The organism is Halobacillus faecis, from assembly GCF_007991335.1.
GTDB lineage: Bacteria > Bacillota > Bacilli > Bacillales > Halobacillaceae > Halobacillus > Halobacillus faecis.
In genome coordinates this window covers 227200-282195 of record NZ_BJYD01000004.1, presented here as the reverse complement: position 1 = coordinate 282195, position 54996 = coordinate 227200, and the positions used below count along the sequence as shown (strand labels likewise).

The following is a 54996-nucleotide window of genomic DNA, read 5'->3' as shown; positions in this document are numbered from 1 at the left end:
AAATGTTTTGTTTGCTGCTTCAAAAAAGCGACTTAATAAATTTATCATTTCCTGCTGTTTTCGTCAACAACTTTTTTATGATTTATTTTGTTAAGCCGTTTGCGGCTAGCCGCTCTCTTAAAGCGACAAGTAATAATATATCATGCGATTCGAAACGATGCAATAGGTTATTATAAAAAATATAGTCATAGAGACAGGGATGCTGCCTTTGGTTCAATTGATTCCGACACAGGATTGATAACTCCATCGAAAATGGAGGTTTTTATTTATGGAGTAAAAAATCTGTGAGTTACTCTGCTTTTTCCCTTGTCATGTGCTTTTCAGTCATGACGATAAGGTCACATCTCTATTTTGAGGGACGCACCCAATACAAGGGAACCATGCAGAAATACGCCAACCAAATGATCTCCTATGATTTCACGGATTTGTTTGTTACATTCTTCGAGAAAGATTCGATCTTCTCTCCTCCCTCCTAAACCTTTTGAAAATGTGTATCTTTGAAGCCACTATGATACTTCAAACCGTAACCAAACATCCTATCCATCCAGATATGAGCCGTCCAAATAAGGCTGACCATCAATATCGAATCTAACGTCATAATGGTAGAAACAAGTATGAGTATGACCAGAAGGATGTAACTATGAAAGATATTGTAAACAATGGTCCCCACTCTTTCATTGATGACATAGCCGACCATGGACACATCGAAAACGAACAAAAGAAAAATGAGGGCGATCCGGCTGAAATTGTTTTGCTGATAGAAATACAAACTTGTGATAAAGATAACCGCGCCATCTAAATGGAGGAAAAGTTTTGGCATACTATCCTCTCGTCTATGGCTCCTATGTTTTATCATTACACAACCGAATTACTCGTTTAGTAAGAAATCAGTTTTAAATTCTTTTTCAGATACAAAGGATGTCTTAGGTGGTTTACTCTAGTTGTTTCTTTGAGAAAATAAGGTTCACATGGAGATAAAATGGATTGAACTTCCTTATTTCTATTTTTTAATAGAGCTATGTCATTCTCCCGATGCGTGTAAAAGTAAGTCCAAATCATTCACAAAATCCTATATATAACGGTCTTTTTCAACTACATTTGGATTAGGGTGCTATTTTAGACACTCTGGGTCTTTCGCTATACTCTTTCCTTGCATCCCAAAACTGCATTTATATTTTCATGAGCATGCCAGTATCTACACTTTGATGGTAAAGACACTTTTTCACCTCTTAAAAAAAATAATCTTAATTGTAGCTAATACGCCAAAGCCGAAATCAATTCCCTCCTTATAATGAAAAAACAGAAGAACCCTACAAACTATTTTGATTCGTGGGGTTCTTCTTGGTTTCATAGACTGAGTTTGATCCCAGACCTGTGGCTTTATATGCATTTAATAATGTTCGTCAGGAGCTCCCCATGAAATTTTAAGTCTTTTAATAACTTATATATTCGCACCCCACCATAGATCCATGGGGGCGTAATTTCCTCTATCTGAATTCACAGGATCACTCCAACAGTTTCGTATCTTCTATCCTTCCTTACGAAGAAATGATGTGCCTTTAGAAACAAAGCCTTCCATAATATCTTTTGGCACCAAACTTCCACCTGTTGCCCAGACTAAATGAGTCGTATGACTTAACCGGGAGCCATACATGCGGTTTAACTGTTGTTGGATGTCAATGGAAGAAGGACCGTACATGCCTGCAAGTGCCGATGGCTCGAGGGAAATACCTTCCGATTCATGCAAAAGGGCTAAAAGCTTGTACAAGTTTTCGTCGTTGATCGTATAAATGCCGTTCACCATATTTTCTACCAGCCGGCCGGCCAAAGCTGACGGTCGTCCAACAGCTAACCCATCAGCTTCCGTCTTATTATCAAGCCCGATATCCTGAACAGCAATGTCCTCATGTTTTCCTGTGGCAAGACCAAGCGTCATGCAAGGGGAGCTGGTCGGCTCTGCAAAATAACAGTGCACATGATCCCCGAAAACATACTTCAGTCCATAAGTGATCCCCGCAGGGCCTCCTCCTACACCACAAGGTAAATAAACCACCAGAGGATGGTCCGCATCAACCGTGATATTCTCCTGTTTTAATTGCTCATGAAGGCGCAAAGCAGCCACGGCATAGCCTAAAAATAAATCCTTGGAATTTTCGTCATCAACAAAGTAACAGTTCCTTTGCTCCTGACATTGTCTCCGTCCTTCGTTTACGGCAAAAGAAAAATCCTTATCATGCTCTACCACCACTACACCTTTATCCCTGAGTAGCTCTTTCTTCCATTCTTTCGCGTCCACGGACATATGAACCGTTACCTGGAACCCTAAAACAGCACTCATGATGCCTATACTCAAAGCCAGATTGCCTGTGGATCCTACAGCAATTGAGAAGTTGGAGAAGAACTGCTTGAATTCGGGATTGGCTAATTTAGAATAGTCGTCATCTTCCGTAAGCTTTCCATGTTTTATGGCCAGCCCTTCCGCGTATTTTAATACTTCATAAATACCTCCTCGCGCTTTTATGGATCCAGCTATCGGAAGATCATGATCACACTTCAAATACAATTTGCCTGGGATGGATTGCTGGGATCGCTTCTCCAATTCCTGCTTCATAGAAGGTATGCCGCGGATGGGAGATTCAATGATTCCGTTCATCTTGTTGGTTTCTGGAAATACTTTAGCTAAATATGGAGCAAACCTTTGAAGGAGCATTTCCGCTTCATGAAGGTCTTTGGTAGGGATAGGCAGATTTTTATTCAGCGTGTGATAAGGTTTAAGTGTTTCATTAGACCAAAACGTTTCCTTCTTGTTCCTTAACTGCTCAATCAATTCTTCTTTGCTCCTATAAGTATTTTCAGAACTCATAAAATCCTCCTTTAGTTCATTTATAATTAAGGTAACAAAATATAGAGAATATTTAACATGCTTACCTATTAAAGGATGTTCATGCAATTAAATTATAACGTGGGTCAAAAGAGCGGCTGCTATATCTGCCCCATTCTTAATATTATAAGAACCCCAACAATTTTCTGACTTCTCCGCCGACTATGTATTGCAAAAATCCTGTAATTTCCAGCAAGCAAACTAATATGGCCAGCAAATATATAGCTAGTACGAAACTTTTAGCGTGGTGCATCGTTTTCTTTAGTAATTGTGTATCTTCCCTTTCTCCTTCTCCATCTTCTTCCTCTGGTAGTGTTGTAGGGATCATAGCTATGATAAGCGCACAAGCAATAGATAAACCGAGAAACAAGAAAGGACCTCCCTCATTCGGAAACATTTGTCTCACCTCAAATCCTTAATTTACAATGACGAAAAAGCTCCAATCGAAATCTTTTATTAAGAGACGTTGAATCTATAAAAAAGAAGCGCCTCAAACGAGACACTTTTTTTGTATATTTATGGAGTTCGAAAAATGTAGTCTTCCCATCCTACGAAACTAAAGGTTTATATCCTATTAAAACTATCCAAAAATGAATCCAACTCATCCTCCGTTTTAAACTTAAATGAATAACCATACTGAATGAGATTAGCTCCCTTATTCTGTTCTTTAGGAAATAATGTCAATGCTGTGCTATGTAGTTTCCCATCACTTCTCAAGATGGCTTTTTTCTCCACGATGTTTGGATTTAAAATAATGTTGATTTGTTTATTCGGTACCAGGTAGATCACTTCGCTCGTGTCTTTATTTTCAAATTCATCTGCTTTACTTGTTTGCTTTGTAAGATTGAAATTGTTTTTAGTAAAAATACTACGAATGTTTTCCATCAGACTCTTCTCCCTTATTTTTCATTTCTACATTTCTAAACATTTTTTATAATTCGGTACTTATTCTAATATTATATCAAAGGTTCACATACTATCATTCATTTTTATCTATGTAAGTAAGAAGACCATCATCTATTGTCATTACCTGATTTCAACTATTGTCAACGCCTCGCCAAATTCTCATTCCGTTCAATTCTTCCATAATATTTTTCTTTACTTAATCATTCTTCACTAATATCTTGTTTCGGAATACTTTGATCCATGGCGAAAATACGTTGAACCGCTTCGTAATAATATGTGTAAGCTTCTTCCCAATCAGAACGACTAAGCGTGTCAGCATGTTCCATCAGGTCAACGGTTTTGGTCGTCCATGCCGCAAGATCGTCGTTCCCATTTTCGCTGAAATACGTTTCGAATTGGCGGAACTGATGATTCAAATACATGTTCTTTTGTTGCATCAAATTAAAGCCGTGACTGTTCACGAAATATTCACGTTCCATTTTCGAAAACTCTTCCAATGGCTTTTCTTTAAATCCACGACCTTCCCACGGAATTTGAATATCAGAAACCGACGTTTCAACAATTGTTATAAATAAACCCAACGATTGTGTTCCAAACGGATATGGCCTTTCGTCATTCAACCAAACTTGTGACTTCATTCTATTTAAATAACCGTCGTAAAAAATCATTCCGTTATCATACGCAATGATCGGGAAGTGTTCCATTTCTTTGACACCAAGCAACTCTTCTGCTTCTTCCGCCGACAACCTACGTTCTTCAGGAAGTTCGAAAGTCTCAAAAGTTTCGGTGAACTTTTCATATCCTGCAGGGATCATCAAACGGGGGTCTTTCTTACTTTTATAATCTCCTGAACCTGCGGGCTTTTTAGTTTCCATTCCCGCAATCACTTCGCCGTCTGCAAAATAAAGTTCATCAGCTGACACTTCTGCCATTACCTCGCCGTCCTTATCGTAAATCTTTTCGTCGGGTTTAGGATCGACTTTTTCTATTTCAGACGCTTCAACCGTTTCGGTTTCTATATTAGATTCTTCGTTCGTGGCACATGCCGTTATAAATAAGGTTGACACCAAAGCCGCCGTTGTGAGTACGTTTTTAGTTTTCATAAAAGTCGCCCCTAAAAAGTTAATATAGTATAAAAACACCAAACAATGGAAACCCGTAAAACGGTATATATTAATTATGATTGGGATTCCTAAATTTAGTGAAATTTCTTATCCTTTAAGTTAGACGATTTTTTACTTAAAAAGGACGGGTTTTAAATGGGAATTTCAGATCTATCATACTACTATATGTATGAGAATGACCCCAGCAAATTAATACCATCCATAAAGCTGACGATTTTGAAATTATGTTAACCAAGGGAAAATTCCCATTCCTTTTAATATAAATACTTGACCCCTAAAACGTAAACACTTTAGCACGGTTGGGGTTAGACACCTTCATCCGATCATTTCCTGATAAATCTGCTCCTTTGGCTGATGATCTTCCAAGTGGTCCCTGACTTAATAATAAAGCCAACAGCACGGAAGAATTATGGCGATCATTTCTCCCAAATTCCCATGATAGGCGCCACGGTACTTATGGGACGCGTATGCATAAGCCACCGGAGAAGGAGTGAACTGGTTGTGCTCCTCCTCTGTGATCCCGTGCCTGTTGAGCTCCATCTCTGCTTCATAAGTTCCTTGAGCATCAGAAGCCTTTTTAAATATAATTGTCAAAACATTCCTAAAAACTATAAGAAAATGGCTGGTAACTTTGAGCAATTGTAACTGAGGTCAATAATACACAAGTGATGAAACATATTATGCGGACATTCTTCCCCCTCATTTAATATAATTTCTTTTACGCAATGGGAGGGGACCCATAGCTGTATTGAATTTTTCAAAACCCAGACTTATCACTCCGAATAGTTACAAACTTGCAATGCATCTTGAGCCATTTGTTTTTGTCTCTTCTCGATAGACTGGAAATCCCATTCATCTAAATTGATAATTTCTGATGGATAGTACAAACCTGATTCCTCGTAAACCTCTTTTTTTGTACTAAAATCATAATTTTTCGCTCTTTGGTTCAATTCTCTCTCTATTATCAATAAATTTCCAACCCTATACTTAAATTCGTTATAATCCTCAGAATTACGAACACTACTCCATTCATTCATTCTATTTTGTGCTTTAGATGGCCTTTTTGGCATTATATGTTCAATATGCTGATTAGGTCCATGGTTTAATGGCCTTACCCCGCTCCTTTTTTGCTTTTCAAGTTCATTTAAGATATAAAATCCGAGAGTATTATTTCTGGTAGAAAATAATTCAAAATTATTAACAAAAGTTAAATCCGGAGTGAGTCGACACATATAGTCAATCACATCTTGCAAATTTTGAATCGTCTTTACTTCCTCATCATTTTCGCTTATATCCTCTAGAGGTAAAGGATTACGTAGATATTTAGACATTAATCCAATTTGTTTTTCGAGGTCAGCTACAGTTCTATTTCCAATAGTAAAATACCGGAAACAAAATGATATCAGAGAATCTAGCAACCTTTCAAATGAATCATGATCACCTTCTCCATATCTTATAGCCCCTGTAAGCAGTAAAGGAATATGGTGTGTAATGTCTAGCTTTTTAAACACTTGCAGTTTCTCTGATATTTCATTACTCCAAAATTGTGATCCAATAGAGTTGATTCTCGTATACCATTCAGCTTCGCTTTCTAATTGAGGTAATTCCTTTGGTGATCAGGGATAAATAATTTTTTATTTTCACCTCTACCAAAGAATTCACTTACACTTACTGCATGAGGATCAAAGAAGTCTGTAATTCTAAATGTTCCACTCATATTTGCATCATCCTTCCTTGGAATATATTTACTAATAATAAAAAGATGCATGACTTTCATACTTCAATGTAAAAAGCATCTATTCCTTCTAATTTAGTAAATTCAGTAAATTATGAGCAAAAAAAAAGATAATTTCACTTTTTCAAGACATATACCAAAAAAGACATCCACGGTCTAATTTGATAAGCTTGGAGTACCTAACTCAAATGAACTTGCTCTTATCGTTACGTTCGGACATATAACATTCGCAAGTTTTGCAGAAAACATTGAGGCAACCGAATATAAAAATGCACACCCAATCTAAGCAGAAATTATCATATTCATTAATTTAACGGCTGAATAAATCATAACAGAAGAAAATACCTCTTTGGACCAAGAGGTATTTATTTCCGTTAGATATCTCTCACTTCTTCCACTCTAGCCCCATACATACGAGGACTGAAACCCCTCATTAATTACCATAGAAAGACTCGCTGATATGCTGGATGTCGATACCCACTCATTATTGATAGATCGATATAGGAGCAGAGTTTCTTCCACTATGTTACATGGGGATACCGGTTAAAAATAGTACATTACCACTTACATTTAATTGTCAAGTATCGTTAGATTAAACAATTCTAACTGAATACTTAAATCTATGGTGTGGCCTGTGGATGTGGAGACCTCCCGAACAATGAAGGAACAAGGAACATCCCTCTTCCAGCTGAGCGAAGAGGTCGAAATTCCTTTAACCTTTCACAGCAATAAAAGCCACTAGCTTAAGCTAGTGGCTTTTGTACTAATCATTTAACAACTTCATAATTTTCTCTTTAGTAGAAGTAGTCTGTGGGTTTTCAACGCCTTCAGGTTGATAACAATATTTTAAGATAGTCTCAGGATTAAAGTCACTATTCTCATTTGTTAACCACGTTTCTAACTCTGAAACCTCATTTATTATACATGGCTTTAGATCATCCTCTTTAGGCATTTCAATGAGTAAAACATCATCAACAAGTTCATTAGAACGCATATACACACTCTTTTTATAAGAGAATATAGCTCCTTTTCCTATATACCGATTTAAATAATCTACAAATTCGTATTGCCCTTTTTTAAGTGCTTCCATTGTAGTATTAGATAAGTGATAATCCTTAGACTTAAAAAAGCCTGTTTGACAAATTCTCTTCGCATTGGATGTGAATAGTTGTACAAAGAAATTACGATAAAACTCTTTCATGAATGGTTGATCTTTTTCAATCGTTTGCGCTTCCAATAAATTACTGGTTTTCGCTACTTGTTCTTTAGCTTTATTAATAACGTTACTCTCATTATTACCTATCTTAACTTCTATTGGATAAAGATGGACTTTCAACCCTTCATTTTCTTCCAGCCCTATCAATAGAACATCATCGCTATGCTTTCCCGTAACACCTAAGTTTTTTGCGGTGAAAATCCCCGTTGATCTACTTAAATTAACAGCACCGGCAACCCTCAGGACTTCCTCCAACGAAATGGGTACCCAAGTAATTTTATTATGATTAAAATATGCCAATGAAGCTTTTATGGCGGCAATAATACTTAATTTTTCCTCAGTATAATAACCTCGTGTACCTAAAATCTTTAAAAGCCACTCTCCATTTATTGTGTTAAATGCAGAAATTGTTCTTTCCACAGTTTTAGGGTTTTGGTCAGTGGAAAGCAGTAAAGAATCAAAAAATTCTTTTATAACTTCATAGTATTGGTTAGAGCGGCTTGTTACTGTAACTGCATCATAACGACTAGATGAAGAATATTGGTCATTGTAATGGATCACCAATAAGTTGTCTATTGTGCTTTCAAAGAAATCTAATTCTACTCCAGGGTCTACAAACGTGACCCAATTAGAAGAATCGAGTACGTTATTGATCACATTAAGATCATCTAATGTTGTACGAGCCACAAGGCCTTCGCCCTTCATATAGGTATTGCTTGCATGATTAACCATGTTTGCAGCAAGCTCATTAGAATAAAAGGCAGTTTGTAGAAGCAGATCATCTTTCTCTATTGAATAATCTTTAATTCCAAACCCGCTTCGGTAATCTTCTTCAAATTTCTTAGATGGGATCGTATTATACAATCCATCCATTGACACTCCACTCTCAAGATTGGCCATAGGTTGGGAGGCAAACTGTTTTTGAGCTTCCATTTTGTAAAAAGAAATATGAGCATAATCAAAAGTCCCTGTAGGAGAAGTTACGAAAAATTCAATGTTTCGATGGAGTTCTGAAAGTAAGTCTTCGGAGGATTCATTTTGATCCTTTGTTTTTAGTTTTAAGTCGAATGTCTGCTCAAAATCCGCAACACTCGCCATTTCCGTAAATTGTTCGCAAAAACTATCGTCCTTGCTCTCTCTATAAACATTCACAACGATCTTTGGCATTTTAATAACAGAGAGCTTGTTTTTCTTTTCTAAATACCATTTGATAAGTCCTCTAATCACTTGATAATCGTTGAGAATATTAATTACATTGACTTTAACTGGTGCACTAGAGTGATTCAAAAACAAATAAGAAAAATGCTCTTCAAATTGATTCAATTTATCCTTGACTACTTTATCTAAATAAAGATCAGCGTCTACGACATTTGCTGTGTCAACTTTTTTATAGACCATCCATCCTGGGATGGATTGCTGAGAGTCGGGATTATATACTTGGTCATCATCGTCTCTCACAAATGGGAGTAACCCATCTGGCTTTAATCGATCTAGTATTCCAATTTCAATATCTTCATCAGATAATTTATTTAGTTTCCTTAATTCAAAAGCAACATTAAGTGGGTGGAAAGGAGTGACCCAAATCTCATCCCCAGTTGAATTGTAAATGAGACCTAACTTGAAAATATTTCTACACTTATTCCCCCCGGGGTGATCCGTTCCAAACTCGGTTACCGCGTTAATATAGGCTTTTACGTACTCTTTAGCCCTAGTTTGTATTTTTTCATCCCAATGTGTAAGAGAGGGTGCTTTTTTTAGGAAACTATTTACAAAACGATTATAGGCATCTTTTAATTCGAGTGGCAATTTTATGTCATCATTTCTAAAAAATTGGCCTGCGTTATAGGAGCCTGAATATGAAAGTTCTGAGAGCCATTCATATTCTATATCGATGTACTTCTTGTATTCAGAATAAATATAATACTCGTGGGCCTGTGTACTTGTAATTTTACTCCCCTTCAAAGTGAAGCTTGCTTGAGTTTCTCTTTTTAATTTTGCAAGACGGTTTGCTTTAATAGGTGTTGTTTCAGGTTTTTCACCTGCCAACTCCAAAAGCGTTTTAACATTCTTATATAGAACCGTGTACAACACTCTTTCTTCCCTATCAATAACTTCTTCAGGTACTTCATAGGCTGCCCCTTCTGGGTCTTCAACCTCAAGGATATCTTGCTCCTCAGAAATTCTTTGTGAGATCTTAGGCTCTACCCCTAAAGTGATTTCGTTACTATCAAATGGTAGTTTTATAAGTCTGTCTTTATAGTTAATTTCAAAAGAAGTGTGATACTCCGAAAAGATCTTTTCTCTGAAAGGCAAGATGCAAATATTAAATTCTGCACCTAAGGAAGCTTTGTTATCATGTTTATAAACGAGACGTTGAAAACTAGCCTCAAGGTCACTTTTATCCAATGTAACATCGATGGTCCTTTTTCTAACTTTCACTTCTCCACTGCCATAATGTCTTAAAAACTCTTGCTGTAAACTATCTTTTTCACTATTACTTACATTGATATTTATAGAGAAACTTAGCATTTCAGGTTCATCCGTATAGACCAACATTTGATATTTTCTTTTCGCTGCCCCTTTATCACCTAATGGTCGTATAAAGTACTCGCAACGAACATTGGAAGGAATTCTTACTTTATCAAACTCTACCTTCGTTCTTTTATTCGATTCCGACCTTTTTTTGTTAGATTGAAAAACTAGTTTAAAATCCAATTCTTTCCAGTTATCTTTTTTTAATGCAGAAATGTCTTTATCCAAAAATAATTTTTCATACTCACTGTCATCCTGATTTAGTTCATTTAACTTCTCTAATTTTGAATAGAGTTCTTTGTTTTTTTGTAATCTCTCCTCAAGATTTGAACCCTTATAGGTATCCAATTGTTCATCCTTAAACATCCCAAGGTTTTTAAAGTCATCACTAGAAAGGTGGCCTTTATGAAGAATCTCTATCACTTCTTTGTAATCATAAAATGTAGTAAATTGCATTAAACGATCGTGATCTATTTGACTTAAATAGTTATTTAATATAATGCGGTCAGTAGAAGATTGAACTTCCTCTTGAATTTTTTTTCGGATACTCAAAGATAATTCTTTGGGATGCAGAGGCATTCCCTCGCTCTGAAGTGATATACTTCCGCCACTGATTGAATCTAAGTCATCAGAAATAATACTTAGAAGGGCTTTCCCATTCCACTCATCAACTTGGTCCCCGACACGATTCCTTAATGTTACAAGAAAATCATTGGTAATGTTTTTACTTGTATTGGCTACTACTAAGTCTGCGCCTTGATCATAACAAAATTGCCTTGTTATAAAATCTTCACCATTTTCTAAACGATATGAAAATGAAGCAGGATTTAACGACTCATCTAATGACGTAGTAAATTCCTCAACATCCTCATTATTATTTAAAATTAAATAATACCTCTCCCCTTGTAAAGGTTTAGATTGTGAAAAGTATTCATATATTAAATTTGAAATAAATTTAAAAAATAGGTTTGACATATTGTGCATCACCACTATCACTCTTCTTTTCTATATAATTCTGTTGCTCGAGAAGATGTATGGCTTCTTTTTTACTGTACTGATCGAAGGCCATCCCTCTTCTTTCCAACTCGATAAAAAATTCCTTTAATGAGATCTTTTCATTTTTGACTGCTACTGCACTGAGCATAAGAAAATCATCTTGTTTAAGCGATAAAATATATCCATGCTTACCTCTAGCCTTCAAAAATTTGCTTTTCCCTAAATTATCGATATTTTTCCCGTATTTCAAACACACCTCTTTACTCATACCCTCTTGAAGTTGTGAGAAGAGAGCTTTAAAGAGATCAGAAAAAGTTGAGTCCTCATTTACCGTATTAGGTACTTCTTGGCCCGCTAAATTTGAATATTCTTTTATCCAATCAATTAGCTTTTGTTTTTCTTCGAGCTGCTCGCTGCTTGATAATTCTTGAAGAGTTTCAATAATTGCTTTATAAGTTTTCAAATCGCTTCGATCTTCTTTCGATTGGCTTAAATGTGACAGGCAATGGATATGCACAAATAAATTGTGAGCATTATTTTTAATCATCCTATAGTCTTCAACAGCTTGTCTATATCCTCCGATTCCTGTTTCCCAATCAAAAGTAAAATAAAAGGAATCCAGTTTTTGCAAAGATTCATTACCAAACTTTTGAGACTTCCTAAGAAACTGTAATACATATTGAAAGGTGTAAAAATGGACGATATTAAAGAAATGTTTAATAAAATAATCTTTTTGTTTACTAAGGTAAAGAAAGTCCTCAATAAATAATTCCTTTAACAAGGGAAGAGTATTTGAATATTTTGGTTCTTTATTTTGTTGGTTATTGCCTTTACTCTCAAGCTCTGGTAAAGAAGATATTATTAATTCTGTTAGCAAATTATTTGTCTCTTTTGAAGAAAACAGAGAGGATATTTGCTCATTGTTGTCGAATAAAAGATCATAAATAAATCGCGAATACTTCTCTTTCTCCTTTTTATCCCCCTTCTTTTCTTCAAGTAGCGTTATATAATTAAAGAGGTATAAATGTAACGGTTTTAACTCTGAGTTATTTTTAAATAGGAAATCTTCTAAAAAACCAGCTAATACTTCATGGTTTTCATCATCTCTAAATTCTACATTGTCCACAACATTGTTAATTAAGGGGTAGTCAGAATACGTAAAATCACTCTCATCAGTGAACGTAGGTTCTTTGAAGTTATTAGTTATTCTCACTAACTCACCAATAATTTCATTAATGCTTTCATTAAAAACTCTTGTTAATTTAGATGAAGTAAAAGGAAATGCATCTTTCACATTTCCAGTGTCATGCGATAAACCATTCTTCGTCTGTTTTTTTGAAAGTATCTTATGAATATCCTCGAAATAAAAAACAGTACTCATCTTATTTTTCCACCTTCTCAAATGCAAATGCTCCTAAGAAATCCTTTCCTAAGCTAAACAACTCATTTTCACCATGATAGTGAATTAGCAAATCTGAATTCTTAGAGATTGATATTAGTTGATTCATAAATGTCACAAATGATAGTCCATCTTCATAGTCTTTTTTGTTAGGTCGATACCCTTTAATCACTTTATCTAGAAGTTCAAAAAGCGCATAATCAATTTCAAAGTGGATGATTTCTGATTTGGATTGATCTGTAAAAGCTAAATTTATTGTTGTATCAAAAGTTTCTAGTACCTCTAATGCATTTGGTTTTTTTCCAAGAGGAGAAGGAATAAAGTCGATTTTCTGAGCAAGACGATAGTTCTCAGACATACTATTAATATATACATAACCTCTTTTAGGCGAACCTCTCCAGGATAATATTGCTTCCCAAACACTTGTATAGATTTCTTTGACAATTTTGTTGGACATCCGATTGTATCCATATAAATAACGGACATATTTTCTCATTGATGTTTTTTCGATTTCTTCTTGTAATAAGGGATCCGTAAAAAATGCTGCTCGAATAAACAATTTACTAATAGATTGAAAGGACTCATCTTCGAGTGAGTTCTCCTTTTCCATTAATAAATCTACAAATGGATTCAATATTTTTTTATAACTCTTCTCTTTGATATATCTTTCAATGGCCTTATTAAAATCTTGAGAGCTATAAATCGTGTTTATTATCTCGTCTATAGAATGTGAACGTTCATGGATAGGATCGTATTTTTGAATTCTGTCAACGACTTCACTTCTTCCCTTACGATCAAATAAAAGAGCCGGCAATGAATAGTCAATTCTTTCGAACTCCGTCATATTTTGAATTTTAATTTCTTCGATGCTTGTCTCTGTAGGAATTAGAATGTCTGCTATGAAATTGAAGAAGGTTCTTGTTGAGATCACCATCTTCTCTTCTAAAATCAGATAACAAAGCAGTTTATTTAGCAGTTTGCTTGTATTTTCATTCGAGAGTAACTCGTAATTTAAATGAACGACAGTATAAGTGTCATTTTGTATATCTAATTGATAGGCTTGATAAAATGGATTTAAAGTGTCTTTCCGTGTGATCTTTTGTAAGATTTCATTGAAATAATCAGAAAATACTTTATTTTCACTTAATTGGAATGGTTGATAATCTGAGAAATTAATAATAGCAAATGAATCATCTTTATAAACTTCTGTGATTTCCTCTGTGAAAAGTTTACTTTCTTCAATAAACGCTTTGAACTTATTGAAAGTTAAATCCTTATGAGGGTAATTAATAAAATTATTTATAACCCCTAAGTTAATCGCTAAGATAATTTGTTCGTTCCCCATTTGATACTCTTGATCACTAAAGGGCCTTAATTTTTCTTTTAATGTATCTAAACTACTTTTTTCAGGAGAGTCACTCTCCGTTGCATCATTAATAATCGTAAAATCCTGAATTAACTGCGGTTTCTTTTCCTTCAAATAGGAAAGTAAATGAGATTTTCCATCTCCTACACTTCCGGAAAGCAAAATCAGTTTTTTTCTTTTATCCTGAGATGCTTCTAATTCCTTCTCTAAATTACGCTGTATATTTCGTTCCACATGCAAATAGTCCTTGAACTTTGAAAAGTTACCTACATTTTCAAGTGCTTCCTGAGATGAGGCTTTCAATCTACTTAACTCACGAATTAAATAGCTTTCACCCTTTTCTAAATCTTGTTCTATATGGAAAGTCTCCGTCTCATTAGTAGAAGTTTGCTTTTCGATAACAGAAGTGCTTTTATTTGTAAATTGTTGAATGTGTTGTTTAATTAAATCTTGAATATAATCTTCATCGACATTTGTTGCTGGTTTTGGTTCTTTATATTCTGGTGTCTCAAAATCAGGCGATCCATAAACCTCTGTGTACCATCCTGCCAATTGAAACACTTGTTTGTGTACTTTCAAAGCTATAATTTGAGAATGTTCTTTATCATCGTGGGCAGCTTTGTTTCCTTGAAATCTTAAAAAATCAAATTTTTCTTGCAATCTTTTATCTAGTACGCCATCGTTATATAGCTCTCTAATCATTTCGTAGAGAGTTGGAGAGAAATTTTGGGTGCTGTTCTTTTTTTCTTCTCTATATATAACCTTTAGCAGGTTTTCGGCAAATTTCCTTCCTTGAATAACCGCAGAAGTTGCATCTAAATAAACTAGTTCATCTACTTTTTGTGCTAAATTATATAGCGAGGATTGATACTTTTCTATAAAACTACAAAACATTTCTTCCGACATTCTTAAGAAACCTCCGTACTTAGTTACAAATTTGTAATCTAATTTTAACATAGATGACTAAAATAGATTAAGCAAATTTCCAACAAAAGTTGATGTGAAATGATTGAGAGATTGTCCAAATGCTTTTATAATAAAAGTACAATATTACGTACGTAATCAGGGGGATGTATATGGATTTTGGTTTCAGTTATAACTTTCCTGCCATTAGAGGTATTCAAGCAGGCGAAGAATATTATATTGCAATGTGTCCTTTGAGAGTAATTCCAAAGATTTTTTTATTTGATGAAGAAGAAGTACCACCAGATTATCGCGCACAACGAATAATAAACAAGAACCGCATTCCAGATATTACAAATTATATCGTTGATAACAAAGATGATTACGTCTTCTCTTCCTTAACTGCTTCTATTGATGGAGAAGTTGAGTTTAAATCTGTATCACCTGAGCCTATGTATAGTGATATGGGGATGCTTACAATATCTCTTGATTCTAGGTTCCTAATTAATGATGGACAACATAGAAGGGCCGCTATAGAAGAAGCATTAAAAATTAATCCAGAATTAGGTAGTGAAACAATTTCTGTAGTGTTTTTCATTGATACCGAGCTAAAAAAATCTCAACAGATATTTTCGGATCTAAACCGACACGCAGTGAATACAACCTCCTCTATAGGAATCTTGTATGATCATCGAGACAAGCTTGCTATTGCAACAAGAAATATCGTTAATAATAATCAGTTCTTAAAGAGATATACAGATCGGGAAAAAGTATCATTATCAAAGAACTCACCTAAAATTATCGCTTTAAACCATATTTTCAACGCTAATTTAAGACTCTTAGGCATATCAAAAGGCGACAATATCACTGAACAAGATGAAAAGTTTCTGATAGAATTTTGGAACGTACTTACAGATTCAATTAATGAATGGAAAATGGTCATGAATCAAGAGCTCACTCCAAAAGATTTAAGAATGAATTATATCGTGGGGCATGGCGTTTTTCTAGAAGCAATTGGTATTGTAGGTAAAGAATTATACGAAAATGAACAGGATTGGAAACATTATATTACTTTATTGAAGAAGGCTGACTGGTCACGAACGAATACAGATTCTTGGAAGGGTAGAGCAATAAATGTCAATGGCCGTGTTCAAAAAACTGTACACACCATTAAGTTAACGGCTATACAAATTAAAAAATCATTAAATCTCACCCTCACAGATAGTGAACAGAAGATAGAAGAGCAATTTCAGAAAGGAACTTTAAAATGAGTGGAATTATTACAGAGGCATTTAACAATAAAACAACCTTGATTGAACAGGCAAAAGAAGAAGTAAAGAAAACCTACATGAATGATGACCGCCCTTGGGTAATTGGTTACAGTGGAGGAAAGGATTCAACAGTTGTCGTACAGCTTGTTTTCGAGGCCTTAAGTGAGATGCCTTCAGATCAACTAACTAAAAAAGTTTATGTTATATCTTCAGATACTTTAGTAGAGACACCTCTAATTATTCAATCAATTAATACTACTCTACGTCGAATTGAGGAAAAAGCAGTAGAACTTAACTTACCTATTGAAACACATAAAGTAAAACCAATGGTAGACCAGTCATTTTGGGTAAACATCATCGGTAAAGGTTACCCCTCTCCTAACCAGCAATTTAGATGGTGTACGGATCGTCTAAAAATAGATCCAGCAAACCAATTTATCAAAGAGAAAGTTAACTCATTTGGAGAGGTTATTATGGTTCTAGGAGTCAGAGAGCAAGAAAGCGCGACAAGAGCCAATGTCATTAAGTCCCACTCTGTTGATGGGAAAGTATTAATGCGCCACTCTACCCTATCCAATGCATATGTATATGCACCGATAAGAAAATTCGACTTGGATGAAGTATGGAACTACTTGTTAAGTTTTGAATCCCCATGGGGTGATGACAACTACGAATTGCACCGGTTATATCAAGAGTCCGGTAGCGGAGAATGCCCTTTAGTTGTTGATAAAACTGTTAAGGAGTCAGCTGGTTCTTGCGGAAACTCCCGCTTTGGATGTTGGGTCTGTACAGTTGTGAATGAAGATAAAGCCTTAAGTGGATTTATTGACAGTGGACACGACTGGATGAAGCCATTATTAGACTTTAGAAACTGGTTAGCTTCTATTCGAGATGATCGTACCCGACGCATGAAATATCGTATGAACGGACAGGTCTATTTCATGCCCATGCAAATTAAGAATATTGACGGCACTGATTATGTAATTGTTCCTAAAAAAGGGAGTCGAAAAAAAGACCTTATACCGCTGGAGAAATTCGACATTATTGAGAAGCATGAGGTGAAAGAGTATTTATCCAAGAACAATATTGACTTATCTTCCTCTGACGATCCAATGGTTTTAATCAGAGATGAAAATGAGAACCTTTGCCGCTTTGGACTAGGTGCCTTTACTCTAGAGGCTAGAAAAGAAATTTTACAATATCTCCTTCAAGTTCAAAAAGACTTAACACATCCATTTGATGAAGAATATGACCTTATTAAGGAAGATGAGCTTAAAGAAATCAGGAAGATCTGGTTCAGCCATGGTGATTTTGAAGATAGTCTTCCACAATTGTTTAATAGTGTATTTGGCTATCATTTGAACTGGGAAAAAGATGAACGTTTAATTTTTGACCAGGATGAACTCCATCAACTTGAAATGATGTGTCAAGAAGAAGGCGTTGACTTCAAATTAATTAAAAAGCTTCTTCTTATTGAAAAAGAGTACACAGGATATAAAGTTAGAAGAGGATTAATGGATCAACTATCAAATGCTCTCAAACAAGATTATTTACATTTATAATTGCAAACTCGAAAGGATTACAAACAATGATAATTAAGAGTATTACACTAAATAATATTGGGCCCTACGAAGGGAAAAATATACTTGACTTCAATACAAAAGATAATAAGAATACAATCCTTATTGGAGGAAAAAACGGTTCGGGGAAAACCACATTTCTTAACAGCGTCCGGCTTGCCCTTTATGGCCCTCTAGCTTATGGCTTTAAAACTGTTTCTAAAGATTATATTAAAAAAGTTCAATCCTTACTAAATTCAAATTCATTAAAAAAGCAATATGATGATATTAAAGATCATGAAGAACAATTCAGCATAAGGATAGACTTTTCTATTATTCAAGATTTCACCCGAAACAATGTTGCAATCATAAGAAGTTGGGACGTTGACCCCTTTCCTGTAAAGGAAAAAGTTAGCGTTATTAAAAACGGTATTGAGGTGAGTGAAGTAGAAAAAGATAAATTCTTCTCTCATTTACGGACTAGCTTCCCCCCTTCCCTATTAGAATTATGTTTTTTTGATGGAGAAGAAATTTCACACCTTACAGATGAAGACCATTTATCGCATTATTTACAAATTCTCTCATCAAAGATCTTTAATTTAGATTTGTTTCAAAACTTAGAAAGTGATTTAAATGATTACTTGGATCAGAGTTCAAAGTCTAAAGAACAAAGTAAATTAGAAGAAGAAAAAAATAGTGTAGAAGAAGAATTAAAAAGGGCAATTCGAGTATTGGAAGAACTAAAAACAGATGAAGAAAGCACAATTAACGAATTAGAATATAACCAAGTAAGATACAAAGAAGTTAAAAATGATTTTGCTGTCCACGGTGGATTAGCGTATGAAGAAAGAGATAAAATCCAAAATCGTATCAATGATATTGAAGGTGACAGAAAACATTTAAATGAAAAAATAAAAGAGTTCATAGCAATGGAACTTCCATTTTTCCTTGCATACCCTAAACTTTCAGAACTGGTTAAGCAACTAAAAGAGGAAGAAGACTTTCATGTTTCAAATGTATTGAAGGAGAAAATCCAGCATCTTCCTACAGATGAGCTTGTTAAAAATATTGGTTTAAATACTAATGATGAACAAGAAGCAGCTTTAAAAGATTCTCTTGTAAAATACCTAGTTTCTACAGAAGAAGTAGATATTGTTCATAATGCTTCAAAGACTGAAGCCCAGCAAGTATACTCTCTCTTACAAAATACAAATCTTGAAAGATTGCAGATGATCATAAGGTCTATAGAAGAAAATCAAGAGTTATTGAATGAATTGCAAGAACTGAGACAAAAACTTAGAGATAATGATGATTCACCGGAATTTAGTGAAATGATTGAAAGCATGGAAGTTTTCAATCATAAAGTGTCAGAGTTAGAGATTAATCTCTCTACAATTAAAGAAGAAATTCACGAAATACAGAATGAAATTGATGAATCTAATCGCAAATACGAAAAAATTAAACAACAACTTCATAATATTCAAAAGACTAAATCCTCTTTTGAGCAGTCTCAAAAGGTCATTCAAATAAGTAAGAAGTTTCAAAAGCAGCAATTAAGAAATAAAATCAAAGATATTGAATATTTCTCAACAAAAATGTTTAAGGACCTCATACGAAAAAAAGAATTTATTAAGTATATTAAAATTAACCCTGAAGATTTCACGCTTACAATTTTAGATTTCAATAACGAAGAAATAAATAAAGACATTTTATCTGCGGGTGAAAAAGAGCTATTAGCTCTATCAATTATATGGGGAACTATAATGTCATCCAAAAAGGAACTTCCTTTGATTCTAGATACTTTACTTGGACGATTAGACAACGAACACAAGCACTCAATTGTCACAAAATTATTGCCTAAATTCGGGGTGCAGAATATTGTACTATCTACTGATTCTGAAATCGACCAAAAATTGTATGAGGGTATTAAGGACACAACGGCTAACGAATACACTTTAAACTACGACTCTTCATTAAGAAAAACGAAGATTGAACATCACTTCTTTAACCTAGTTCCAAGAAAGGTGAATCTTTCATGAATTTTAGACTGAAAACTAACACGCAGACCGCAGAAACCTTAAAAGTTCTACAGAACTCTACTGGACTCACACCAAATATTTTAAGTAGAATCGGGATCTCCTTATCTGTGCAGCAACCAGACCAACCAGAACTGGTGGATTCTGATAAAAACGGACTAGAGTTCAATCGTAACACTCTAACTGGTGATCACGACTACTTTTATAAATCGTTAATAAGACAACATGCAAAACAGGAAATATCTGAAGAAAGTTACTTCCCAGGTCTTTTTAATGCTCATCTAACCAGGGGAGTAAAGATATTAAATGAGGAGTATAAACACTCAGGTAACTTTAGTAAATTACTAATGAATTTAATAAAGACTAGTGAAGAAAATCTTAAGGGGGTTTGAAGATGCTCTATTTAGATCATAGTGCAACAACTCCTATACTTCCCGAAGTAAAAGATAAAATGATGGTGTACCTAACCAATGAATTCGGCAACCCATCTGGTAAATACTATGAACTAGCAAACAATGCAAAATCAGCTATTAGTAATGCAAGATCGGAAATAAGTAAGTTAATCAATTCAAGTGAAGAAGAAATTATCTTTACTAGCGGTGCAACCGAAAGTAATAACATGGCTTTGAAAGGAGTTGCTGACTATTATAGTGCAGCAAACAAACGTCATATTATTACCTCCAAATCAGAGCATAGTGCAGTTATTGATGTCTGTGAGTTTTTGGAGAGTAAAGGGTTTAATATAACTTATTTAGATGTGGACCGCTACGGAAGAGTTAATCCGAGGGACCTAGAAAAAGCAATTAATAAAGATACGTTACTCGTATCTATTATGTGGGGAAATAATGAACTAGGCTCGTTGAATGATGTTAAAGAACTCTCTGAAATATGCAAAGAACAAGGCGTGCTTTTTCATACAGATGCAACTCAAGTTCTAGGTAAAACCCCTATAGATTGGGAGGAAATACCAGGAGTTAGCTTTCTCTCAGTTTCAGCTCATAAAATGCACGGGCCTAAGGGAGTTGGAGCACTAATAATTAGGAAAGATCAGTATGGAAACTTAATTCCACTCACTCCCCTCTTCCATGGTGGGGGTCAAGAAAAGGGTATAAGAAGCGGAACTTATTCCGTACACAATATAGTGGGATTTGGAGAAGCAGCTAGAATTGCACGAGTTAACTTAGACGATAATATAGAGCAGTTATATAAATTAGAAGAAAAGCTAATTGCGATTTTAAAGAATAAATTCGGACAACAAATTAGCTTTAATTCAGATCATCAAAATAAATTGCCCGGCGTTATTAACGTCCGTTTTATTGGATTAAATAACGAAGTATTACTAAAAAAATTATCACCAATTATTGCAGCTTCAACTGGGTCTGCATGTAGTAGTGCAAAACCTTCACATGTATTGCAAGCTACAGGTTTAGAGCTTTCAGAAGTGCGCGAATCTATTCGTTTTTCTTTTTCGCCATATACAAATCTAGATGATATCGATATATTTTATGAATTGTAAAAAGCAAGGGCCTATTGCCCTTGCTTTTTTATTCTGTAGCTATAATAAATCATTAACTAAACTCTTTTTCTTCCATGTATCATAATCCTCTATATCAGCAAATTCTTGGACATAGTCCATAATTTTTTGCAATGCATTTTTTTGATCACTCATAAATACATTATAGACCTTGTTAGCCCCGCTAGCTGCATATTCTTCTGCAATCTTAATTTTTTCTTTGAACTTCTCTTCAGAGTAATCATAAATAAACTCAAGGTTATTAGTTTCCAAATAAGCTACCATATTTATCACAGGCTCATCAGTTGTTAGGTTGAAAACCTGCCAATGGATTAATTCTAAGCTTTCTGTAAATGGTGAACGTTTGCCTTCCAAAAATCCAACTACCATGGATAACATAAATAAATCTTTATAACTTTCAAAAACTCCAAACTCTTTCTTATCTGTTAATTCTTGATAAATATATTCTTGGTCTTTCGGCCTTCTGACTCTAGTGTTCATCATATTTTACCACCTCTGAATTTCAGTGTATTCGTATGGTGTATCATGATGTTGTTGTGGATCATGATAATTTAAAGTGTATTGATGCCCAATATAAGGATTTAAAGCCCCCTCCACTTCACCCTTCCATTGTGAAGTAGATACAATAATAACTATTTGTTCAGATAAAGAATGAATTCCTCTTGCCACACGTTCTCTATGATCCGAGTCTAAAGCTCCGAAAGGTGAATCCATAACTAGAGGGTAAATTCCACCCTCACTTATTAACTCGGTTGATTTCTTATGATGTTTCCGTGCTATATCTACAATTGCTCCAATAAAGGACAAGCTGGTAATTTGACGCTCTCCTTGTGATAAAGGTACTTTATCACCCGTGTAACTTTGAACATTAATCTTAAAATCTTCAGTAAGGTTAATTTTAAACCCTTTTCTCAAGAAGTTATTATAAACTTCCTCAAGTTTTTCTTGTAAATCCTTTTTCACTTCTTCTTCTTTTAAGTTATATATTCTATTCATAACAGAAGTTAATTTTTCACATGTTTGCATTCTTTTTTTTGCTAACTGAGCCTTGTTTTGTATTTGCTCCTGTTCTCCAATCTTTTTGGTTAGCGATGCAATTTCGGATTCTAAATCTTTGATATGATCCTCTAAGACCCCTTGTTGCTTCAAATACTCATCAATATTAGATTGGTATTCCCTACGGTTTTTTTCTAGTGATTGAACATCTTCATATTCTCTATTGCTTAAATCTGTACTAATTTCTACTAATTTATCCTCTGTATCACGGATGATTTCTTTTGTTTTATATTCACTCTTTTCAAGACTATGGAGGTCATTTAGAAATCTTTCTTTCGTATCAATGACGATCCCCATATCTCTTTTCAGAGTATTTAGTAAGAGAGAACGATTTTGAGGCCCTATCTTTGCTGCCAGTTCTTCTAAATGTGACTTGTGCTCATGAGTTATATTTTCTCCACATATACATACACCGTCTTGAATAATCGAGTTGATTAATTTTTTTGATAAATCAGGATAGGTAGTGCTTTCCTGAATATCCATATCTGATAAGTGTTGATCAACCTTTGACTTTAATAAGTGTGCAGCAGCTAAATATGACTGTTTACTAACAGCTTTTCTAATTTTGTTTAATAACTCTGTATGTGTGGCTTTTAGCTTTTCCAATTCTGTTTCTAAGTGCTTTCTTTCCTGTTGCTTTTCGCTAACTCCTTTAACCAAAGACAATTGCTCATCTACATCTTTTATTTGTTCTTTTCTTTTAATAATGTTTTGTTTCATTTGGTTAAGGCGTTCTTGTTTTTCATTCTGCTTTTCCTTAAGTGAGTCTTGTTCCTCTAATAGGCGCTTTGTTTGTTCATCAGCAATATCTGCCCATTCTTTCTGAAACTCCCTACGAGCATCCTCGGTATGTTTTATTCCTCTCTCAATGATTTCGAGATCCATAACAATCTTAATCGCATCTCTAATTTCATCATTATCTTCATGACGTGAAAGATGATCTATGCGTTCCCCATCAAAGAAAAAGTAATTCCTCAAATCTTCAGGAAGTACTTGATTAATCTCTTCCGTTGGATTGGATAAACCTTTCCACATTTCCCCATTAAAGAATTTCAGTAAAACATTATTTTCTATTTTTGTTAATTTATTTCCATACTTTATCCCACTTAAACTTCTCTTTAATATGTAATCAAACCCTTTTGACTCAAACTCTATTTCTACATACATTTCAAGCTTTCCGGCATCAGGAGTTGATTCAAAAGCATAGTTGTTAAATAGTTTATCTGGATCAGGAAGATCAGTCTTGTTATACAAGACCCAGTTAAATGAATTTAGCAGTGCGGTCTTCCCGGATCCATTTTCACCATGAATTACTGTAACATTTTTATCATCAGTTGAAGAAAATTCCAAAACCTGTTTACCATAATATTGTCTAAAATTGCATAAACTGAGCTTCTTTATAATCACGACCTCACCCCCTGCTTAACGAAGTTATATATATCTTTCTTAATAGAAGTCCCCTGTAATGACTTTCTATGAAGCAGTTCTTTTTCAGCTTTAACAATTTTCATAAATATTTGTTGTTCATCTTCACTTAGTTCATCAAGGATCCGATACAAATCTTTTTCATTCATTTTAAACACCCCTTTTATACATCCAACAGATTAAATTCTTTCTTTAATTCCCATATTACCTCTTCTGCCTCAGGTCCATTTATTGCCAGATTTGAAAACTCTTTGAAACGGTGAAATTCTTTCTTTAGTTGATTTCTTACCATATTATAATATTCATCTTGAGCAGTTGAGATTTCCTCTAAATTTGGAGGAACGACTATAAAATCATGAATAACAGCATATTTTTTATCCGGGTGTTTCCTTAAAACTCTCCCTCTACGCTGTATGAATTCTTTAGGGTTTCCAGAACTAGCAATTAGATAGGCTGTCTTTGTAGCTGGTACATCAATTCCTTCATCTAAACATTTAATTGCAACCAAAGCGTCTGTTTCCCCACTTTCAAAAGAACTCAATAATTCGTCTCTTTCCATATTAGACTCTTTGGAGGTAAATCTCTTTGCATTCATTTTAAATTCTGCATTAAGCAATTCGGTTATAGCATCAACTTGCCGTTGCTCTTGATATTGGCCATCTCCACAGTAAAACAATGAATGTGAACTACTTCCACTTTCTTTTAAAAGGGCTGTCAATTCCTCTACTTTATTATGTGCAGAATATATGATTCGTGCACGTTTTAAAGCAAGTCGTTCCATCGACTCCTTTGCGTCACTATTTGTTTTAGATTGGTGATATAGCTTTTTAATTTTGTTTGTCAATTCAATATAGTCTTCAGTTTCTACATCATTCAGGTGTACTAGCCTAGGATAGTAATAATACTCCGTTAAGTAGCCTTCCTTTATAGCTTCTTTTAATGAAAACGAATACACTACTTTGTTTCCAAAATAAGACATTAATCGGTCCGTTCCTTCTTCATCCATCCACCTTGTAGGTGTAGCAGTTAGAGCCAGCCTATATTTGAAGTGGCTGGGCAATTTCGAATTTAAATTTTTCGCACCAAAATAATGAGCTTCGTCAACTATAATCAGCGTCTCTTCACTCATTCGTTTCAAACGCTCCTGCATTGGTTTTAGTGAAAAAGTAGCATTAGTTGTAACAGTTACTGTAATATCGGTTAATTCTTTCTTAAAGGCTCTCAAATTATCGTCTAAATGAGGGGTCCACTTTTTTGAATCCCCAAAAGCTTTAACAGGTCTTAAACCAAAGTTTCTACATTCCTTTATCCATTGAGTAGATAACTGGTTAAAAGGTGTAACAATTATAATATTCGTCCTTTTAGTTATTTCAAATAGATCTGCAGCTATTGCTAGTGCCGTTATTGTCTTACCAGTACCTGTAGCCATTTCTAACAAACCCTGTTGGCTGTTGTTATACCAACTTTGTATTGCATTCCTCTGGTACTCTCTTAAATTTATATATGTAGGCAACATAAAACCCATCAGATTCACCCCTATTTATACTACTATTTTATCAGAAAATGGCTACATTTGGCTAAACATTCTGTAGGATGGCTTGTCAGAGTTCTCCTAATGTTAGTAAAATAGATTTAGTGAACCTAATATAGTTATGAGGAGCTGTACCATGCACTACACTGAAAAAATCCTTATTCATCAACTAGCTCAAAAATATAATTTAGACAAGGAAATGATTCACAAATTAATAAATGAATCAAAAAATAACTCTTATCAGGATATAAAAGAAAGCAAAAGAGTAGCAAATATAGAAAGTTTAATACATTTTTATATCAGCAAAGAAACTGAGGGTGTCTAACCATGAGATTAAAACAAATTGTTTTTGAAAATTACAAAACATATTACGGGTTACAAGAAATAGATTTATCAATTACCGAGGAAGATAAAAAGCACAATCGCAATGTTATCCTCTTAGGAGGATTAAATGGTGCTGGAAAAACCACTATACTTAAAGCTATTCGCTATATTCTTTTTGGACAAAGAGGTATCACTAAGGTTGAATATGATCGCTTAATGGCAAACACAATAAATAACACTTATTTTGATGAGGGTGGTAGAGAATGCTTTATATCCTTAACACTTGAAATGGATACAGGTGAAGAATGGAAATTAAAGGTGAACTGGCTCTTTGATAAACAGAAGCAGTTAGTAGCTGAAGATCGTAGCATTGAGGTGAAAAAACCGGGGTCGACTACAAGAAAAAAGATGAACGTAACAGACCTAGCCTCATTCAATCGTTTTATAGATCGCATTATCCCCTATAATGCTGCTCCTTTCTTCATCTTCGATGGTGAAGAAATTAAAGATTTAATAACTAAACAAAACAGCTCTGAGATGAAAGAGGCTATTCATAAAATTACAGGTTTGGACAGCTATAAGCTACTCTTAAATGACCTGGAATCCCTAGAATCTCAGTTATATAAAAAGCTATCATCAGCCACTAATAAAACCACTTTAGATCAGTACAAAAATGAATTAGATAAAACAGAAAAAGAAATAGATAAATATGAAAATTTCATACAAAAAACAAGAAAAGAAATACAAGAAATAGAAAATAGAATTACTGAAACCACGGAAAAGCGGAACGATAAAATATCCAGAAATTCTAGATCCAGGGAAAAGTTAGTAAGAAAACAGTCTGAAATCCAAACTAGATTACAGCTTGAACAAGAAGAATTTGAAAAAAAATATAAAGAAAATATCCTTAGTATCATTCTATCTGATCAGATCAGTGAACTAAAAAAGGCAATTAAGTTAGAAAAAGATGAACGAAACAAAAAAATATTACGAGAGAATTCTCTTGAGCCTTATAACGAATTTATAAATCAACTATTAAGTAAGGAAATCAATCCACCGTTAACAAATCAACAATTAACACAAATTAAATCAATTGGAGAGAAAATATGGCTTAACGAAGAGGAAAGTGTCAGCCATAAATCCAGAGAATTACATGATTTGTCTACTAAAGAGGAAAATACATTGATCAATATACCTATATTAAAGGCGGATCAATTAGTAAAGATGAAAACAGCAATATCAGACCTAGAAAACAAGTATGAACAATTAGAGTCCGAAATTCAATCTGCTCCTGAGTCTGTTGAAATTGATGAGGAAACAAAATTATTAGCCCAGCTTCAAGAACAAAAAGGTGTTTTAAATTCTAAAGTTAGAACAGCATTCAAAAAACTAACTCCCTTGAAGGAAAAATTAACCAACACAAGAAATAAATTAACTAGACTCTCAGCAAATGACGTTTCTTCTGAAGACTTGAACACTAAACTTGATTACGTTAAACGCACCAAGGAATTTTCAGACGAATTTCTATTAAAAGCAACTAAGTTAAAAGCTGAAATGATTAGAGAAGAATTTGAAAAAATGCTTAAAAAACTAATTAGAAAAACGGATGAATTCGGAGAAGTAATATTTGACATCGAAAATTATTCTATTCGTTTGTATAACGAACGCGGGCAAGAAGTAAGTATATTAGACCGTTCTGCAGGAGAAATGCAAATGATTTCATCCGCTTTAATATGGGCACTTATTAAGGCATCAGATCTTGATTTACCTATGGTTATTGACACTCCACTTGGTCGACTAGATAGCATTCATAGAAACAGACTCATTGAAAATTATTACAAAGAATTATCTGATCAAGTTATTATTTTATCAACAGATACTGAAATCACTAAGGATTATGTTGATATGATGAAGAGTCACTCTGCTAAACAATACTTGTTAGATTACAATGAGGAACATAAATACACACTAATCAGAGAAGGCTATTTTGAACTTGTGGAGGTGAACTAATGGCCAATAAAAAAATGAACTTATCTTATGAAGGAAAGCAACTATTAGAGAATACAATAGATTCATTGGACTTGGAGCGAGCCACAGTTATAAAAATTGCCCTGGCCAAAGGAATTTCTGCAAAAGACGCATTTGAGTTTGATTCTACGTCTACTCCTAAATGGACGATACCTGATGGATTAATCAAAGACACTGAATATCTTATGTTTAAACATCTAATCATTGAAAAAGAGAAAAAGACTTTGGACGATCTAGAAATTCAAAACTATTTTCTTAAATATATAGAAAAAGGCATAAGAATATTAAACATGAATATTAATAATAAAAACAGTTTAGAAGACACTCGTTTTGTAATAATATGAACGATTACCTGAAGGATCCCAATATCCTTCAGGTTAATTAATATAGAGGTGAATAATATGGATGATTTAGTTAATCAAATTGAAAAGTATTTGAACAATAAAACGAATCAATCTCAAAATGAGACTAATAACTACACTAATGGAGATGGAATTTTACATAAAAAAGAAGAATCAAATGACAGTTTAGAACGTTTACCACATCTTTTAGAAGAGAATCCATATATACAATTGGATGAGATGGAAAGAAAGTTCAATCAACCTAAGAAAGATATTGAGACCTACTTGTTTAATAGAGGGTATCAATTTAACACTATAATCGAACAATGGACTATAAAAAATGATGAAAAAATCCTGCAAGAAATATTAAGTCTCTTACTTGGAGGGTTAACTTTATATGATATATCAGGAAATTTTTTCAAGAACAATAAAAAAAGAATTGAGTTTATAGACAAAGTCGAAACATTTTTAAAGAGTGAGAATTACGTACCGATTCAGAATAAACGAAAATGGATAAAAGAAAAGGAGCTCGCTGTTAAATACGTGGAACAAATTAATAATGGGCTTAGCATGAAGGATTTAGCAAAGGAATATAAGATTCAGCCTACCCATATCCGATTTACCCTTAAAAAACACAATTATCGATATGACCACTTAGTTGATAAGTGGACTAAAACAAGTGAATATGTATTGTTACAGAAATTAATAAGGGACTACGTTGATTCAGGTTTGAGTATCGAACATTTTTCATCCAGTAAACAGATCAATCAAAAAAAATGGATTGAGAAATTAAAACAGCATAATTTATATGAATACGTTGCTCAAACCACTCCTAAGAGTGCGAGTGAGGAAAGTAAGACAGCTACCACACCTCCTAAAACAGAGAATATGGAAAGTGAAAATGTTAGTCAAACCCAGCTGCAAAGTACACCTTTTGAATTAAATGATGGTAATTTCTTAAGTTTATTCAGTTCTAAGGAAATTGAAATACTAAAAGAAATTATTAAGGAGTACAAAGAACAACAGAATAATAATGAACATAAAAGCCGTATTTCCTTTACGTTAAATGATAAAAATATCGAAAGATTGAATGATCTATCGGATCTTAAGAAAATAAATAGGTCAGTCTTAGTAGATCAAATATTATCAAAATTTTTCGAGCAATAAAAATCCAGTCAAGGTTTTTCTTGACTGGATTCTCTTCACATATTAACTACTCAAAATATAACGAATGTCCCTTTATTTATTCAACCTTCGTCCACTCACCATTCCCCCACGTTTGGAAACCACGATCAGATTCTTGTATCTCTACAATCGAAGAACCACCAGGGTTATCATTCGCGATGATGGTATCAAGCTCTCCACTGAACCCGCTCAATCGAGCCCAGTAGCCTCCTCCACTTTCACTCTTGTACGTCCCCGGTTTGATGTCTTTTCCAACCAGGTACGTACCATCACCGAAGCTGGTTTGTGTTTCAGGTGCATAGCTGTCATCAATCAACGTCCAGCTGCCTGTACCCTGAGTACTGAAGGCGGTGTCGGATTCTTTCACTTCGACGTATTGCTGGCCTTGTGGGTTGCCATTCGCGATGATGTCGTCGAATTCACCGCTGAATCCTGCAAGCCGCTCCCAGTAGTACACGGACCCTTCTGATTTATAGAGGCCTGGTTCGATGTCCGTTCCGACTTCGTGCATGCCTGTAGAGACTTTTACGGTATCCTCTTCTGGAGGTGCTTCTTCTTCCTTCTCTTCCACGGTCGATTCTTCGGCTTCCTCTTCAGCAGGTGCTTCACTTTCTTCTGTTGAGATTTCTTCGGTTTCTGCGCTAGCCGCTTCCACTTCCTCGACTGGCGTCTCTTCCGGTTCTGCTTCTGCCTGGTCCTGTTCTTCTCCTCCGCCTTGAGCTCCCGCGAAAACGACGAGAATCACGACTCCCCAGAACCACCATTTTTTGATAAAGCTTTTCTTCTGTTTTGCCATGTGTTTGTTCCTCCTTGATTTGTGTTAACTCAAGGATAACGGATGGGGTGATCAAAAATTTGCACTCCCAACACATGTTCTCTATTCATACTGCTTGGACATCTTTTGCACTTCTTCTTTCACTTGTGCGACGAGGGATTCTGGTGAGACGACTTTCGCTTTGTGGCCCCAGGTGAGGATCCAACCCATGAGGCCGATGCTCATTTTCGCCTTCGTAGATAGAAGGAACCGGTCGTCACTGATCGCTTTTATGGAGGCGTCCTTTCCGAAACGGTCGAGGACGACGTTCAGGAGGCTTGCATCGAATTCAATTTTGATCCACGCATTCTCCCCTGCGAACATGTGGAAGCTTTGGTCGACGTATTCTTTGACAAGGAAATCCTGCTTCCGTTTGAAACGTTCTTCCGATATTTCGATGTTCCGCATACGGTCCAAGCGGTAGTGGCGCATCTCCCCGTTTCCGCGGAACCTTCCGATCAGATAATAGAAATCGTTCTGCCAGATGAGCGCGTAGGGTTCGACATGATATGTATCGCCGTTCCGGTGGTATTCGAACTCTTTGTCCATATTGTATTTTCCGTACTGGTAACGGAGCACCTTCTGTTCTGAGATCGCCCTGTGGACATTGTCGATGCTCAATTTGACGAGTTCATAATCGTCATTCGCGGACTGGGAGTAGAGCAGCGGGTCCGGGAGCGTCTTCGCGATATGTCTGCTCGTCAGCTGCTTGTTCCGTTCAATCAAATCCTTCTTCTCTTTTTCGGTGATGAACTTCGCTGATAGGATGGCGTCATTGATGAGCCTCAGCTGATAAGTCTCGAAGACGCGGTCCTGATAGCTGTAATACACTTTACCGAAACGTCCGGTATTCCGGATGATTTCAATTCCCGCTTCTTCGAGCACGTCCATATCACGCTTGAGCGTACGGGCATCGAATTTCGCTTCTGGTCCGAAGTAGAGCTTCAGTTTTTCACAGATTTCCTGGATACTCAGTTCATGGTGTTCATCCGTCTCTTCGAAAAGGATATCTCTCAGTTTGAGTAATCGTGTGTTGTTGTTCAATTCCATGATACGGCCTCCCCTATTTCGAATCTCCTTCCAGTATAATACAGGAAGGAGCCGGAATAAATGGAGTTTTCTTGATATGTATAGAACTGTAATGGATTGAACGGAGCTTGTAACAAATGGAATTTTCTCTAGAAGATAATGCTTACGGTCATCTGAACAATGGTAGTCATTTTATTTTATGACTCACCGAATACAAATCAGGCGAACCGCCCGAACTCCTTTTGAAACCCTAACATCACCGTACCCACTGGACCATTTCTCTGCTTCCTCAAAATCACCTCCACCACATCACTGCCTTCCTGCGAATAGTAATCATCGCGGTACAAGAAGCTGATGACGTCAGCGTCCTGTTCGATGTTACCGGATTCCCTCAAGTCAGACATCATCGGGCGTTTGTCTTGTCGCTGTTCGACGCTTCGGGAGAGTTGGGAAAGGAGGATGATCGGGATGTTGAGTTCACGGGCGAGGAGTTTCAATTCGCGGGTGATGGCGCCGACTTCAAGGTCGCGGCGTTCATAGCGGCCTTTGGCGTTCATCAACTGCAAGTAATCGATGATGATGAGGTGATCATGGTCGGGGGCGGAAGCTACGGAGGCTCTGATTTTTGAGGTGATGTCCTGAACGGTTTGTTGGCGCTCGTGAATGGACAGGTTCCACTCGGCGATTTCCCCGATGGCATGGAAGGAACGTTTGTAGTCTTCAGCGGAGAAACACATGGAGCGCCACTTTTGCCCGTCGATGCGTGCTTCGGAAGAAATCATCCGCTGCAGCAGCTGCTTGGATCCCATTTCCAGACTGAACAGGTCTACGGCTCCTCCGTTTTTGCAATGGTTCATGGCGATATTCAAGGCGAAGGCGGTCTTCCCCATCGATGGTCGGGCAGCAACGATGATCAAATCGCCACGCTGCGCGCCTCCGGTCATTTTGTCATAGTCTTCGAATCCGGTGGATAAACCCGTCTGTTTGGGTGAGGAGATCATCTCCATGGCGATGTCATTGAGCTGCTCTTTCACCGTCTGTTCATTCGATTCCTGGTCCTGATCCATCAGGTGCAGCTGCTGTTTCAAGCCAAGCAGCGCATCAGCACTCGGATACTCGATGTATTTGATCGCCGACTGTCTCATTTGCTGGTTCATGTAGGATTCAACGAGGAGTTTTTCATAGAAGTGATAGTTCTCGGTTGTCGGGACGGATTCGGCCAGCCCGAGCAAGTAGCTCACTCCCCCCACCTGGGCGATCTCTTCTCCGAGACTCGTTGTTACGGTTACCATATCCACTGGTGTTTCTTGGTTGTCCACCTGCTGCATTGCTAAGAAAATGCGTCGATGGTCGTGTCGGGAGAAATGCTCAGGAGCGAGCGTGGTCTGCTTGATTTTCTCCCCGTCCACGAGAAAAATACCTAACACGGCTTGTTCAGTCTGTAGATTATGACTCATGGGACTTCTCCTCTGCGAGTGTTCGGAGCTTATCCATGAACCGCTGGCGGATCTCATCAGATACTTCCGCTGCTTCCGCCTCCCACACTTTCATCTGCTCCAAGTGAGGATTTCCCTCGGGTTCATAGACAGCGATTTCTCCGATGGTCGGCGGGAACGGACTACTTACGGCGAAATCGGAAAGCTTGGCCATCACCCCTTGATAATCCATTTCTAAAAGCTTCGGAATCAACATATTCGCGACACGCTCGGTGATATCGAACTTTTGCGGATACAGTTCACTGATCGTCTCGAGCACCTCGATGGCTTCTTCTCTCTTCATATCTGTACCTCCTCTCTCAACTTATCGAACACGGATTTATTTTTCTCATGCTTTGAAGTGGTCCTCTTTTTCTTTTGATTCTTCTGGGCTCGTTCCGCTCCTCTCAGAGTACGGACGCCCGCTTGCTGCCACTGTTTCAGAATGCCTTCACAATAGCTGAAGAAACGCTTGTTGCTCTCAATCGCAAGCTTCATCGATTGGATGACGAGTTCATCAGACATCTCTTCACACCACTGAGTGATTTTTTCTGCGATGAACGGCGACAACGTCCCGATGTTGTTTTCGTAAAAATGGTGGGGATTCTCAGCTGGCGTTTCTACTACTTCTTCTTTTTCTTTAGTTTCGTTTTGTTTACTTAATGTGTTCGACTTGCCGGTATCGCTGCCGTTCGACTTGCCGCCACTGGTCTCCTCCACACTGTTGGTCTCGTTGTCCATTTCTTCATATAAAGGGAGGATCCGATAGATGGGAGCCTGGTTGCCTGGTCTCGAAGTGAACGTCACATACCCTTTCTCCACGAGTTCCTTGCGTGCTTTCCGAATGCTGCTCTCACTCAAGTTGGATTTCAGACAAAGGACGGTCATCGAAGCCGTGAATTCTTTTTTCCAACGGGATTTGTTATTCACATGCATGAGGCTATGCCAAAGGTTGATGGCGGCAGAAGTTAGAGGGTTAAATTCCTGGTGATCGTAGAAGGCGTTGATCGCTTTGATATAGTTCATTTGGATTCTCCTATTCTTATGGAAAGATGGAGGATTTGTGCATAAAAAAACACTTCCTCAATTCTATAATCGAAGGAAGTGTGTGTTTGGTGTCTATGAATTTGAAAGTTTTTTTATTTCTTTGGAACGATTTGTCTCTTCAAGGGTTTGTTGTTGATCTGGAAAGGATTTTTTCATTTAAAAAGGAATTGAATTTAAATTTTTCGAGCCCAATTTAGAGTTAGTTGAAGTGGGTGTAATACAGATGTGTTGTCATTTGAGTTAGAATCGGCTGATACTAACTCAAATGTACTTGCTCCATAATGTCCTTTGGTTGTCTCAACCTCAATTATTCCTTCTTCTTTGAGCTGCTTTATTACGCAAATGCTAGATTTATTTATGAAAGAGTTAAAGATTCTTCATTCGTCTTATTCGTTCTGAAGGTGAGATATATTCTTTTTTCGGTCTATTAGATTTTACAAGATTATATTTTTCAAATACATATCTGTTTTCATCGGTAACGACGTGTTTCTTGTTTTTTAGTTCTTCAATAATTTTTTCCTGCTGTTTTATCATTTCTTTCTGGCATTCAATAACTTTCTCTTCGGGTTCTTGTCTTGAATTCATCAATAACCCTCCTTCGCAATTTGGGTGGAGGTCCGATCTGTGGGAATCCTTTTTTCTTGGGGTGGCTATATTTGTTTTTAATGTGTTCTTTGAGATTGTGGTTTTCACCCTGGTTCCTCTCCATAACATTCACCTCCTCTACCTCAAAAATCACTTCCGGTTTTACATCAAATTCTTTAATAATGTTGTATTTCCTTCTATTTTTCTTGGATTTTAACTTCCTTTAAAAGGGTTTAATTTTTTTCTTTAGTTCGATTCTATAAAAAAAAACCAATTCCTTCCTAAAGTAGAAATAAGGACACACACCAAACGTTGAAACGTTCGATTTATGTCCTCTATCTGGCTAATAGACCCTAAAAAAGACTCACTTTTATTAGGGCCATATAACCGATTAATAATTGAGTTATGGCTAAACCTACAGGTATGGAGGTGATTTACAATGGCAAAGAACCATAAAGAGGCAGGGACTGGGGCTGGACAAGGAAGAATGGAGCAGAATCCGAATTCAATGGTTGATCCACGTCAGTCCGGAACAGATCCCCAAAAAGTAAAGCAGGAAATTCAAAAGGATGTAAACGAAGGCATAGGCGCAATGACATCCCGTGAGGCGGGATCCATGAAAGACTAAAGAACCACTATTTTTGGGGTTCTTTTTCTATAAAGATCCCTCTCACCCTTTCATTAGAGCCCAAGGACATTTACCATATTTCGTTGACTTGATCTCAAAGCGTCTTTTTATACTGCCCCCTCTTTTTATAAGGGGTGACAGACAAAATATTGGCAAGCTTAAATGACCGGACCGTCTTACGGGTATAACAATAAGCCAAGATTGTCTCCTCTTTGATGGACACAACGCGGATGACCCTTTGTGAGATCTTCCCTTGATCAGCCATGTAGATGAGTTCCAGTTGCTGCTTCTCCTCTAAAGCCCTTCTCAATACTCCATTCATTGATGATCACTCCCTAAACATAAATACGAACACTTGTTCTAATTATGTATATGTTACCACAACTGTTTTAGAAGTAAACTGGTAAATGAAGGTCTTATAAGTGAGAACATCCAAGGGTTAGAAATCGCCATCTTTTAGAGTATTCCTGCTGTAAATAAGATTTTCGGGGACAGATAATGTGAACAGGTCCTAAACTGAATTCGCAAAATTTGAGGTGATGACCTGTGGAGTTCTGTGAAGAGGGCTAATACTTTGATATATACGCCCTGGCAAAGCCAGGGTCTTTTTCAGATCTGTGCTTTTTATCAGTTATTCATCCATTTCTCCGTTATCGTCATTACTGCCCCTTTTTTCAAAAGGTCGTTCAAGATCAATTTCCCGGTTACCAAAATCGATTTCCTGTTCCTCATGATCGATGATTGGATAATCTACGTCAGGCCTCGTATCCTCTCCGTTATCTCTGTCCAAGCGGTTTCTTTGATCGTCCTGGTCATAGCGGGTGGGTTGGTAATTCACATCTTCCGGTTCATTTGGTTCGTTGCCTACGCAACCATTTAAAACAGCTGCAATTAATATGCCTAATAAAATCGGTCCTTTGATTTTCATGCATTCACCTCCTGTTTCACCCCCTAATATTTACTAAAATCCATAAAATAAACCATGATAAATTGCTTTTCTAAAGGGAAAATAATCGTGGACTCTTTTATTAAATCCACTTCAAATGAATATGGCTTAAGAGGAAAATATTCACTAAGATTTATGGAATAAAAAAATCCCCACCCTTAAGTAAGGCGGGGATTGCTCTTTATGAACACTCATTAGTGAATTAGTTTCAATTATATTGACAGAACGGTTACATATTTAGCAGTTATTTTAAGGCATTCATAATTTAATAAATTTTAAATGGACCAGAGTGGGTTAAACCTTTTCGTCTTTCTCTATTTAGCCTTACTAAGTTTGACTAAAAAAAGAACCCAACATTCTATACGTTAATGGAGTTATAGTGCCTGCACACATCTACTTAACACTTAAGCGTCGTTGGGGTTATACACTTTTACAATCTCTTTATTCATCATCATATGCATTTAAAGCATTCACACTGTGAGCAATAGCCGAACCTGCTTTTAATGCCGTGGCAACAAAAATGGCTTCAGCTACCTCCTCTTTCGAAGCTCCCTGCTTCTTCGCACCTTTCGTATGAACATCGATGCAGTACGGACAGCCTGTGGTATGGGCGACCGCTACGGCAATGAGCTCTTTATCTTTAGCGGAAATCGCTCCCTCTTTCATCGATTGTTGATCAAAATCGACAAAGGCATGGAACGCACCTTCACTAAGATTGGAAAGTTCTTTAAGCCGGCTGAAGTAAGAGGCTTTGTATAAAGCATCGTCGCCTTTTTCATCGTATGTATTCAATGCATTCACACTGTGTGCGATGGATGAACCCGCTTTAAGTGCTGTCGCTACAAGGATTGCTTCTGAAACTTCCTCTTTTGTCGCTTCCTGTTTTTTCACATTTTTCACATGCACATCGATACAATATGGGCATCCCGTCACATGAGCAACCGCTACAGCGATTAATTCTTTTAATTTACCATCCAGTTTTCCTGGTTCAAGTGCTTTTTTATCGAACGCTACAAAAGCTTTGAAAGCTTCAGGTGCTAGATCCCCAAGTTCCGGCAGTCTCTCAAAATATGATTTTGCATAGAGTAGATCGTTTCCCATTGTCCTCTCTCCTTTGTATTCTTTAATCCATTACAATGATAAATTTTACCATTCCAAGGTTGCTTCGTAAATAAAGTGAGTGAATTTTCTGTCTTATTCTGAAAAAGAGATCTTAACGCTGAAACCTTGCTCATTTTCAAACGTATAGAGTAGAGAAAATAAACGAATCGGAGGATGTTAAAAATGGATTTTTCACTGGACGCCGTCATCCTGGCTGCAGGAATCGCCTTAGCCGGCTACTTCATCGGAAACGGACTGAAGAATATTGGACAAAGAAATCCCATGGATGAGTACTTGGATCAAACCATTAGCGAACATACAAAAAAGGGGGAAGAAAAATGATGTTTGTAGGGCTTTTTTTGACCCCGATCTTTTTAGTAGCGCTCGTTTATCTATTACGCTTTACCTGGGGGAAGAAGGGAAAAACGGAGGAAGGAAAGGCCGTGCTGAACGCTTCCTATGCAAAAGCGGCACCAATCTTCCCGATCGGCTGGCTCGCCATTGAACTTTATCATGACTGGATCCAGTCCCTATCCTTTTCTGCTTACCGTGATGCGATTTGGATCCTTGTGTTGATCACATTCATTGCTATAGGGGCAAGCCTGTTCCGATACCGGAAAGCAGTGGTAGCGTGAGCCTCTTATTCCAACGGAGGCTCTTTCCATTTAATCGTCGTAAAGGAGACGATCTCACTCCACCCTCTCCCTTTCGAATCCATCAAACCGGTGACGAAGGAAATCCAATACCACATTCCCTGTGTAAGGATGACCGGGCCGAACCCCAGGATGACACGGATGAGAATCTGCATGATGGTCGGCGGCTTCCCTGCATTCGTTTCGATGGTCAGATGCGTCAACAGCATGCCGATCGTCCTCCCTTTCGCAAACAGCGGGATGAGAATGAGCAGCGAGACATGGATGATGATGAACGCTTTCCAAAAGATGGGGTTCGGATCGAAGCCGCGCCCTGTGTTCTGCGTTTCTGTATAGAGGATGGCGAGGAATCCGGATAGGATGAGTTCAAGTCCTGTGCCTATGAATCTGAGGAACAAGTTTCTTTCAGACATCGAAATCCCTCCTTTCTGTGTAATATCCTATGGGTTTTCGTCGTCATCGGTTTGCCTATTCACCCAGGACGACGAAAAAGAGATGGAGCTTTTGCCCCATCTCTTTTTCCATGCCTTTCATAATTGTCTTGGTTATATGTGGGTTTACCCTTAGATTTAAATTCCAATATGCTCGTTCGACAAATTGTGCGTTTTCTGTCATAGCATTCTTCCCTCACATTCTTTATACTTAACTAGGATTCTATATAAAGAGCTTTGAGAAAGGATCGATACCATGAAAAAATTCAATTACGTCCCATGGGTCGTGGGACTTTCCATCGCCATCAACCTCATCGTTGTGGCCTTATTGTTTTTACCGAAAGTTGACGGGGATCTCGGATTCAACATCAAACTCCTTCCCCTCCTGAATGCCGTCTTGAATTCCTTTACGTTCGTTTTCCTGTTGGCTGCGCTGTTCATGATCATCAGGAAAAACGTCAAGTGGCACAAGCGCTTCATCTTCACTGCTTTCACGTCGACGGCGCTTTTCCTTGTTTCGTACCTGACGTACCATTCGATGGCGGAGTCGACGTCTTTCGGTGGTGAAGGGATCGTTGCCGGCATCTATTATTTCATTTTGATCACCCATATCGTACTGGCTGCACTGATTGTGCCTCTCGCGCTGCTTACTTTGTTCCGCGGGCTTGCGATGAAAGTGGATAAGCACCGGAAAATTGCGCGGTGGACGATGCCTTTATGGCTGTATGTCAGTCTCACTGGAGTCATCGTCTACTTGATGATCTCCCCTTATTATTGATAAAAGATCAGGCGCGGCGATGCGCCTGTTTTTTTTCGAAAATCTTTGTTTCCTTTCTGACTCTTATTATAGTAGAATAACAGTTAGAAGAAAGTCGCCAAGTTATTTCAACGATTGATGTTTCAAATTTTGTTATTCAGGGAAAATTTACTGTTCAAGGTCATATTATAAGGAGACTATTATGGATTTACTCCAATTTATGAAAAATGAAGGTTACACTTCGGCCAAGTTCTCCTCTTTGACTGGTGAAGATGTCCAATTGGTGTTGAATGATGTAGCTTCAACCGAGGACCTGTATCGACTCATGGATGTGACGCCGACCTCTGTCACTTATTATCCTTATGAACGCGTACCGTATATCGATTGTGTCATAGATCAGAATGTGATGAAGCTGCGCTTGTCGAAAGCCTAAGCATGGACCGGATTCGCCCCAGGGCAATCTGGTCTTTTTATTTTCTAGAAAAAGATGGTTTACAAATCTATGACTCTTCGCTACGATAAGAGCAACGTACAAGAACTGCATACGCGTTTTGCACTGGGGGAGCTGCTTGAAGCGGCTGAGAGGAGCTATTCCGACCCTTGGAACCCGAACTAGATAATACTAGCGTGGGGAAGTGCAGTCGTCATTCACAAGGACCTGACTGGTTCTTCCTTTATGATTGGTAGACTGCATTCCCGTGGGATGCAGTTTTTTTGTGCTCAAAAAAAAGGAGGAATGAGAAATGGAAAACAACTGTGGAAATTCAAGAATCGCGGGTTGCTCTTTTTCCGTACACCCGATGGCCGACGACTTCGTGGATTATATCAAGGCGAGCTTACGTGAGGTGGACAGCTCGAAAGTATGGATGAAGACGGATGACGTTACGACAACTGTGCGTGGCCGGATGGAGCACGTCTTCGATGTCACGGAAGCGATTCTATTACATATCGCGAAAACGGGCGTCCATGTCGCTTTTCAAGGAACGTTTTCCATCGGCTGCCCGGGAGATTCGTCCGGGGATGTCCATATGGATGAATCCGAGGAACGATTGAACAAGCCTCAATCCAAGAACATCGAACAGCGGGTCGCAGCGAAGTTCTCCCTGTATCCGATGGGTGGCGGCGATTATATGGACACGATCTACCGTCAAATACAAGCGATGAAAGAAAAAGGCGTCGAAGTCACACCCGCCCACTACTCCACCCGTCTCGATGGAGACACAAGCGACATTTTCACTGGACTTGAGGATGTCTTCAGAGAAACAGAAGCGAGCGGATCTTCTCACACCGTGATGACCGTGACGGTCTCCGCCAACAGCCCTTCCCATAAGGATGATCGCTCATGAACAGCTGGAAACTGAAAGAAATCGTCGTCATGTCCGTCCTTTCTGTCGTTTTTGCAGTCGTCTATCTGGCGTTCCTTCCGGTCGGGAAGATCCTCGTCGGCTTTTTCGGACCGATCGGCTATGACCTCATCTTCGGCATCTGGTGCATCGTATCGATCATCGCAGCTTACATCATCCGCAAACCCGGCGCCGCGTTTTTATCCGAAACAATTGCGGCCGCGGTCGAAGTGCTGCTCGGCAACGCCGTCGGTCCCATGCTCCTCGTTTCAGGGATGATCCAAGGGCTCGGGGCAGAGTCCGCCTTCGCGATGACGAGGTATAAGCGTTATGACCTGTTCACCCTCATGCTTGCCGGCGTGATGGCCGCTGTGTTCAGCTTCGTGTGGGGCTACTTCCTATCCGGTTATGCAGCCCTCAGCACAGGGTACGTCGCAGCCATGTTCATCGCCCGCATGATCAGCGGCGCCATCATCTCTGGTGTCGCAGGCAAAGCGCTCAGTGATGCCTTGGCGAAGACGGGTGTCCTTTCAAGCTTCGCTCTCGGAAAAGAACACCGAAGGAAGCATGCAGCATGAGTCAGGAAGTGATACGTGTCGAGGACCTCACCCTCCATTATGAGGAAAGACAGAAGCCTGTGCTGTCCCGTCTTGATTTTTCCATCGATGAAGGAGAAAACGTGCTGATCCTCGGTCCGAGCGGGTCGGGGAAAAGCTCCCTCACCCACTGCCTGAATGGCCTCTACCCGAGGGAACTGGACGGTTCCATGCAGGGAGAAGTCTATGTGAAAGGACGGAACACCGACTCCTATCCCGCCGGTGAAATGGCACAGAACGCGGGCGTCGTTTTCCAAGATCCAGAGACGCAGTTTTGCATGATCACGGTTGAAGATGAAGTGGCCTTCGGGCTTGAGAACTTGAATACCCCTTACGCGTCGATGGTAGAAAAAGTGGATACGGCTTTACGCTCCGTCGGGATGGAAGCATACAAAACGGCGAACATCTCCGAGCTTTCCGGCGGACAGAAGCAGAAAGTCGCGCTCGCCTGCATCCTCGCGATGGAGCCTGAGGTGCTGATCCTCGATGAACCGACAGCGAATTTGGATCCAGTGGCGCGGAAAGAATTCATCCAGCTTTTAGTGAGATTGAAAAAAGATCTGTCTTTCACCCTGATTGTCATTGAGCATAAGTTGGAAGGCTGGCTGGACTTGTTGGAACGAGTCCTCATCATTCATGAAGATGGGGGGCTTGCCTACGATGGTCCACTCCACGATCATTTGAAAACCTACGCCCGGGACATTCATGAAATGGGGATCCAGCTCCCTTATGCCACAAGGACAGCTCTGGAACAGGAATGGACGCCTCCCTACCCGCTGCACATAGGAGAAATGCCGGCTGTTGCTTTCCCAGAGAATCCTCCTGCGGAATCTGCTGGGAAGGTATTGTTGAAAGCAGAGGATGTGCACTGGAAGTCTATTTTGCAAAACATCCATGTCACTTTTCATGAAGGGGAATGGGTGGCGATCGTCGGGGAGAACGGGAGCGGGAAATCTTCCTTATCGAGAATCCTTGCGGGCATCCAGTCACCGACCAAGGGGACAGTTACCCTGCACGGACGCTCCCTGAAGAAATGGAAAGAGAATGAGATGCGCAAAGAGGTCGGGTATGTCTTTCAAAATCCGGAACACCAGTTCATTACAGATACGGTGTATGAGGAAGTCGCCTTCAGTCTCCGGCATGCCGGCATGAAAGAAGCGGAATGGACCGGGATCGTCGAAGAAACATTGAAGTTCTGCCGGTTGGACGGACTGGAGAATCAGCATCCCTTCCTTCTCAGTCAGGGACAGAAGCGGCGCTTGAGTGTCGCGACGATGATCGTCGAGGATCAGCAGATGCTTTTCCTTGATGAACCGACGTTCGGGCAGGATGAAATGTCGACCTCAGATTTGATGTCCCTCTTAAAAGAAAAACATGAAAACGGGACGACGATCGTGATGATCACGCATGACATGGAGCTCGTGGACAAATACGCGACAAGAGTGCTTGTCATGAACGAAGGCGAACTCCGCTTTGATGATCAGCCGAAGGAACTTTGGGCCCGTCCTGATTTGGTCGACCATCATCTGGAGCTGCCTCCAAGAGAACAATGGAAGCGTGCCGTTTTGAAGCGAGAGGAGCCTGCGTATGTTTCTTCATGACCTGAATCCGACGGTCAAAGCGCTGACGATCATCGGGGCCGTCTTCCTTCTCGCTTTCGTATTCGATCCGGTCACGCCTTTGCTCTACATCGGGTGGACCGTTCTTGTCACCTTCCTGTTCGGGACGTTCAAAAAAAGATACTACCTGTATTATTTCATTCCGTTCACCCTGTTCGCCTTCGGGATGTTTTGGACGACAATCGTCTTTTCGGACACCGCTACCGCCACTTCCGAAACCGTTTCATTCCTCGGGATGGAGTTTCCAACGGAAGACATCTGGACGGCGGCGGCTCTCGGTCTGAGGGTCCTTGCGTTTGCCAGTTTGTCGCTGCTGTTTTTGTTCACGACGAACATGGTCCATTTCATATTGAGCCTGATCCAACAGTTGAAGCTGCCACCGAAAATCGCTTACGGGGTGCTTGCCGGGTATCGTTTTTTGCCGATGTTGAAGACGGAATTCCAACAGATTCGTGCGGCGCACCGCATCCGCGGCGTCAACCGACCGGATTCGTGGAAGGAAAAACTGTTTCAGTACCAAAGGTTCGCGATTCCCCTCCTGGCCGGTGCGATACGGAAAGCGGAGCGGACGGCGATCGCGATGGAATCGAAAGGGTTCACCGGTGCGAAGGCACGCACGTTTTACCGTCCGATGAGAGTACGGCGGAAAGACTGGCTTTTTCCGGTGATGATGTTCGGAATGCTCGGGGTGACGATCGCGGTCTCACTCTATTTCGGTTACTTCTCCTGGTATGATGGACAACTTTAACATAAACCAGCCCCCGGCTTATCACCGGGGGCTGGTTGCTATTGCTCTCTTTTCCTTATAGACCTTCGAGGTTCGTAAGTGGAATACTATTGCGTGTACCCTTTAGGACCCACTCGCCTCAAGAACGATTTCTTCCGTCGACTTCCTGCGCCGGATCGCCATTCTGGAAAAATGAATACCTGCGAACACGAGCCCGACATAAAGCATAGCCATGCCGTACCCTCCGATGACATTTCCGATGATGATCCCTAGAGCACCGAGGACTTTTCCGAACTGAAAGACGAGTCCGTTGAAAGCCATATAGGCTCCCCGCCGCGTGTCATCGACGATATCAGCCAGGATGGACTGCCTTGTCGGAACATACAACAATTCCCCAACCGAAAGGACAATGACAGCAATGAAAAGTCCTGGGATATGATTGCTGAACGCGAGGAACGCATAGCCCAGCCCGAACAAGGCGAAACCGGCATACATGATCGGTTCTTCTTTCTTCCCTTTGATCCATTTTGAGAATAGGGATGTAAACAGGACGATAAATAAAGTGTTCGCCACCGTCAACAGGCTGAGCAGCCGGATGCCGTCCAGTTCAAATGAAAATAGAACGAAAAGATCCATCATGCTTGATGCGATGTCCTGCTCTAAACGGACGGAAATGAAATTGTTGCGCTGGAATTCGATCCCTAAGATCGCGATCCCGCCGATCGTGAACGCGAGGAACGGGACATCTTTCACGACGAGGCTGTAATTTTTCAACACCGGCTTCAGTCCGTACCCTTCCCTCACTTTCTCTTCGCTCACGACGTATGTGTCGGTGATCTTCGTATTTGTCATCCAGAGCGTCAACAAGCTGATGGCTAACAGGACGGCGATCAATTCGAACAGGTTCCTCTCGAAAAACCAGCCGCCGATCATGAGTCCGATCATCATCGACATGTTGATTGCCCAGTAGTTGATCGCATACATGAACGCCCGTGAATCTTTCGTACTTACATCGATGAGCATCGCCTCGGCCGCTGGGTTCACGAGTCCTCCGGCTATACCGATGAGCAGCAGCATGAAAAACGTCACCCAGGCGGATTGGAACCACGGAGAGTTTGCGAGGAACATGCCGATGAAAGCGACAAGCTTCAAGATCTCCCCTGTCACCATCAAGCGTTTCCGGCCAATGATATCCGCCAAGTACCCACCATAAAGACCCGTCAGGAACTGGGCAGCGACTTGAATCAGCAGCAGAACGCCCGCCACCGTCGCATTGATTTCTTTTGTAAAATAAATCGCCATGAATGGAAACACAGCTGCCCCTACGACCCGGCTTAGAAAGGATGTATAAATGCGGATCCGGATGTTTGGATGCAATTCTTTGAACATGTGACCTCCCCCTTTGCTCCCTCTATTATGAACTTTCCAAAAAGGGGTAAAAAGGGTACAATTTAGAAAAATCTGTCCCCTTTTAGGAGGTGTATCGATGCTTGATGAACGGTATTTTTCATTGAGGGCTCATCTGTATGAACGGGAAGAAGCCCAAACGATCGCGTTCAAGCTGCAGGAGCTTGAAGCTATTTGGTACTGCTCTCAAAAAAATGCGAAGAGAATTTTGAAAGAACTGGAAGCGAATGGAAAGCTGACGTACATTCCCGGAAAAGGACGCGGGAAACGGTCGACCCTCCTTTTTCCGAAACCGTTCCAAAAGGAAGTGGAGGACTTCGTCACCGCGTGTGTCGATCGGGACGAACTGGATGAAGCGGCCCACCTGCTGCGACTGCCGATCCCGAAGTCATGGATTGCCAAAGCATCCTATGATATCCGCAAAATGTTCAGCTACAGGGAGCAGAGCAGTCCGAAAGACGTGCTCCATGCTTTCATTGCACGATCGCTGACGACCCTCGACCCGCTGGAAGTTTCGATCACATTCGAAGCCCATATGATTGAACAGCTCGGGGATCCGCTGCTGAAATATGATGCGGAAAAAGATGAAGTCCGCCCCCACATTGCCCATCATGTAGAAGTTGACGACTCGTCCCGGACGTGGACGTTCCATTTACGAAAAGGGGTGCGCTTCCATACTGATGAAGAGCTGACGAGCGAGGATGTCCAATCCACGTTATGGAGAGCGATGAACACGGAAGCCTCCACATCCTGGCTGACGGAAGGGATCCGGAGCATCGATTGTCCGAGCCGTTATAAAGTCATCATTCATTTAGACAAACCCAATCCATTTTTCCCAAGATACATGGCGGCATCGAACCTGTGTATCCTCCCTTCCGGTACACCGTTCGATGAACAGGAGTGGATCGGAACCGGACCTTTTTATTTGAAGGAACGTACAGAGAACAAGCTCGTCCTCGCCGCCTTTGATGGATATTTTAAAGAGCGGCCATTGCTTGACGAGGTCCAATTTTTCAAAGTTTCCCAGGAAGCTGCGAGTATCATCAATTTCACGGTGGCAGACGGAGAAGACATGAACCCGGCTCAGAAGCACGAAATCGAAACCGGATTTCGCTTCCTGACGTTCAATTTTCATAAAAAGAACATCGTGCAGGATCCTTACTTCCGGGAAGCCGTCTATCACCTTCTGGATATCGAAAGGATGGCGGACGCTTTCGGTTGGCGCGCCTTTGGCGATGCGCCTGAATCGCCTGGTGATCATCAGTACGTGGAAGCCAGCAGCTTCGTGCCGAAACGATCCACCCACTTGGAGAAAAAGAGCGCATGGATTCCAGAGCTGTTGAAAAAATCCGGCTATTCGGGAGAACCGTTGAAGCTGTTTCACCTTGAATTTCCGAGTGCAGTGAAAGAGGCGGAGTGGCTCGAGGAAAGAGGAGCGGAATATGGCATCCATTTCGATCGTCACCCTTTCAACTTTTCCAATTTCTATGCCGAAGATATGGGCAAAGACGTGGATCTGATTTTCATGGGAGAAGTGTCATCGCTCGACCCGCACCTCTCCTTTTTAGGCGCTTTTTACAATAAGAACCTCTTCTTCCGGCGCTTTTTCCCGGAATGGGGATTGCAGTGGATCCATGACAAACTCGAGGATTTCAAAAGACAGGAATCGTATGAAGGACGAGAGCGCGTCATGGATGAGATTGAAACGTACATACGAGAACAGCACCTGTTGATTTTCCAATACCATCCCGTGAAAGTCCGCACGTTCCACCCGATGATCCAGGACGTCCGGTTTCAGTCGTTCGGTCACTTTGACTTTTCAAAAATATGGATTCCGCGATAAGCGAAAGCCCATCTCTCGTTGCGAGGGATGGGCTTTTGGGTTATGTAGGTATTCAAATTTCTTCTTTCATCGCTTTGTCCAAGTCGACCCAGATGACGGCTCCAAGCGGATGAGTATAAGGAATCGGTTCTTCATAAAGGACCGGGTTCTGAAGCACCCAGGCATAGGTCCGTTTATACGGCATCTGCTGACAATCCTCTTCTGGGATGCCGTGCAGGCCCGTGCTTTTCTCATACACTGGTGTTGTCAATGGCAGGCTGTCCGCGATCTCCACCGTTCCGAAAACTTGACTGGTGCCACTTTTGATTAATCCGATCGTCCCTCGCTGCTTGGTATTCGTGCCACGAATTTCCCATGTCTTTTCTCCATTCAAGATCATGTCGATCCATGGTTCTTTGATTAACAAACCTTTCATCTTCTGCCTCCTTTTTCATATGTGTTTCCCAAAGGATGTGATCATTCTTTTCAAGTCATCGTAGGGACCCTCTATCCTCTTTCCCAGCACTAATAAATACAGATCATACATGAGTAGAACAAGTGGAAGGTTTGCCATAAATGTTTTAGGGAAAAAGAACTATAAATGGATGTAAATTCCATTTTTGAAATCTTTTAAAGCGTCGTTCGCAAAGGGAGGAAGTCCGTTGAAGAAAATCTTCATGACTGTTGCTGTTTTCCTTTTTATAATTGGGTGTTCCAATGACGAAAATATCGATGCCACTCCTGAACAAGAAGACGAAAAACCACTGGAAGAACAAATCATTGAAGTGTTGGAAGAGAATGACTTCTTCCCGCCCGAAGATATCGTAGATTACGAAATCAAAGATGATTATATTTACGTCTTCATGCATTCTCAACTGAATGGATTAAGTTTAGCTCTCCTTAAGCACAACTCTGAGTCTCTGGAATGGCTCATGGGGGAAAAAGACATCGGGGACACGGCTTCTTTCGGTTATCGTGGAGAGGACGAGGCCTCCCCAATTGTTACGATTGCATTCGCAGAAGACCCGGCAATCAAAGATGTAAAGATTGAAGGTGAGTATGCCAAGCGGATTCAATTGACCCAGGAATTGACGGATGATTATTCCGTGGAAGTGAAGTACTGGATTCACTTCTCTGAAATGAGCGAGGTTTCTGAAGAAGATCTCGAGGACCTGCCATCAAAATCCGTCGAATACATCCGTTAACATTCCTTACTTTAGAAAATCCACTTTCATACAGTGACAAAAGAAACTTCCACACAGCATGGAAGTTTCTTTTTAGTTAGATCCTTTTAAACTCGGGAAATCAAGAAAATTTTCTGTAGAGTAACGGACTGAATTCACCGGCTTTCACGTTTCGATCCAGTACCTTTTCACAACATTCCCATCGTCCTCGATGAAATCATGGTCCTCTACCCCACCATTGTTCAGGATCGTCTTCATCGATCCGATGTTGACTTCATCACAGACAACGAGCGCACTCGAAATGCCGAGTTCCTTGGATTTTTCCAAGGACAAACGCAACAGTTCCGTCGCATAGCCTTTCCTGCGTTCAGACGGACGGATGCCGTAGCCGATGTGGCCGCCGGCATTTCTTAGTGGTTCAGTCAGGGCGTGACGGATATTCACGGCACCGATGACTTTGTTTTCTTGACTGACGAGCCAGTAGGTCGAACCGGGTACGAATCCTACAGGAAGATCGATCCCCTTGGCATCATTATGTAAGCCCTGGACCATGGCTTGAAAGTTTGTAGGATCTTTTTCAATCACCCATGGAATCATCGCTTCTCCACTGTCTTTCCATTCTTTATAAAAACAAAGGTAGGATTCTTCAAGTTCTATGGTAGGTTCAATCAGCTTCAATGGACTCATTTTTAAGCCTCCCTATTTCAAATGTTATGGATTTCGCCAGACTATAAGATTAAAAGCCTCTCATCACTTCTTTTCTTCTTTTGCAGCGCTGGCATTCTATGATTTCCCCGGGGCCATCTTCTTTCCAACTCACGCGTTGATATGTATGGAGGCCCAGCCTGCACCTTTTGCTACTTTCGTCCTTATCTATGAGAGCATGGATGATGAGAATCAGAACCCCCAACACCATCAGGGAAAGGACGAGAGAGGTATCCTGCATGCCAGAGAGGAGGAGCAAAGGCCCGGTTAGAACGAGAAGCGAACCTAGGATCTGCCACTTCCGCATACCATCAAATCTCCTTTTTCAATAAAAGTTCATCCACGATCGGGATGCCATGATTACCGATGGCCGGGATTTCCGGTTTGATTTTCCGTGCGCGCTGAACGGCATCGTGTAAGATTTCAGTCATACGGAATCCGCGTTTTTGAAAGAAAGCGAGAGCTCTTATATTGTCGTTCGTCGTAATGACTCGAAGGACAGAACAGCCCAGCCGCTTTGCTTCAGCTTCTACCGCCTGGATGAGCAATGTTCCGATGCCTTTGTTTTCTACCAGACTGTCGAGGGAGATGATTTCACACTCCCTCTCCTTCTTGATATAGGTGATTAACCCTAGGATTCTTTCATTTTCCAATGCTGCAAAGCCATCTAAATTTGTGCATTCATAAACACCGCTTGAGATGACCATCTTCGTTCCACCCCAATGGGTATGAAAAAAATCCACCTTGTCTGCGGTGGATAGGTGCTCCAAATTTAAGATTCTCATTTCTTTTCTCCTTCTTTCCCTCGCGCTCATTACACCGGCAAACGGCCGAACGCTTTCAATTTCTGATAGCGATCCACGGCTAAGATCCCCTGCCACTGCCTTTTGCTGACGGCGAAAGCCTCGGAATCATCTCCCCAATCCCATGTGAGATCCCAGACACCTTCCTCGTTCATCGTTTCCAAGTAAAAGTCCAGGTTTTCCTTCAGCAGCCTCGGGTGCTTTTCAGCAAGGATATGTTTCGGTGAATGGATGAGGTCGAGCGGAAGCGGTTTGTAGCTGTTGCCCCAACTCTGCGGGTCTTTATCTATGCACCGCTCCGCAAGAAGGACCGTTTTGGCATTCACTTCTTCGAATGTAAAAGGGGTATAGTCAGCGACTTTATCCTTATGACGGAACAAGACATTCATCAACCGTTGAAAACAGTTGACTTCATGAAAGTCCATCAAATCGATGGCCATCAGGTGGGCGACAGCTTTTTCCACACTACTCCAACCTGTTTTCGCACCTTCACTATCTTCATACGACCAGTGGATGAGAAAACCGGCGAGTTCCGCACCAGGATTGAACATCCAATTTTGCTGGGCGTCTTCTTTCCAGTGCCACCAGGGAGCGTGAGGATGATCATTGTGTTCAGGAAGCACCGATGGCCACATCCCTGTCTCTTCATCGTACGTTTCAAGCAGGTACGAGAGCATATCAAGGACGACCCGTTCTTTAGAAGCGACATCCAACTCAAACAAGTACTGTCCGGCGGCCCATGTCGCCATCGGAGAAGATTTCGGCAGCCAAAAGTCCGGTTCGATGCCGTGACCGAAACCTCCATCCTCGTTTTGGAAGGCGCGTATGTAATGGATCACTTCACTCTTCAAACCGCCCTCCATCAACGCATGCCAACGGGCTGCTTCCAGTGGTCGTGCGTTCCTTTTGATCCATTTGCTCGTGCGTGTCATCGTCTCTTTGTTCATCCCAATCACACACCCCTCTAAAATGTTTTCCCTCCATTGACGCTGATGTTCTGACCTGTAATGAATGACGCATCCTCGCTGCTTAAGAACCGGACAGCATTCGCGATGTCGTGCGGTTCTCCCATTCTTTTCAAAGGAACATCACTCAGGTAAGAAGCTTTTGTCTCATCTGATACTTCTCCATGACGTTCCACCGGTGTAAAACCAGGATGGACCGCGTTGACCGTAATGCCATGTTCCCCGAGTTCACTGGCCCAAGAACGTGTCATGCCGACGACCGCTGATTTTGCCGTTACATAATTGGAAAAATGCGCATTGCCGAGTTCGACGACTTCACTTCCGATGTTGATGATCCGTCCCCACTTTTCCACCTTCATCGAAGGAATAACGGCTTTTGTCAGCAATAGCGGAGCCTTCGTCGTAAACAGCAATTGATCGAGATAATCCTCCCATGTCACTTCTTCCAGGGAATATTCCGGCTGTGGACCTGTCGCGTTATTGACGACGATATTGACGGGACGGCCCGCTTGTTGTTCCGCTTCTCCCACCAGCCGGTCCACTTCTTCCTCGTTCGTCACATCGGCCTGGATCGCGAAAGCTTGTCCACCATTTTGACGGATGGTTTGAACAACCGCGTCGGCCGCCTCCTGATCTCGATAATAATTGATGATGACCGTCACACCAGACGCTGCCAGATTTTGGGCAATGCTTTTCCCCAGTCCTTTCGAGCCTCCTGTCACTAAAGCCACTTTCTCCTTTGTGGACATGATTTCTCCCCCTTTTTATTCTCCCATGGCCAGGTGATAACGTTTCTCTATCTCTTCATATTCTGCAATCAATATGGCCGGGATTTCTTCTGATTCATATAGGATGGTACCTGCGGGAAGATCGCTCGCCATTCCTTTTTCAACGGTTGTGATCTTCTTGGCTTTGGTCAGGCTCTTCTCTTCGATCCACTCTGTTCCGTGCGTGTAGACTTCTCCGTTCTTCAATTCTACATAGTCCGCATCAGGATTCATGCTGAGCACCTGCCTCAGGCTCAAAAGTCCTCCCTCGCCTGCTCCGGGAGTGCAGGCTGAGAGGAGGAATATAGCCACAAGCATCCCAGTTATGATACCTTTCATTCTCCGTCTTCCCTTTTTCTAATGCTATGAATCAAGGTAAAGCCGAAAATGAAGGCGAAAAGAATGGATCCGTTGAACGAATGTGTCGCAAAAAATTTCGTCACCGGGTTCATCGGGAAGTTCGTGTAAAACAACCAGTGCGATAAGGTTACGAAAAGGCTCGGTACACCGATGCCGACAAACTCTGCCCATTGGATACCTTTCAGCCTGCCTTCTTTATATCTGCGCCATAAAAAAGGAAGAGCAAATAACATCCCGAAAACGACCGGGAAGGTAAAATCAAAAATCATCAGAGGCAGCACGTCGAATTCCATCTCCGCTTGATCTACAAGTCCTCGGCGAATGCTCAACAGCCCCATCATCGTTGCTATGAGAAAGACAGCAAACCCCAGATGAAACAAAAGTCTTTTCATAAAAACACCTCAAACCTATATGTATGACCACTACTCGAGGACTGTGATTTCCTCTGCTGTCACTTTCCTGCTTTCTGGATCTTCCGTGATTTCTGTACTTTCACTGAGCTTCACGCGGATTTTGAGGAGTTCTTCCTCTCTCGCTTGCTCTCTGAACGTGTCCATTTTTAAGTTCTCGCCATCATTTGTATGGACCGGGATATCATGAGGAACGAGTACGAGACAAGGCCATCCCTCTTCCGTGTCCGTCATCTCTCCATCCTTAACTGCCGCTGAGCACTCGACTTCCAAACCGCCGACTTTGACTGCTGTCACATGACCTTCAAATGCATTGACGCCTTTCCCTGCTACACTGCAACCCACGACTAAGAGTAAAAGAACGACAAGTAATTTCTTCACGATGTCTCACCTTTCTGCAAATTCGAGCACGCGATGACAGCGCTCTCCGTTGTATTCTTACTAAAAGCGTACCATGTATGGAATAAATTGAAAATACTGACATGGGTTTATAGTCATATTTTGTTAAAGAATGGTAGGATTTAAGATTCAGTTTGTTAGGAGTTCAGCAGGGCTCTTTAAGATATACACACTCCTTTCGAGTGCGTGATATTTAGTTCCAGGCTTATAAAGTGGAAGTTGCTAATAAAAGTACAAAACCTGCTAATAAAAGCACAGAAGCTACTAATAAAAGTGGGAAACCTGCTAATAAATACCCCTCTCATCCGATAAACACAGACAAATTATAAGGGCTGATAACAATTCGGGCAGACCGTCTGAGTCCGCCCCCTTTTCACGCTTTTCCCGCAATGGTGGCAGGTGATGGTAGAGGAGTCGGGTGCGATCAACCCTTTGAAGCCGCCTTTGATTCTATTCACTGACAAAATACCGAAATTGAAACTCAATCCTATGAGAATTCCGATGACGGTTAAAGTGATCAACATCCCCAAAGCGTCTACCTCCCCCACCCTGAAAAATTCTGCTCATTAAAAGGAAACGACCAGCGCGTGACCCTTACTCATTTGATGTTTCAAGTTCTTCCTCATAAGCCCGTGACCAATGAAAGGGCTGAACTTCCGCAAGTGTCTTGAAGATCAGCTCATCTCCAGGATGAGTCACGGCGACCTTCACCTCATCCCCCCAGTAAAACAACCGTTCCTGACAGACCCCGCACGGTGATAGCACTACAAGTGGAGAATTTTCATCGTCACGGGCGATGCACAGGGAATGAGTGACCTTCAAGTTTCGTTTGTGCGCTTCAAGGATCGCTCCTGTTTCCATGCAGAGATTCACAGCATCATTGATCACGTCTGGGGCGACACTGGTTAGAATCGTTCCATCTTCCAACCTTAGGGCAGCTGCTCCTCCCCATCCGCTTGGATATCTATGTTGGATCAGCGCTTTTGCTTCCTCATACAAATCTCTTTCTGTATTCATCTCGTATCCCTCTTTCCTATTTCGTTCTCTTTGTCTATACGACTGGAACAAGTAAAAGTTTCATAAGCATCCAGTCAATAATTATAATTATCTTAAAATTTGGTTAATCTATAGTAAAAGGCCGTTTTACTATCTGCCTGAGCCGTATAATAAAAGCGTTCCATAAAATGTCCAGTCACATCTAACGAGCTCAGAGATTATCTTGAAGAAGTACCATCAGGAAAGGAGGAGCAGCCATGTCTGAGTTGAGGCTTGGGGAGCGGGTTCCGAATTTTATTTTACCTACCGTCACCGGCGAACAATTTTTATTAGAGGAGCATCAGGAAAGCCACCGGGATTGCTGGCACGTGATCGTTTTCTTCCGAGGGTCATGGTCACCCGCTTGCGTTCGTGCCTTGAAAGAGATGGAGGACCATCTTGAACAATTAACCAATGAGCACGTGACGGTCATGGCCATTGCGGCGGAAAATGATGCAGAGTTGAAGCGGTTGTCGGAAAAAGAAAACCTCACATTCCCTCTCTTATCCGATGAATTTCTTTCCATAAATGAAGTATTCGGCGTGTTTACCGCTTCCCAAGAAGGGATTGGTTCGTACGGAGAGCCTGCTTGCTTCCTAATCAATCACGATGGTGAATTGCTTTATCAACAAAAACAGACCGGTCCCTTCGGCAGAGCTTGTGCGGGGGATTTGTTGGAGACGGTCCGTTATCTCAAAAATCAGCAGCAAAAAAAGGGCAGCGCTTCCTAGCGTAACCCTCATTTCGGGCATGCAGCGATAGGGCTGCATGCTTTTTTTATTATCTAACATTTAGTAATCCCAATATTATTTTAGTATTTGGACGCTCCCCCTTTATCTGCACCCTTATAACTTTCCCCTCAAAACTTTTTGGCAGCCCTTATTCAAACCTCGCGCACAAACAATAAACGTACCGACGTTTGACCTCAGCATGATTTTCTTTAAGATTAAAACCTCTAACGTACGGGTATTTGGCCCATATGCTGATGATGGACGCAAAAATTATGGGAACGACTCTGCGATCGGTTCTCTTCATAACGTAGAAGCAGAATTTGAAGGAGAACCATCGTCAAAAAGAGCAAAAATCACCGTTTGTCGAACCGCCTCGGAGGTGGTTACAAACATTCGGTCACAAAACACTTGATGGATAAAGGAGTTATATAGTCATGTTTAACAGAATCTTACTCGCAACGGATGGATCCGATCACTCTAATCGAGCTATTGACCAGGCCGTTAAAATGGTTGAACCTTATAAAGACAACGTTCATATGGATTTAATCTATGCTGTCGACGGAGAAACATCTAAAGAGGACGTCTTGAAATATGGAGATTCCCACATCGCCACGGCTAAAAGGAAGGAAAAATTACTGGAAACCGTCGATCTAGTGAAAGAGAAAGGCGTCTCGTCCGATATCATTATTTTGCACGGAGAACCGGAAGAGGTGCTCACAGATTATGCCAACGAACATGATTACGACTGTGTAGTCATCGGCAGTCGCGGGCGAAATAAATTACAAACGCTGATCCTTGGTAGTGTGAGTCACAAACTTTTAAAATATATACAAAAACCAGTGATTGTGGTTAAATAAATCATTTCAACGTGCAGCTCTCAGAGCTGCACGTTTTTTGTATGCTCTCTAGGTGTTAGGCAGACAATAAAATGCATATCAAAGAAAGGAGCCCGCTCATGTCTACTGCTCTAGTCAAAGATGAATGGTTCGGAAATATTAAGGGAGATGTTTTATCCGGAGTGGTTGTCGCTTTGGCTCTCATCCCGGAAGCGATTGCCTTTTCCATCATCGCAGGTGTAGACCCAATGGTGGGCCTCTATGCGTCTTTTTGTATATCGGTGGTTATTGCTTTTGTCGGTGGCAGACCAGGAATGATTTCTGGGGCTACAGGAGCTATGGCTTTACTTATGACCACGCTTGTTGCTGAGCATGGCCTACAGTATTTATTGGCTACCACCCTGCTTACAGGCGTCCTGCAAATTCTCTTCGGGACCTTTCGCCTGGCGCGATTTATGAAATTCATCCCACGA

The 54996-nt window shown here is 40.0% G+C and carries 58 protein-coding genes and 1 riboswitch (1 of these 59 only partly in view); of the genes, 23 read left to right on the top strand and 35 right to left on the bottom strand.

The annotated features are described in order from the left end of the window. Positions 1–472: 472 nt before the first annotated feature. From HFA01_RS03375 to dptF, 9 genes are all read right to left on the bottom strand, one after another. Positions 473–820, bottom strand: a complete 348-nt coding sequence (locus HFA01_RS03375; protein WP_146813170.1) for a DUF4260 domain-containing protein — start codon at positions 818–820, stop codon at positions 473–475. Between the two features lie 708 nt (positions 821–1528). Further along, positions 1529–2863 (bottom strand): D-serine ammonia-lyase, encoded by a 1335-nt coding sequence (gene dsdA / locus HFA01_RS03370; RefSeq protein WP_146813168.1) that lies wholly within the window; start codon positions 2861–2863, stop codon positions 1529–1531. Positions 2864–3005: 142 nt separating this feature from the next. After that, positions 3006–3278, bottom strand: coding sequence for a hypothetical protein (locus HFA01_RS03365; RefSeq protein ID WP_146813166.1), 273 nt, complete (start codon positions 3276–3278; stop codon positions 3006–3008). 167 nt (positions 3279–3445) lie between these two features. After that, entirely contained in the window at positions 3446–3766 is a 321-nt protein-coding gene (locus tag HFA01_RS03360) for a hypothetical protein (RefSeq protein WP_146813164.1), read from the bottom strand. Between the two features lie 221 nt (positions 3767–3987). Then, positions 3988–4890, bottom strand: coding sequence for a hypothetical protein (locus HFA01_RS03355; RefSeq protein WP_146813162.1), 903 nt, complete (start codon positions 4888–4890; stop codon positions 3988–3990). A 794-nt stretch (positions 4891–5684) separates the two neighbouring features. Continuing rightward, positions 5685–6422 carry an HNH endonuclease family protein gene (locus HFA01_RS03350; RefSeq protein ID WP_146813160.1) on the bottom strand — a complete coding sequence of 246 codons (738 nt, stop codon included), beginning with the start codon at positions 6420–6422 and terminating at the stop codon, positions 5685–5687. Between the two features lie 987 nt (positions 6423–7409). Further along, a complete protein-coding gene (gene dptH, locus HFA01_RS03345) occupies positions 7410–11369 on the bottom strand; it encodes a DNA phosphorothioation-dependent restriction protein DptH (RefSeq protein WP_167506143.1) in 3960 nt (1319 codons plus the stop codon). Next, positions 11350–12771, bottom strand: coding sequence for a DNA phosphorothioation-dependent restriction protein DptG (gene dptG, locus HFA01_RS03340; RefSeq protein WP_146813156.1), 1422 nt, complete (start codon positions 12769–12771; stop codon positions 11350–11352). The genes dptH and dptG overlap by 20 nt, the downstream gene beginning before the upstream one ends. Before the next feature lies 1 nt (position 12772). After that, the gene (gene dptF / locus HFA01_RS03335) at positions 12773–15061 is read right to left on the bottom strand and encodes a DNA phosphorothioation-dependent restriction protein DptF (protein ID WP_167506142.1); all 2289 of its coding nucleotides are present in this window, start codon (positions 15059–15061) and stop codon (positions 12773–12775) included. A 170-nt stretch (positions 15062–15231) separates the two neighbouring features. Between dptF and dndB the strand changes: the two genes are divergently transcribed. From dndB to HFA01_RS03310, 5 genes are read left to right on the top strand one after another with little or no spacing between them, the layout of a single operon-like run. Beyond that, on the top strand, positions 15232–16329 hold the full coding sequence (dndB, locus tag HFA01_RS03330) for a DNA sulfur modification protein DndB (RefSeq protein WP_146813152.1): 1098 nt from the start codon (positions 15232–15234) through the stop codon (positions 16327–16329). After that, positions 16326–17891, top strand: a complete 1566-nt coding sequence (dndC, locus tag HFA01_RS03325; protein WP_146813150.1) for a DNA phosphorothioation system sulfurtransferase DndC — start codon at positions 16326–16328, stop codon at positions 17889–17891. Before dndB ends, dndC begins: the two co-directional genes overlap by 4 nt. Before the next feature lie 26 nt (positions 17892–17917). Beyond that, positions 17918–19927 (top strand): DNA sulfur modification protein DndD, encoded by a 2010-nt coding sequence (dndD, locus tag HFA01_RS03320; protein WP_146813148.1) that lies wholly within the window; start codon positions 17918–17920, stop codon positions 19925–19927. After that, a complete protein-coding gene (locus tag HFA01_RS03315; protein ID WP_146813146.1) occupies positions 19924–20316 on the top strand; it encodes a DndE family protein in 393 nt (130 codons plus the stop codon). The genes dndD (HFA01_RS03320) and HFA01_RS03315 overlap by 4 nt, the downstream gene beginning before the upstream one ends. A 2-nt stretch (positions 20317–20318) precedes the next feature. Beyond that, positions 20319–21440, top strand: a complete 1122-nt coding sequence (locus HFA01_RS03310) for a cysteine desulfurase family protein (protein WP_146813145.1) — start codon at positions 20319–20321, stop codon at positions 21438–21440. Between the two features lie 39 nt (positions 21441–21479). Here HFA01_RS03310 and HFA01_RS03305 read toward each other — a convergent pair whose 3' ends face one another. Genes HFA01_RS03305 through HFA01_RS03295 form a run of 4 tightly spaced genes read right to left on the bottom strand, consistent with a single transcriptional unit; the run spans position 21480 to position 25464 of the window. Then, positions 21480–21941 (bottom strand): DNA phosphorothioation-associated 4-like protein, encoded by a 462-nt coding sequence (locus HFA01_RS03305; protein ID WP_146813144.1) that lies wholly within the window; start codon positions 21939–21941, stop codon positions 21480–21482. A 3-nt stretch (positions 21942–21944) separates the two neighbouring features. Then, on the bottom strand, positions 21945–23921 hold the full coding sequence (locus tag HFA01_RS03300; RefSeq protein WP_146813143.1) for an AAA family ATPase: 1977 nt from the start codon (positions 23919–23921) through the stop codon (positions 21945–21947). Next, positions 23918–24088 carry a hypothetical protein gene (locus tag HFA01_RS18795; RefSeq protein WP_160839918.1) on the bottom strand — a complete coding sequence of 57 codons (171 nt, stop codon included), beginning with the start codon at positions 24086–24088 and terminating at the stop codon, positions 23918–23920. The genes HFA01_RS03300 and HFA01_RS18795 overlap by 4 nt, the downstream gene beginning before the upstream one ends. A 14-nt stretch (positions 24089–24102) precedes the next feature. Beyond that, positions 24103–25464, bottom strand: coding sequence for a DEAD/DEAH box helicase family protein (locus tag HFA01_RS03295; RefSeq protein WP_146813142.1), 1362 nt, complete (start codon positions 25462–25464; stop codon positions 24103–24105). Positions 25465–25606: 142 nt separating this feature from the next. On the opposite strand from HFA01_RS03295, the gene HFA01_RS03290 reads away from it, so the two are divergent. The 4 genes from HFA01_RS03290 to HFA01_RS03275 are packed head-to-tail and all read left to right on the top strand — an operon-like array spanning position 25607 to position 29330. Next, positions 25607–25795, top strand: a complete 189-nt coding sequence (locus HFA01_RS03290) for a hypothetical protein (protein WP_146813141.1) — start codon at positions 25607–25609, stop codon at positions 25793–25795. 2 nt (positions 25796–25797) lie between these two features. Next, on the top strand, positions 25798–27804 hold the full coding sequence (gene dndD, locus HFA01_RS03285) for a DNA sulfur modification protein DndD (RefSeq protein ID WP_146813140.1): 2007 nt from the start codon (positions 25798–25800) through the stop codon (positions 27802–27804). Beyond that, positions 27804–28166: a hypothetical protein gene (locus HFA01_RS03280; RefSeq protein WP_146813139.1), complete on the top strand. Its 363-nt coding sequence runs from the start codon at positions 27804–27806 to the stop codon at positions 28164–28166. The genes dndD (HFA01_RS03285) and HFA01_RS03280 overlap by 1 nt, the downstream gene beginning before the upstream one ends. Positions 28167–28223: 57 nt before the next feature. Further along, positions 28224–29330 (top strand): hypothetical protein, encoded by a 1107-nt coding sequence (locus tag HFA01_RS03275; protein WP_146813138.1) that lies wholly within the window; start codon positions 28224–28226, stop codon positions 29328–29330. Positions 29331–29406: 76 nt separating this feature from the next. Here HFA01_RS03275 and HFA01_RS03270 read toward each other — a convergent pair whose 3' ends face one another. The 6 genes from HFA01_RS03270 to HFA01_RS03245 form a co-directional block, all read right to left on the bottom strand. Continuing rightward, complete coding sequence (locus HFA01_RS03270; RefSeq protein ID WP_146813137.1) at positions 29407–30144, bottom strand: Rv1352/Rv1906c domain-containing protein; 738 nt, start codon at positions 30142–30144, stop codon at positions 29407–29409. Between the two features lie 81 nt (positions 30145–30225). Then, the gene (locus HFA01_RS03265; RefSeq protein ID WP_146813136.1) at positions 30226–31212 is read right to left on the bottom strand and encodes a helix-turn-helix transcriptional regulator; all 987 of its coding nucleotides are present in this window, start codon (positions 31210–31212) and stop codon (positions 30226–30228) included. 197 nt (positions 31213–31409) lie between these two features. Further along, positions 31410–32648: a replicative DNA helicase gene (gene dnaB, locus HFA01_RS03260; RefSeq protein WP_146813135.1), complete on the bottom strand. Its 1239-nt coding sequence runs from the start codon at positions 32646–32648 to the stop codon at positions 31410–31412. Next, on the bottom strand, positions 32638–32970 hold the full coding sequence (locus HFA01_RS03255) for a replicative helicase loader/inhibitor (RefSeq protein ID WP_146813134.1): 333 nt from the start codon (positions 32968–32970) through the stop codon (positions 32638–32640). Before HFA01_RS03255 ends, dnaB begins: the two co-directional genes overlap by 11 nt. Then, positions 32967–33692: a DnaD domain protein gene (locus HFA01_RS03250; protein WP_146813133.1), complete on the bottom strand. Its 726-nt coding sequence runs from the start codon at positions 33690–33692 to the stop codon at positions 32967–32969. The genes HFA01_RS03255 and HFA01_RS03250 overlap by 4 nt, the downstream gene beginning before the upstream one ends. Positions 33693–34079: 387 nt before the next feature. Then, positions 34080–34298 (bottom strand): hypothetical protein, encoded by a 219-nt coding sequence (locus HFA01_RS03245; RefSeq protein WP_146813132.1) that lies wholly within the window; start codon positions 34296–34298, stop codon positions 34080–34082. 439 nt (positions 34299–34737) lie between these two features. Between HFA01_RS03245 and HFA01_RS03240 the strand changes: the two genes are divergently transcribed. Further along, positions 34738–34926 (top strand): hypothetical protein, encoded by a 189-nt coding sequence (locus tag HFA01_RS03240; protein ID WP_146813131.1) that lies wholly within the window; start codon positions 34738–34740, stop codon positions 34924–34926. Positions 34927–35020: 94 nt separating this feature from the next. Here the strand turns inward: HFA01_RS03240 and HFA01_RS03235 are convergent, their stop codons facing one another. The 3 genes from HFA01_RS03235 to HFA01_RS03225 all read right to left on the bottom strand — a co-directional run bounded on the left by HFA01_RS03235 (position 35021) and on the right by HFA01_RS03225 (position 36973). Further along, positions 35021–35248 carry a WYL domain-containing protein gene (locus HFA01_RS03235; protein WP_146813130.1) on the bottom strand — a complete coding sequence of 76 codons (228 nt, stop codon included), beginning with the start codon at positions 35246–35248 and terminating at the stop codon, positions 35021–35023. Between the two features lie 309 nt (positions 35249–35557). Continuing rightward, positions 35558–35854 (bottom strand): hypothetical protein, encoded by a 297-nt coding sequence (locus HFA01_RS03230; RefSeq protein WP_146813129.1) that lies wholly within the window; start codon positions 35852–35854, stop codon positions 35558–35560. A gap of 459 nt (positions 35855–36313) precedes the next feature. Then, positions 36314–36973, bottom strand: coding sequence for a carboxymuconolactone decarboxylase family protein (locus HFA01_RS03225; protein ID WP_146813128.1), 660 nt, complete (start codon positions 36971–36973; stop codon positions 36314–36316). A gap of 183 nt (positions 36974–37156) precedes the next feature. On the opposite strand from HFA01_RS03225, the gene HFA01_RS19000 reads away from it, so the two are divergent. Together HFA01_RS19000 and HFA01_RS03215 are read left to right on the top strand one after the other, a co-directional pair. After that, positions 37157–37315 carry a hypothetical protein gene (locus HFA01_RS19000; protein WP_174787800.1) on the top strand — a complete coding sequence of 53 codons (159 nt, stop codon included), beginning with the start codon at positions 37157–37159 and terminating at the stop codon, positions 37313–37315. Next, positions 37312–37608, top strand: a complete 297-nt coding sequence (locus tag HFA01_RS03215; protein WP_146813127.1) for a hypothetical protein — start codon at positions 37312–37314, stop codon at positions 37606–37608. Before HFA01_RS19000 ends, HFA01_RS03215 begins: the two co-directional genes overlap by 4 nt. Before the next feature lie 5 nt (positions 37609–37613). Here HFA01_RS03215 and HFA01_RS03210 read toward each other — a convergent pair whose 3' ends face one another. Then, positions 37614–38039 (bottom strand): RDD family protein, encoded by a 426-nt coding sequence (locus HFA01_RS03210; RefSeq protein WP_146813126.1) that lies wholly within the window; start codon positions 38037–38039, stop codon positions 37614–37616. A 274-nt stretch (positions 38040–38313) separates the two neighbouring features. Between HFA01_RS03210 and HFA01_RS03205 the strand changes: the two genes are divergently transcribed. The 6 genes from HFA01_RS03205 (at position 38314) to HFA01_RS03180 (ending at position 43120) form a co-directional block, all read left to right on the top strand. Continuing rightward, complete coding sequence (locus HFA01_RS03205; protein WP_146813125.1) at positions 38314–38835, top strand: DUF420 domain-containing protein; 522 nt, start codon at positions 38314–38316, stop codon at positions 38833–38835. Positions 38836–39016: 181 nt separating this feature from the next. After that, the gene (locus tag HFA01_RS03200) at positions 39017–39247 is read left to right on the top strand and encodes a hypothetical protein (RefSeq protein ID WP_146813124.1); all 231 of its coding nucleotides are present in this window, start codon (positions 39017–39019) and stop codon (positions 39245–39247) included. A 115-nt stretch (positions 39248–39362) separates the two neighbouring features. Continuing rightward, positions 39363–39465: riboswitch (TPP riboswitch) on the top strand. Positions 39466–39557: 92 nt separating this feature from the next. Continuing rightward, positions 39558–40160, top strand: a complete 603-nt coding sequence (locus HFA01_RS03195) for a YkoF family thiamine/hydroxymethylpyrimidine-binding protein (protein ID WP_146813123.1) — start codon at positions 39558–39560, stop codon at positions 40158–40160. Beyond that, positions 40157–40735 (top strand): ECF transporter S component, encoded by a 579-nt coding sequence (locus tag HFA01_RS03190; RefSeq protein ID WP_146813122.1) that lies wholly within the window; start codon positions 40157–40159, stop codon positions 40733–40735. Before HFA01_RS03195 ends, HFA01_RS03190 begins: the two co-directional genes overlap by 4 nt. Next, entirely contained in the window at positions 40732–42354 is a 1623-nt protein-coding gene (locus tag HFA01_RS03185) for an ABC transporter ATP-binding protein (RefSeq protein WP_146813121.1), read from the top strand. The genes HFA01_RS03190 and HFA01_RS03185 overlap by 4 nt, the downstream gene beginning before the upstream one ends. After that, the gene (locus tag HFA01_RS03180; RefSeq protein WP_146813120.1) at positions 42341–43120 is read left to right on the top strand and encodes an energy-coupling factor transporter transmembrane component T family protein; all 780 of its coding nucleotides are present in this window, start codon (positions 42341–42343) and stop codon (positions 43118–43120) included. Before HFA01_RS03185 ends, HFA01_RS03180 begins: the two co-directional genes overlap by 14 nt. A gap of 102 nt (positions 43121–43222) precedes the next feature. On the opposite strand, the gene HFA01_RS03175 is transcribed toward HFA01_RS03180, so the two are convergent. Further along, positions 43223–44488, bottom strand: coding sequence for an MDR family MFS transporter (locus HFA01_RS03175; protein ID WP_146813119.1), 1266 nt, complete (start codon positions 44486–44488; stop codon positions 43223–43225). Positions 44489–44585: 97 nt separating this feature from the next. Between HFA01_RS03175 and HFA01_RS03170 the strand changes: the two genes are divergently transcribed. Next, a complete protein-coding gene (locus tag HFA01_RS03170) occupies positions 44586–46349 on the top strand; it encodes an ABC transporter substrate-binding protein (protein ID WP_146813118.1) in 1764 nt (587 codons plus the stop codon). 52 nt (positions 46350–46401) lie between these two features. On the opposite strand, the gene HFA01_RS03165 is transcribed toward HFA01_RS03170, so the two are convergent. Next, positions 46402–46764, bottom strand: a complete 363-nt coding sequence (locus HFA01_RS03165; protein ID WP_146813117.1) for an ASCH domain-containing protein — start codon at positions 46762–46764, stop codon at positions 46402–46404. A gap of 226 nt (positions 46765–46990) precedes the next feature. Between HFA01_RS03165 and HFA01_RS03160 the strand changes: the two genes are divergently transcribed. Next, positions 46991–47533 carry a hypothetical protein gene (locus HFA01_RS03160; protein WP_146813116.1) on the top strand — a complete coding sequence of 181 codons (543 nt, stop codon included), beginning with the start codon at positions 46991–46993 and terminating at the stop codon, positions 47531–47533. A gap of 144 nt (positions 47534–47677) precedes the next feature. On the opposite strand, the gene HFA01_RS03155 is transcribed toward HFA01_RS03160, so the two are convergent. The 10 genes from HFA01_RS03155 to HFA01_RS03110 form a co-directional block, all read right to left on the bottom strand. Next, positions 47678–48199 (bottom strand): GNAT family N-acetyltransferase, encoded by a 522-nt coding sequence (locus HFA01_RS03155; RefSeq protein ID WP_146813115.1) that lies wholly within the window; start codon positions 48197–48199, stop codon positions 47678–47680. 49 nt (positions 48200–48248) lie between these two features. After that, a complete protein-coding gene (locus tag HFA01_RS03150; protein ID WP_146813114.1) occupies positions 48249–48524 on the bottom strand; it encodes a hypothetical protein in 276 nt (91 codons plus the stop codon). 4 nt (positions 48525–48528) lie between these two features. Continuing rightward, entirely contained in the window at positions 48529–49002 is a 474-nt protein-coding gene (locus HFA01_RS03145; protein ID WP_146813113.1) for a GNAT family N-acetyltransferase, read from the bottom strand. A gap of 29 nt (positions 49003–49031) precedes the next feature. Next, positions 49032–49967 (bottom strand): hypothetical protein, encoded by a 936-nt coding sequence (locus HFA01_RS03140; RefSeq protein WP_246139262.1) that lies wholly within the window; start codon positions 49965–49967, stop codon positions 49032–49034. A gap of 17 nt (positions 49968–49984) precedes the next feature. Further along, complete coding sequence (locus HFA01_RS03135; protein ID WP_146813112.1) at positions 49985–50734, bottom strand: SDR family NAD(P)-dependent oxidoreductase; 750 nt, start codon at positions 50732–50734, stop codon at positions 49985–49987. A gap of 15 nt (positions 50735–50749) precedes the next feature. Next, on the bottom strand, positions 50750–51091 hold the full coding sequence (locus HFA01_RS03130) for a hypothetical protein (protein ID WP_246139261.1): 342 nt from the start codon (positions 51089–51091) through the stop codon (positions 50750–50752). After that, positions 51088–51504, bottom strand: coding sequence for a hypothetical protein (locus HFA01_RS03125; protein ID WP_146813111.1), 417 nt, complete (start codon positions 51502–51504; stop codon positions 51088–51090). The genes HFA01_RS03130 and HFA01_RS03125 overlap by 4 nt, the downstream gene beginning before the upstream one ends. 30 nt (positions 51505–51534) lie before the next feature. Further along, complete coding sequence (locus tag HFA01_RS03120; protein ID WP_146813110.1) at positions 51535–51903, bottom strand: hypothetical protein; 369 nt, start codon at positions 51901–51903, stop codon at positions 51535–51537. 341 nt (positions 51904–52244) lie between these two features. Continuing rightward, positions 52245–52451, bottom strand: coding sequence for a hypothetical protein (locus HFA01_RS03115; protein ID WP_146813109.1), 207 nt, complete (start codon positions 52449–52451; stop codon positions 52245–52247). Between the two features lie 64 nt (positions 52452–52515). Continuing rightward, positions 52516–52938: a cytidine deaminase gene (locus HFA01_RS03110; protein WP_146813108.1), complete on the bottom strand. Its 423-nt coding sequence runs from the start codon at positions 52936–52938 to the stop codon at positions 52516–52518. Positions 52939–53174: 236 nt separating this feature from the next. On the opposite strand from HFA01_RS03110, the gene HFA01_RS03105 reads away from it, so the two are divergent. From HFA01_RS03105 to HFA01_RS03095, 3 genes are all read left to right on the top strand, one after another. Further along, on the top strand, positions 53175–53687 hold the full coding sequence (locus tag HFA01_RS03105) for a peroxiredoxin family protein (protein ID WP_146813107.1): 513 nt from the start codon (positions 53175–53177) through the stop codon (positions 53685–53687). Positions 53688–54121: 434 nt separating this feature from the next. Continuing rightward, positions 54122–54544, top strand: coding sequence for a universal stress protein (locus tag HFA01_RS03100; protein WP_146813106.1), 423 nt, complete (start codon positions 54122–54124; stop codon positions 54542–54544). 98 nt (positions 54545–54642) lie between these two features. Further along, positions 54643–54996: the 5' portion of a SulP family inorganic anion transporter gene (locus HFA01_RS03095; RefSeq protein ID WP_146813105.1), read on the top strand. 1107 nt of this gene lie beyond the right edge of the window; 354 of the gene's 1461 nt are visible here — the first part of the coding sequence; its start codon is at positions 54643–54645; the stop codon falls past the right edge of the window.

Coding starts and splice junctions, on each gene's coding strand:
- HFA01_RS03375 (WP_146813170.1), bottom strand. CDS start 820: ATGCCAAAACTTTTCCTCCATTTAGATGGCGCGGTTATCTTTATCACA.
- dsdA (WP_146813168.1), bottom strand. CDS start 2,863: ATGAGTTCTGAAAATACTTATAGGAGCAAAGAAGAATTGATTGAGCAG.
- HFA01_RS03365 (WP_146813166.1), bottom strand. CDS start 3,278: ATGTTTCCGAATGAGGGAGGTCCTTTCTTGTTTCTCGGTTTATCTATT.
- HFA01_RS03360 (WP_146813164.1), bottom strand. CDS start 3,766: ATGGAAAACATTCGTAGTATTTTTACTAAAAACAATTTCAATCTTACA.
- HFA01_RS03355 (WP_146813162.1), bottom strand. CDS start 4,890: ATGAAAACTAAAAACGTACTCACAACGGCGGCTTTGGTGTCAACCTTA.
- dptH (WP_167506143.1), bottom strand. CDS start 11,369: ATGTCAAACCTATTTTTTAAATTTATTTCAAATTTAATATATGAATAC.
- dptG (WP_146813156.1), bottom strand. CDS start 12,771: ATGAGTACTGTTTTTTATTTCGAGGATATTCATAAGATACTTTCAAAA.
- dptF (WP_167506142.1), bottom strand. CDS start 15,061: ATGTCGGAAGAAATGTTTTGTAGTTTTATAGAAAAGTATCAATCCTCG.
- dndB (WP_146813152.1), top strand. CDS start 15,232: ATGGATTTTGGTTTCAGTTATAACTTTCCTGCCATTAGAGGTATTCAA.
- dndC (WP_146813150.1), top strand. CDS start 16,326: ATGAGTGGAATTATTACAGAGGCATTTAACAATAAAACAACCTTGATT.
- dndD (WP_146813148.1), top strand. CDS start 17,918: ATGATAATTAAGAGTATTACACTAAATAATATTGGGCCCTACGAAGGG.
- HFA01_RS03315 (WP_146813146.1), top strand. CDS start 19,924: ATGAATTTTAGACTGAAAACTAACACGCAGACCGCAGAAACCTTAAAA.
- HFA01_RS03310 (WP_146813145.1), top strand. CDS start 20,319: ATGCTCTATTTAGATCATAGTGCAACAACTCCTATACTTCCCGAAGTA.
- HFA01_RS03305 (WP_146813144.1), bottom strand. CDS start 21,941: ATGATGAACACTAGAGTCAGAAGGCCGAAAGACCAAGAATATATTTAT.
- HFA01_RS18795 (WP_160839918.1), bottom strand. CDS start 24,088: ATGAATGAAAAAGATTTGTATCGGATCCTTGATGAACTAAGTGAAGAT.
- HFA01_RS03295 (WP_146813142.1), bottom strand. CDS start 25,464: ATGGGTTTTATGTTGCCTACATATATAAATTTAAGAGAGTACCAGAGG.
- HFA01_RS03290 (WP_146813141.1), top strand. CDS start 25,607: ATGCACTACACTGAAAAAATCCTTATTCATCAACTAGCTCAAAAATAT.
- dndD (WP_146813140.1), top strand. CDS start 25,798: ATGAGATTAAAACAAATTGTTTTTGAAAATTACAAAACATATTACGGG.
- HFA01_RS03280 (WP_146813139.1), top strand. CDS start 27,804: ATGGCCAATAAAAAAATGAACTTATCTTATGAAGGAAAGCAACTATTA.
- HFA01_RS03275 (WP_146813138.1), top strand. CDS start 28,224: ATGGATGATTTAGTTAATCAAATTGAAAAGTATTTGAACAATAAAACG.
- HFA01_RS03270 (WP_146813137.1), bottom strand. CDS start 30,144: ATGGCAAAACAGAAGAAAAGCTTTATCAAAAAATGGTGGTTCTGGGGA.
- HFA01_RS03265 (WP_146813136.1), bottom strand. CDS start 31,212: ATGGAATTGAACAACAACACACGATTACTCAAACTGAGAGATATCCTT.
- dnaB (WP_146813135.1), bottom strand. CDS start 32,648: ATGAGTCATAATCTACAGACTGAACAAGCCGTGTTAGGTATTTTTCTC.
- HFA01_RS03255 (WP_146813134.1), bottom strand. CDS start 32,970: ATGAAGAGAGAAGAAGCCATCGAGGTGCTCGAGACGATCAGTGAACTG.
- HFA01_RS03250 (WP_146813133.1), bottom strand. CDS start 33,692: ATGAACTATATCAAAGCGATCAACGCCTTCTACGATCACCAGGAATTT.
- HFA01_RS03245 (WP_146813132.1), bottom strand. CDS start 34,298: ATGAATTCAAGACAAGAACCCGAAGAGAAAGTTATTGAATGCCAGAAA.
- HFA01_RS03240 (WP_146813131.1), top strand. CDS start 34,738: ATGGCAAAGAACCATAAAGAGGCAGGGACTGGGGCTGGACAAGGAAGA.
- HFA01_RS03235 (WP_146813130.1), bottom strand. CDS start 35,248: ATGAATGGAGTATTGAGAAGGGCTTTAGAGGAGAAGCAGCAACTGGAA.
- HFA01_RS03230 (WP_146813129.1), bottom strand. CDS start 35,854: ATGAAAATCAAAGGACCGATTTTATTAGGCATATTAATTGCAGCTGTT.
- HFA01_RS03225 (WP_146813128.1), bottom strand. CDS start 36,973: ATGGGAAACGATCTACTCTATGCAAAATCATATTTTGAGAGACTGCCG.
- HFA01_RS19000 (WP_174787800.1), top strand. CDS start 37,157: ATGGATTTTTCACTGGACGCCGTCATCCTGGCTGCAGGAATCGCCTTA.
- HFA01_RS03215 (WP_146813127.1), top strand. CDS start 37,312: ATGATGTTTGTAGGGCTTTTTTTGACCCCGATCTTTTTAGTAGCGCTC.
- HFA01_RS03210 (WP_146813126.1), bottom strand. CDS start 38,039: ATGTCTGAAAGAAACTTGTTCCTCAGATTCATAGGCACAGGACTTGAA.
- HFA01_RS03205 (WP_146813125.1), top strand. CDS start 38,314: ATGAAAAAATTCAATTACGTCCCATGGGTCGTGGGACTTTCCATCGCC.
- HFA01_RS03200 (WP_146813124.1), top strand. CDS start 39,017: ATGGATTTACTCCAATTTATGAAAAATGAAGGTTACACTTCGGCCAAG.
- HFA01_RS03195 (WP_146813123.1), top strand. CDS start 39,558: ATGGAAAACAACTGTGGAAATTCAAGAATCGCGGGTTGCTCTTTTTCC.
- HFA01_RS03190 (WP_146813122.1), top strand. CDS start 40,157: ATGAACAGCTGGAAACTGAAAGAAATCGTCGTCATGTCCGTCCTTTCT.
- HFA01_RS03185 (WP_146813121.1), top strand. CDS start 40,732: ATGAGTCAGGAAGTGATACGTGTCGAGGACCTCACCCTCCATTATGAG.
- HFA01_RS03180 (WP_146813120.1), top strand. CDS start 42,341: ATGTTTCTTCATGACCTGAATCCGACGGTCAAAGCGCTGACGATCATC.
- HFA01_RS03175 (WP_146813119.1), bottom strand. CDS start 44,488: ATGTTCAAAGAATTGCATCCAAACATCCGGATCCGCATTTATACATCC.
- HFA01_RS03170 (WP_146813118.1), top strand. CDS start 44,586: ATGCTTGATGAACGGTATTTTTCATTGAGGGCTCATCTGTATGAACGG.
- HFA01_RS03165 (WP_146813117.1), bottom strand. CDS start 46,764: ATGAAAGGTTTGTTAATCAAAGAACCATGGATCGACATGATCTTGAAT.
- HFA01_RS03155 (WP_146813115.1), bottom strand. CDS start 48,199: ATGAGTCCATTGAAGCTGATTGAACCTACCATAGAACTTGAAGAATCC.
- HFA01_RS03150 (WP_146813114.1), bottom strand. CDS start 48,524: ATGCGGAAGTGGCAGATCCTAGGTTCGCTTCTCGTTCTAACCGGGCCT.
- HFA01_RS03145 (WP_146813113.1), bottom strand. CDS start 49,002: ATGAGAATCTTAAATTTGGAGCACCTATCCACCGCAGACAAGGTGGAT.
- HFA01_RS03140 (WP_246139262.1), bottom strand. CDS start 49,967: ATGAACAAAGAGACGATGACACGCACGAGCAAATGGATCAAAAGGAAC.
- HFA01_RS03135 (WP_146813112.1), bottom strand. CDS start 50,734: ATGTCCACAAAGGAGAAAGTGGCTTTAGTGACAGGAGGCTCGAAAGGA.
- HFA01_RS03130 (WP_246139261.1), bottom strand. CDS start 51,091: ATGAAAGGTATCATAACTGGGATGCTTGTGGCTATATTCCTCCTCTCA.
- HFA01_RS03125 (WP_146813111.1), bottom strand. CDS start 51,504: ATGAAAAGACTTTTGTTTCATCTGGGGTTTGCTGTCTTTCTCATAGCA.
- HFA01_RS03110 (WP_146813108.1), bottom strand. CDS start 52,938: ATGAATACAGAAAGAGATTTGTATGAGGAAGCAAAAGCGCTGATCCAA.
- HFA01_RS03105 (WP_146813107.1), top strand. CDS start 53,175: ATGTCTGAGTTGAGGCTTGGGGAGCGGGTTCCGAATTTTATTTTACCT.
- HFA01_RS03100 (WP_146813106.1), top strand. CDS start 54,122: ATGTTTAACAGAATCTTACTCGCAACGGATGGATCCGATCACTCTAAT.